The organism is Streptomyces sp. NPDC002926 (genome assembly GCF_053591755.1).
The window spans coordinates 1-57,671 of record NZ_JBSFUK010000012.1 but is presented as its reverse complement, the minus strand read 5'-3'; the positions used below and the strand labels follow the sequence as shown (position 1 = coordinate 57,671).

General features: G+C 71.3%; 46 protein-coding genes (1 of these 46 running past the window's edge). 24 read left to right on the top strand and 22 right to left on the bottom strand.

The features are described 5' to 3' along the window. Nucleotides 1–317, top strand: the end of a protein-coding gene (locus ACWDZ6_RS20120) for an acyl-CoA dehydrogenase family protein (protein ID WP_326648534.1). 856 nt of this gene lie to the left of the window's left edge; the window shows 317 of its 1,173 coding nt (coding positions 857–1,173); the start codon falls outside the window, past its left edge; the stop codon is at nucleotides 315–317. Nucleotides 318–824: 507 nt separating this feature from the next. Here ACWDZ6_RS20120 and ACWDZ6_RS20115 read toward each other — a convergent pair. Then, nucleotides 825–1,229 (bottom strand): hypothetical protein, encoded by a 405-nt coding sequence (locus ACWDZ6_RS20115; protein WP_351456079.1) that lies wholly within the window; start codon nucleotides 1,227–1,229, stop codon nucleotides 825–827. 203 nt (nucleotides 1,230–1,432) lie between these two features. Here ACWDZ6_RS20115 and ACWDZ6_RS20110 point away from each other — a divergent pair, with 203 nt between their 5' ends. The 4 genes from ACWDZ6_RS20110 to fxsA all read left to right on the top strand — a co-directional run bounded on the left by ACWDZ6_RS20110 (nucleotide 1,433) and on the right by fxsA (nucleotide 5,485). Next, nucleotides 1,433–1,873: an Lrp/AsnC family transcriptional regulator gene (locus ACWDZ6_RS20110; RefSeq protein ID WP_326648532.1), complete on the top strand. Its 441-nt coding sequence runs from the start codon at nucleotides 1,433–1,435 to the stop codon at nucleotides 1,871–1,873. 9 nt (nucleotides 1,874–1,882) lie between these two features. Beyond that, complete coding sequence (locus ACWDZ6_RS20105) at nucleotides 1,883–3,523, top strand: amidohydrolase (protein WP_451503939.1); 1,641 nt, start codon at nucleotides 1,883–1,885, stop codon at nucleotides 3,521–3,523. A 517-nt stretch (nucleotides 3,524–4,040) separates the two neighbouring features. Further along, the gene (locus ACWDZ6_RS20100) at nucleotides 4,041–4,808 is read left to right on the top strand and encodes a polyprenol monophosphomannose synthase (protein WP_366732555.1); all 768 of its coding nucleotides are present in this window, start codon (nucleotides 4,041–4,043) and stop codon (nucleotides 4,806–4,808) included. Nucleotides 4,809–4,900: 92 nt separating this feature from the next. Further along, nucleotides 4,901–5,485 (top strand): FxsA family membrane protein, encoded by a 585-nt coding sequence (fxsA, locus tag ACWDZ6_RS20095; RefSeq protein ID WP_451503938.1) that lies wholly within the window; start codon nucleotides 4,901–4,903, stop codon nucleotides 5,483–5,485. A gap of 251 nt (nucleotides 5,486–5,736) precedes the next feature. Here fxsA and ACWDZ6_RS20090 read toward each other — a convergent pair whose 3' ends face one another. The 4 genes from ACWDZ6_RS20090 to yczE form a co-directional block, all read right to left on the bottom strand. Beyond that, nucleotides 5,737–6,111: an RNA polymerase-binding protein RbpA gene (locus tag ACWDZ6_RS20090; protein WP_161311542.1), complete on the bottom strand. Its 375-nt coding sequence runs from the start codon at nucleotides 6,109–6,111 to the stop codon at nucleotides 5,737–5,739. Between the two features lie 255 nt (nucleotides 6,112–6,366). Beyond that, the gene (locus tag ACWDZ6_RS20085; RefSeq protein ID WP_451503937.1) at nucleotides 6,367–7,713 is read right to left on the bottom strand and encodes an MFS transporter; all 1,347 of its coding nucleotides are present in this window, start codon (nucleotides 7,711–7,713) and stop codon (nucleotides 6,367–6,369) included. A 43-nt stretch (nucleotides 7,714–7,756) separates the two neighbouring features. Then, nucleotides 7,757–8,521 (bottom strand): glycerophosphodiester phosphodiesterase, encoded by a 765-nt coding sequence (locus tag ACWDZ6_RS20080; protein WP_389182714.1) that lies wholly within the window; start codon nucleotides 8,519–8,521, stop codon nucleotides 7,757–7,759. Continuing rightward, nucleotides 8,518–9,168 (bottom strand): membrane protein YczE, encoded by a 651-nt coding sequence (gene yczE, locus ACWDZ6_RS20075; RefSeq protein WP_389183001.1) that lies wholly within the window; start codon nucleotides 9,166–9,168, stop codon nucleotides 8,518–8,520. Before yczE ends, ACWDZ6_RS20080 begins: the two co-directional genes overlap by 4 nt. A 98-nt stretch (nucleotides 9,169–9,266) precedes the next feature. Between yczE and ACWDZ6_RS20070 the strand changes: the two genes are divergently transcribed. Next, nucleotides 9,267–10,766 carry an SCO1417 family MocR-like transcription factor gene (locus tag ACWDZ6_RS20070; RefSeq protein WP_451503936.1) on the top strand — a complete coding sequence of 500 codons (1,500 nt, stop codon included), beginning with the start codon at nucleotides 9,267–9,269 and terminating at the stop codon, nucleotides 10,764–10,766. Between the two features lie 82 nt (nucleotides 10,767–10,848). Here ACWDZ6_RS20070 and ACWDZ6_RS20065 read toward each other — a convergent pair whose 3' ends face one another. Both ACWDZ6_RS20065 and ACWDZ6_RS20060 read right to left on the bottom strand, forming a co-directional pair. Then, nucleotides 10,849–12,399 carry an ATP-binding protein gene (locus tag ACWDZ6_RS20065; RefSeq protein ID WP_451503935.1) on the bottom strand — a complete coding sequence of 517 codons (1,551 nt, stop codon included), beginning with the start codon at nucleotides 12,397–12,399 and terminating at the stop codon, nucleotides 10,849–10,851. A gap of 61 nt (nucleotides 12,400–12,460) precedes the next feature. After that, complete coding sequence (locus tag ACWDZ6_RS20060; RefSeq protein ID WP_326648523.1) at nucleotides 12,461–12,655, bottom strand: hypothetical protein; 195 nt, start codon at nucleotides 12,653–12,655, stop codon at nucleotides 12,461–12,463. 296 nt (nucleotides 12,656–12,951) lie between these two features. Here ACWDZ6_RS20060 and ACWDZ6_RS20055 point away from each other — a divergent pair, with 296 nt between their 5' ends. The 6 genes from ACWDZ6_RS20055 (at nucleotide 12,952) to ACWDZ6_RS20030 (ending at nucleotide 22,562) form a co-directional block, all read left to right on the top strand. Further along, nucleotides 12,952–13,344: an ankyrin repeat domain-containing protein gene (locus ACWDZ6_RS20055; protein ID WP_451503934.1), complete on the top strand. Its 393-nt coding sequence runs from the start codon at nucleotides 12,952–12,954 to the stop codon at nucleotides 13,342–13,344. Between the two features lie 256 nt (nucleotides 13,345–13,600). Next, entirely contained in the window at nucleotides 13,601–15,019 is a 1,419-nt protein-coding gene (locus ACWDZ6_RS20050; protein ID WP_451503933.1) for a HEAT repeat domain-containing protein, read from the top strand. A gap of 109 nt (nucleotides 15,020–15,128) precedes the next feature. Beyond that, nucleotides 15,129–16,253, top strand: a complete 1,125-nt coding sequence (locus tag ACWDZ6_RS20045) for a glycosyltransferase family 4 protein (RefSeq protein ID WP_389182701.1) — start codon at nucleotides 15,129–15,131, stop codon at nucleotides 16,251–16,253. Further along, nucleotides 16,250–17,410, top strand: coding sequence for a glycosyltransferase (locus ACWDZ6_RS20040; RefSeq protein ID WP_451503932.1), 1,161 nt, complete (start codon nucleotides 16,250–16,252; stop codon nucleotides 17,408–17,410). The genes ACWDZ6_RS20045 and ACWDZ6_RS20040 overlap by 4 nt, the downstream gene beginning before the upstream one ends. Nucleotides 17,411–18,042: 632 nt before the next feature. Beyond that, a complete protein-coding gene (locus tag ACWDZ6_RS20035) occupies nucleotides 18,043–18,909 on the top strand; it encodes an SGNH/GDSL hydrolase family protein (RefSeq protein ID WP_451503982.1) in 867 nt (288 codons plus the stop codon). Continuing rightward, nucleotides 18,906–22,562 (top strand): hydantoinase B/oxoprolinase family protein, encoded by a 3,657-nt coding sequence (locus ACWDZ6_RS20030; RefSeq protein ID WP_451503931.1) that lies wholly within the window; start codon nucleotides 18,906–18,908, stop codon nucleotides 22,560–22,562. Before ACWDZ6_RS20035 ends, ACWDZ6_RS20030 begins: the two co-directional genes overlap by 4 nt. Here ACWDZ6_RS20030 and ACWDZ6_RS20025 read toward each other — a convergent pair whose 3' ends face one another. The 4 genes from ACWDZ6_RS20025 to ACWDZ6_RS20010 form a co-directional block, all read right to left on the bottom strand. Next, the gene (locus ACWDZ6_RS20025; protein WP_451503930.1) at nucleotides 22,563–23,429 is read right to left on the bottom strand and encodes a 5-oxoprolinase subunit C family protein; all 867 of its coding nucleotides are present in this window, start codon (nucleotides 23,427–23,429) and stop codon (nucleotides 22,563–22,565) included. It lies immediately after the preceding gene. Beyond that, nucleotides 23,426–24,055 (bottom strand): 5-oxoprolinase subunit PxpB, encoded by a 630-nt coding sequence (gene pxpB, locus ACWDZ6_RS20020; RefSeq protein WP_451503929.1) that lies wholly within the window; start codon nucleotides 24,053–24,055, stop codon nucleotides 23,426–23,428. The genes ACWDZ6_RS20025 and pxpB overlap by 4 nt, the downstream gene beginning before the upstream one ends. Further along, entirely contained in the window at nucleotides 24,052–24,816 is a 765-nt protein-coding gene (locus ACWDZ6_RS20015; RefSeq protein ID WP_451503928.1) for a LamB/YcsF family protein, read from the bottom strand. The genes pxpB and ACWDZ6_RS20015 overlap by 4 nt, the downstream gene beginning before the upstream one ends. 124 nt (nucleotides 24,817–24,940) lie before the next feature. Beyond that, nucleotides 24,941–26,218: an MFS transporter gene (locus tag ACWDZ6_RS20010; protein WP_451503927.1), complete on the bottom strand. Its 1,278-nt coding sequence runs from the start codon at nucleotides 26,216–26,218 to the stop codon at nucleotides 24,941–24,943. 160 nt (nucleotides 26,219–26,378) lie between these two features. Between ACWDZ6_RS20010 and ACWDZ6_RS20005 the strand changes: the two genes are divergently transcribed. The 4 genes from ACWDZ6_RS20005 to ACWDZ6_RS19990 all read left to right on the top strand — a co-directional run bounded on the left by ACWDZ6_RS20005 (nucleotide 26,379) and on the right by ACWDZ6_RS19990 (nucleotide 35,096). Further along, a complete protein-coding gene (locus tag ACWDZ6_RS20005) occupies nucleotides 26,379–27,095 on the top strand; it encodes a GntR family transcriptional regulator (RefSeq protein ID WP_451503926.1) in 717 nt (238 codons plus the stop codon). A 61-nt stretch (nucleotides 27,096–27,156) separates the two neighbouring features. Beyond that, on the top strand, nucleotides 27,157–28,683 hold the full coding sequence (locus ACWDZ6_RS20000; RefSeq protein WP_451503925.1) for a hypothetical protein: 1,527 nt from the start codon (nucleotides 27,157–27,159) through the stop codon (nucleotides 28,681–28,683). 172 nt (nucleotides 28,684–28,855) lie between these two features. Beyond that, nucleotides 28,856–29,755, top strand: a complete 900-nt coding sequence (locus ACWDZ6_RS19995) for a hypothetical protein (RefSeq protein ID WP_451503924.1) — start codon at nucleotides 28,856–28,858, stop codon at nucleotides 29,753–29,755. Nucleotides 29,756–29,789: 34 nt separating this feature from the next. Next, the gene (locus tag ACWDZ6_RS19990) at nucleotides 29,790–35,096 is read left to right on the top strand and encodes a hypothetical protein (protein WP_451503923.1); all 5,307 of its coding nucleotides are present in this window, start codon (nucleotides 29,790–29,792) and stop codon (nucleotides 35,094–35,096) included. 64 nt (nucleotides 35,097–35,160) lie between these two features. Here ACWDZ6_RS19990 and ACWDZ6_RS19985 read toward each other — a convergent pair whose 3' ends face one another. Next, the gene (locus ACWDZ6_RS19985; protein ID WP_389182673.1) at nucleotides 35,161–35,601 is read right to left on the bottom strand and encodes a hypothetical protein; all 441 of its coding nucleotides are present in this window, start codon (nucleotides 35,599–35,601) and stop codon (nucleotides 35,161–35,163) included. Nucleotides 35,602–36,019: 418 nt separating this feature from the next. On the opposite strand from ACWDZ6_RS19985, the gene ACWDZ6_RS19980 reads away from it, so the two are divergent. Genes ACWDZ6_RS19980 through ACWDZ6_RS19965 form a run of 4 tightly spaced genes read left to right on the top strand, consistent with a single transcriptional unit; the run spans nucleotide 36,020 to nucleotide 40,261 of the window. Next, the gene (locus ACWDZ6_RS19980; protein ID WP_451503922.1) at nucleotides 36,020–38,800 is read left to right on the top strand and encodes a sensor histidine kinase; all 2,781 of its coding nucleotides are present in this window, start codon (nucleotides 36,020–36,022) and stop codon (nucleotides 38,798–38,800) included. Further along, on the top strand, nucleotides 38,797–39,261 hold the full coding sequence (locus ACWDZ6_RS19975) for a roadblock/LC7 domain-containing protein (protein ID WP_451503921.1): 465 nt from the start codon (nucleotides 38,797–38,799) through the stop codon (nucleotides 39,259–39,261). Before ACWDZ6_RS19980 ends, ACWDZ6_RS19975 begins: the two co-directional genes overlap by 4 nt. Nucleotides 39,262–39,270: 9 nt before the next feature. Continuing rightward, nucleotides 39,271–39,675 carry a DUF742 domain-containing protein gene (locus ACWDZ6_RS19970; RefSeq protein ID WP_326648506.1) on the top strand — a complete coding sequence of 135 codons (405 nt, stop codon included), beginning with the start codon at nucleotides 39,271–39,273 and terminating at the stop codon, nucleotides 39,673–39,675. Beyond that, nucleotides 39,656–40,261 (top strand): GTP-binding protein, encoded by a 606-nt coding sequence (locus tag ACWDZ6_RS19965; RefSeq protein WP_326648505.1) that lies wholly within the window; start codon nucleotides 39,656–39,658, stop codon nucleotides 40,259–40,261. The genes ACWDZ6_RS19970 and ACWDZ6_RS19965 overlap by 20 nt, the downstream gene beginning before the upstream one ends. Nucleotides 40,262–40,485: 224 nt before the next feature. On the opposite strand, the gene glpK is transcribed toward ACWDZ6_RS19965, so the two are convergent. From glpK to ACWDZ6_RS19935, 6 genes are all read right to left on the bottom strand, one after another. After that, nucleotides 40,486–42,000 carry a glycerol kinase GlpK gene (gene glpK, locus ACWDZ6_RS19960; protein ID WP_451503920.1) on the bottom strand — a complete coding sequence of 505 codons (1,515 nt, stop codon included), beginning with the start codon at nucleotides 41,998–42,000 and terminating at the stop codon, nucleotides 40,486–40,488. A 30-nt stretch (nucleotides 42,001–42,030) separates the two neighbouring features. Next, nucleotides 42,031–42,792: an MIP/aquaporin family protein gene (locus ACWDZ6_RS19955; protein ID WP_366734335.1), complete on the bottom strand. Its 762-nt coding sequence runs from the start codon at nucleotides 42,790–42,792 to the stop codon at nucleotides 42,031–42,033. 303 nt (nucleotides 42,793–43,095) lie between these two features. Continuing rightward, nucleotides 43,096–44,286: a lipid-transfer protein gene (locus ACWDZ6_RS19950; RefSeq protein ID WP_451503919.1), complete on the bottom strand. Its 1,191-nt coding sequence runs from the start codon at nucleotides 44,284–44,286 to the stop codon at nucleotides 43,096–43,098. Then, complete coding sequence (locus ACWDZ6_RS19945; protein WP_326655101.1) at nucleotides 44,283–44,714, bottom strand: Zn-ribbon domain-containing OB-fold protein; 432 nt, start codon at nucleotides 44,712–44,714, stop codon at nucleotides 44,283–44,285. The genes ACWDZ6_RS19950 and ACWDZ6_RS19945 overlap by 4 nt, the downstream gene beginning before the upstream one ends. Nucleotides 44,715–44,780: 66 nt before the next feature. Continuing rightward, complete coding sequence (locus ACWDZ6_RS19940; protein WP_366734332.1) at nucleotides 44,781–45,128, bottom strand: DUF962 domain-containing protein; 348 nt, start codon at nucleotides 45,126–45,128, stop codon at nucleotides 44,781–44,783. A 156-nt stretch (nucleotides 45,129–45,284) separates the two neighbouring features. Continuing rightward, nucleotides 45,285–46,094: a M15 family metallopeptidase gene (locus ACWDZ6_RS19935; RefSeq protein ID WP_451503918.1), complete on the bottom strand. Its 810-nt coding sequence runs from the start codon at nucleotides 46,092–46,094 to the stop codon at nucleotides 45,285–45,287. A gap of 60 nt (nucleotides 46,095–46,154) precedes the next feature. Here ACWDZ6_RS19935 and ACWDZ6_RS19930 point away from each other — a divergent pair, with 60 nt between their 5' ends. Further along, nucleotides 46,155–46,658, top strand: a complete 504-nt coding sequence (locus ACWDZ6_RS19930) for an NUDIX domain-containing protein (protein WP_451503917.1) — start codon at nucleotides 46,155–46,157, stop codon at nucleotides 46,656–46,658. A 22-nt stretch (nucleotides 46,659–46,680) separates the two neighbouring features. Here ACWDZ6_RS19930 and ACWDZ6_RS19925 read toward each other — a convergent pair whose 3' ends face one another. Next, nucleotides 46,681–49,041 carry a glycoside hydrolase family 31 protein gene (locus tag ACWDZ6_RS19925; protein ID WP_451503916.1) on the bottom strand — a complete coding sequence of 787 codons (2,361 nt, stop codon included), beginning with the start codon at nucleotides 49,039–49,041 and terminating at the stop codon, nucleotides 46,681–46,683. A gap of 217 nt (nucleotides 49,042–49,258) precedes the next feature. Between ACWDZ6_RS19925 and ACWDZ6_RS19920 the strand changes: the two genes are divergently transcribed. Next, on the top strand, nucleotides 49,259–51,235 hold the full coding sequence (locus tag ACWDZ6_RS19920; protein ID WP_451503915.1) for an acetoacetate--CoA ligase: 1,977 nt from the start codon (nucleotides 49,259–49,261) through the stop codon (nucleotides 51,233–51,235). A gap of 114 nt (nucleotides 51,236–51,349) precedes the next feature. On the opposite strand, the gene ACWDZ6_RS19915 is transcribed toward ACWDZ6_RS19920, so the two are convergent. Then, complete coding sequence (locus tag ACWDZ6_RS19915) at nucleotides 51,350–52,669, bottom strand: aminotransferase class I/II-fold pyridoxal phosphate-dependent enzyme (RefSeq protein WP_451503914.1); 1,320 nt, start codon at nucleotides 52,667–52,669, stop codon at nucleotides 51,350–51,352. Between the two features lie 48 nt (nucleotides 52,670–52,717). On the opposite strand from ACWDZ6_RS19915, the gene ACWDZ6_RS19910 reads away from it, so the two are divergent. Together ACWDZ6_RS19910 and ACWDZ6_RS19905 are read left to right on the top strand one after the other, a co-directional pair. Further along, nucleotides 52,718–53,992 (top strand): MFS transporter, encoded by a 1,275-nt coding sequence (locus tag ACWDZ6_RS19910; protein ID WP_451503913.1) that lies wholly within the window; start codon nucleotides 52,718–52,720, stop codon nucleotides 53,990–53,992. 22 nt (nucleotides 53,993–54,014) lie between these two features. Then, the gene (locus ACWDZ6_RS19905) at nucleotides 54,015–54,956 is read left to right on the top strand and encodes a hypothetical protein (protein ID WP_451503912.1); all 942 of its coding nucleotides are present in this window, start codon (nucleotides 54,015–54,017) and stop codon (nucleotides 54,954–54,956) included. A gap of 67 nt (nucleotides 54,957–55,023) precedes the next feature. Here the strand turns inward: ACWDZ6_RS19905 and ptsP are convergent, their stop codons facing one another. Both ptsP and ACWDZ6_RS19895 read right to left on the bottom strand, forming a co-directional pair. Beyond that, complete coding sequence (gene ptsP, locus ACWDZ6_RS19900; RefSeq protein ID WP_451503911.1) at nucleotides 55,024–56,694, bottom strand: phosphoenolpyruvate--protein phosphotransferase; 1,671 nt, start codon at nucleotides 56,692–56,694, stop codon at nucleotides 55,024–55,026. A gap of 78 nt (nucleotides 56,695–56,772) precedes the next feature. After that, on the bottom strand, nucleotides 56,773–57,222 hold the full coding sequence (locus ACWDZ6_RS19895) for a PTS sugar transporter subunit IIA (RefSeq protein WP_451503910.1): 450 nt from the start codon (nucleotides 57,220–57,222) through the stop codon (nucleotides 56,773–56,775). Nucleotides 57,223–57,671 lie beyond the last annotated feature (449 nt).

Genomic DNA, 57,671 nt, shown 5'->3' with positions numbered 1-57,671 from the left:
AGGGGCTGCGCTTCATGCTCGCCGACATGGCGACCCGGATCGAGGCGGGCCGTGCGCTCTATCTCGCCGCCGCGCGGCTGCGCGACGCGGGACGGCCCTTCTCCCGGCAGGCCGCCATGGCCAAGCTGTTCTGCACGGACGCGGCGATGAGCGTCACCACCGACGCCGTCCAGGTGCTCGGCGGCTACGGCTACACGCTGGACTTCCCGGTCGAGCGCTATATGCGTGAGGCCAAGGTGCTACAGATCGTCGAGGGCACCAACCAGATCCAGCGCATGGTCATCGCCCGTCACTTGGCCGGACCCGAAACGCGCTGATCCTGTGACGTGCTGAACCGGCCGTCCCACACCGGCGGCGCCGCGAGCCTGCTCCACTCCGGGTCGCGGCGCCCCGGCAGGGTCTGGCCCTTGCTCGCCCACGTGCGGAGCAGCTCGCGGTAGATGGGCGGATCAGCCGGATGCGGAACCGATTCTTCTGGAGCGGGTGTCGCAAGGCGGCGCCCGCCGCTACTGGTCGTGGCGTACTGCAGGGTCATGACTGGGCAACGCCGTGTGTCCCGGCCGGGTTACCGCCTCGGTGAATCGAGCGCGAGTTCGCGCCCTACCCGCCGCGGCCCGCGGCAATCGAGTACGGCGCCGGGGCTCCGGCCTCCCCGCAAGCCCCTGACGTGCGGTCAGCCTCCTGCCGTCCAGGAGGCCGACCGCACGTCAGGTCCGCTTCGGCGACGTGCGGGTGCCCGAAGATTCGGCCCGGTCCTGCACCACGCCGGCCTTGCCGCCATGGTGCAGGGAAGCTACTGGTGGCCTGCCCGGTCCTCGGACCGCTCAGGCCGCACGCCGCAGGTGCGGCACCTTGACCGGCCGCGAGCCCGCGCCGCCGACGTGCGAGAAGGGCTGGGTCCGCCAGTCGAGCCCCTGGGGGAGCGTCAGCAGCAGCGCAGTGTCCTGCTCCTGGACTTCCAGCGTCTCGTCCGCGGGACGCCCCTCGGCGGCCGTACGCCCCGTACCGGCGCACACGGTCAGCCCGAAGGGGTTCCACGGGGTGGGGCAGAGTGCATGCTCCGGCAGGACGTCCTCGTCCGCCAGCAGCGCGATCGGCTGCACGCAGTCCGGGCAGATCACCCGGTACATCTCGAAGGTGTCGTACGCGTCGAGCTCATCGATCTCAGCCGGATCGGCCGAATCAACAGGCTCCGGTTCGGTACGTCCGCTGTTCTTCAGGTTCTGCATGGAGATTCCCCCCTCGGGTGGGCCGACCAGGCACTTGCGGCCTCGACCACAGCAAGCAATTCCCCACGCGCATGCCAGGTAACCACGTGGTCACGACGGACCGGCCGGCAAACCTGTGGCATTGGTCACATGCCCGCCGCAGGTGCCTCTCCGGGCTGCCGCCGACTGTGCCGGAAGCGACCTGGGGCAATAGGTTGATCCGCATGGAGGAGCTGGATCGTCAGATCGTGGAATTGCTCGTCGCGGACGGGCGGATGAGTTACACCGACCTGGGCAAGGCCACTGGCCTGTCCACATCGGCGGTGCATCAGCGCGTCCGCCGCCTCGAGCAGCGCGGCGTCATCCGCGGTTACGCCGCCGTGGTCGACCCCGAGGCGGTCGGGCTGCCGATCACCGCCTTCATCTCGGTCAAGCCCTTCGATCCCAGTGCCCCCGACGACATCGCGGAACGTCTCGCCGACGTGCCTGAGATCGAGGCCTGCCACAGCGTCGCGGGCGAGGAGAACTACATCCTCAAGGTCCGCGTCGCCACCCCGCTCGAGCTGGAGCACCTGCTGACCCGCATCCGCTCGCTGTCCGGCGTCTCCACTCGTACGACCGTCGTCCTCTCCACCCCGTACGAGGCACGCCCGCCGCGTATCTAGGCTGTTCCCATGACCGACAGCACCTCCCCCCAGGCCGAACACCGCACCGTGCTGCTGCGCGGTGGAGAAGTCCACAGCCCCGCCGACCCCTTCGCCACCGCGATGGTCGTCGAACGAGGACATATCGCCTGGGTGGGCTCGGAAGGCGCCGCCGACGCCTTCGCCGCCGGTGTCGACGACGTGGTCGACCTCGAAGGGGCCCTGGTCACTCCGGCGTTCACCGACGCACACGTCCACACCACGGCGACCGGCCTCGCCCTCACCGGCCTCGATCTGTCCGGCGCCCGCACCCTGGTCGAGGCGCTCGGTCTCGTACGGGAGCACAGCGCCGCACACGCCGCCGACAAGGTCCTCCTCGGCCACGGCTGGGACGCCACACGCTGGCCCGAGCAGCGTCCGCCGTCCCGCGACGAACTCGACCGGGCAGCCGGCGGCCGGCCTCTCTATCTGCCCCGGATCGACGTCCACTCGGCCGTGGTCACCACCGCCCTGCTCGACCTCGTCCCGGGCGTCACCGACCTCGCCGGATACCACCCGGACGCGCCGCTGACCGCCGCCGCCCACCACGCCGTACGCGCGGCCGCCCATGCCGCCATCACGCCCGCGCAGCGCGCCGCCGCGCAGCGCGCCGCACTGGCCGGGGCCGCCTCGCTCGGCATCGGCACCGTCCATGAATGCGCCGGCCCCGACATCAGCGACGAGGACGACTTCACCTCCCTGCTGGAACTGGCCGGAGCGGAGCCGGGCCCGCGCGTTGTCGGCTACTGGGCCGAACAGGTCGCGAACGCAAAGGACGCACAGCGCATCCGCGAACTCGGCGCCGTCGGAGCGGCCGGTGACCTGTTCGTCGACGGCTCCCTCGGCTCGCACACCGCCCACCTGCACGCCCCGTACGCCGACGCCCCGCACACCGGCGCCGCCCACCTCGACTCCGCGGCCGTCGCCGCCCATGTCGCCGCCTGCACCGAAGCCGGGCTCCAGGCCGGCTTCCACGCCATCGGTGACGCGGCCCTCACCGCTGTCACCGAAGGCATCAGGGCCGCCGTCGACACGCTGGGCCTCGCCCGCGTACGCGCAGCCCGCCACCGCGTCGAACACGCCGAGATGCTCACGCCCGAAACCATCGCCGCCTTCGCCGAATTCGGCCTCACCGCCTCCGTCCAGCCCGCCTTCGACGCGGCCTGGGGCGGCTCGGAGGGCATGTACGCCCAGCGCCTCGGCGCCGAGCGGGCCCGCACCCTCAACCCGTATGCCGCACTGCTGCGCGCCGGAGTGCCCCTCGCCTTCGGCTCCGACAGCCCCGTGACCCCGCTCGACCCCTGGGGCACCCTCCGGGCCGCCGCCTTCCACCGCACACCCGAACACCGGATCTCGGCCCGCGCCGCCTTCACCGCGCACACCCGCGGCGGCTGGCGGGCCATCGGACGCGACGACGCCGGCGTGCTGGTCCCCGGCGCGCCCGCCGACTACGCCGTCTGGCGCACCGAGGAACTCGTGGTCCAGGCCCCCGACGACCGCGTCGCCCGCTGGTCAACCGACCCGCGCTCCGGCACCCCTGGCCTGCCTGATCTCACCCCCGGCGCCGAACTGCCGCGCTGCCTGCGGACGGTGGTCTTCGGACAAACTGTCTATGAGAGGCCGAACGAGTGACGTGAGGACATTTCGTACCGCCGATCGATGCCCGACGCGCTCCGTCGCGACCTGCGCATCTTCCGCGCTGACCTGGTGATTTGGGCAAAGATCGCAGATCAGGCGACTGTTGACAGTGAGCGCCCACCGGCCGGTAGGTTCGGCCGAGTCCACCACGGGACGTCCGACCGGCAGACCTTCACGCAGTCGTCGAACGCCGCTGGGTCATGGGGTGGTGCGTCGCACCGGCGCACTGTCACTGGGAGCCAGGTTCAGCGCCCGCGCCTCGGGGGCGAGGGAAGGTCTCGGCCGGCCGGCAGGTGTGACCCGGGTGGGGCCCGGCGTTCAGTAGACAACGGCTCTCGGTAGACCCGCAGCCAGCGGGTCCCAGGTCGGCCCGAAGGACGCCGGGCCCCGATCCGCAGCCTCTCGTCCCGCTTCTGTGCCGAAGACACGGCACCCCAGGTCCGTGCCGCCGCAGCCGCCCGATGAGCGCTCGCTATGGTGGGGCTCTGCGTACGGACTTTAAGGGGCAGCAGTGAACGACGGCGGTCAGCGGCGGTACGGCCCGCTCGGCAGAGCCTTGGTGATCATCCCGACCTACAACGAGGCCGAGAACATCAAGCCGATCGTCGCCCGGGTGCGCGCTGCCGTGCCCGAGGCGGACATTCTCGTCGCCGACGACAACAGCCCCGACGGCACCGGCAAATTCGCCGATGAACTCGCGGCCCAGGACGACAAGGTGCAGGTACTGCACCGTAAGGGCAAGGAAGGCCTCGGCGCCGCCTACCTCGCGGGCTTCGCCTGGGGTATCGAGCACGGCTACGGCGTACTCGTCGAAATGGACGCCGACGGCTCCCATCAGCCCGAGGAACTGCCCCGGCTGCTCACCGCCCTCAAGGGCGCCGACCTGGTCCTCGGCTCGCGCTGGGTCCCCGGCGGCCGCGTGGTGAACTGGCCGAAGCACCGTCAGTTCATCTCGCGCGGCGGCAGCACCTACTCCCGGCTACTCCTCGGACTGCCGCTCCGTGACATCACGGGTGGCTTCCGGGCCTTCCGCAAGGAGACCCTCGAAGGTCTCGGACTCGCGGACGTCGCCTCGCAGGGCTACTGCTTCCAGGTCGATCTGGCCCGCCGGGCCGTCGCAGCCGGTTACCACGTCGTCGAAGTCCCGATCACTTTCGTGGAGCGTGAGATCGGTGACTCGAAGATGAGCCGCGACATCCTTGTCGAGGCGTTGTGGCGGGTCACGGCCTGGGGCGTCGGTGACCGAGCGAAGCGTCTCCTCGGCCGCAAGTCTTCCTGAAGCGCCTCCCGGTGTTGCGCCCTCGCGCCGGACGGATCCTTCCTGATCACCCCCTTACGCCGCTCCGGCGGGCGCCCAGGCACACTGGGAGCATGACGACCGGCACACCCACTCCGACGGCCCGTAGGCGCTCGAGCGCCCGCAACCTCGTCCCGCTCGGCATGGCCGTCTGGCTGGTGCTCGAGATCTGGCTGCTGACCCTTGTGGCCGGAGCGGCCGGCGGGCTCACCGTTCTCGCCCTGCTCGTCGCCGGCGGCATCGGTGGCGCCGTCGTCATCAAGCGAGCCGGCCGCCGGGCCTTCCGCAATCTGACCGAGACCCTCCAGCAGGCACAGGCCGGCAAGAGCCCGGCGTCGGGGACCAGCACCGGCAGTACCGGCAACGGCTTCCTGATGCTCGGTGGCCTGCTCCTCATGCTGCCGGGACTGATCTCCGACGTGGCGGGCCTCCTGCTTCTGCTGCCGGCCGTCCGCTCGGCGCTCGGGCGGCACACGGAGCGTTCTCTGGAGCGCCGTATGCGCGCTGCCGCGCCCGGCAGTCTGGGCGACGCCTTCCAGCAGGCCCGCATCCACCGCCCGGACGGCAAAGTCGTCCAGGGCGAGGTCATCCGACAGGACGCCACGCAGCCGCCGCGGGGCTACGAGGACGACGGCCAGAGGCCCCCGCTGACCCCCTGACCTGTGGCCGTCCTTCCTCCGGGAACGCACGCGAGTTGTCCGGGAAGGCACGCGACCCTTCGACCCGCGAGCCTTCGGGAGAGCACGCCGGCTTTCGGCCCGCGAGCCTTCGACAGAGCGCGACGGCTTCCGAGAGGGCACGCGAGCGCATCCGGGACACAGCAGAGCCGCGGGCCGTGTCACACACTCGTGTGACACGGCCCGCGGCTCTTGATCTTGCGTTGTGCTGGTAGTGCGGTGTTGTTACGGGGTCAGGCGGACTTCCGGCTGTCCCGCGGATGCACAGCGATGTTCATGGCGCCGGAGCGCAGGACCGCCAGCCTCTCGGCCAGCACTTCCTCCAACTCCTCGCGGGTGCGCCGCTCCATGAGCATGTCCCAGTGCGTTCGCGCCGGCTTGCCCTTCTTCTCCTCGGGGCCGTCGCCGTCCACCAGGAGTGCCTGGGCGCCACACGCCTTGCACTCCCACTCCGGCGGAATGTCCGCCTCTACGGAGAACGGCATCTCAAATCGATGGCCGTTCTCGCATGCGTACTCCACCGCCTGGCGCGGGGCCAGATCGATGCCGCGGTCCGTCTCGTAGCTGGTCACCACGAGTCGCGTACCGCGGAGAGCTCGCTCACTCATGAATCGTGCCTCCCGGGCTTGTCGCCCACAGGACAGGTGTCGCTGTCGTCGTCATCCGGTCAACGTCCGGTCGGCGGTAAAGATTCCCGTTCCGGGTCATGCGTCGCCCGTCGTGCCGCCCCTTGTTGTACCCACCAGTGCCCGTTTTGTCACATCTGACAGAAAGTGTCACCCAGTGATTTCACTTCTTCAGCACGCAGTAACGGTCCGGCCGGCAGGCCAAAGGCGTACACTACCGGCCTTTCACTTCAACGTCTAAATCCGTTCCGGCACGGGGTTGCCCGCGGCGGCCACAGCACGCCGCACCGGCACCCGCGCCAGCAGGACGAATCCCAGCGCGAAGAAGATCACCAACGAGATGATCGCTTCCCGATAACTGCCGGTCAGCTGGTATGCCAGCCCGAATACCAGCGGCCCCAGCCAGCTCAGCCCGCGGTCGCTCATCTCGTAGGCCGAGAAATACTCGGCCTCCTTGCCGCGCGGCACCAGATGTGAGAACAACGACCGCGACAGCGCCTGGCTACCGCCCAGAACCAGCCCGATCGCCCCTGCGAGACCGAAGAACCAGACGGGCGCCCCGGCCGGCAGGAAGTACCCCGCCGCCAGAATCAGCGTCCAGACGGCCAGGGAAGCCAGAATCGTCCGCTTGGCCCCATGCGTTCTGGCCAGTCGGCCCATGCCCAGCGCGCCCACCACCGCGAGCACCTGCACCAGCAGCACTGCCGTGATCAACGTCGTCTGATCAAGACCCAGCTCCTCGGAACCGTAGATCGAAGCCTGCGAGATGACCGTCTGGACCCCGTCGTTGTAGATCAGATAGGCCAGCAGGAACGACAGCGTCAGCGGATGCCGGCGCATGTCCCGCAACGTGGCCGTCAACTGCCGCCACCCCGAACCCACGGCGCCCGCACCGCTCGGCGCCACCCGCCGGTCCCGCAGCCGCCGCAACGGCACCAGCGTGAAGGCACCCCACCACAGTCCCGCCGAGGCCAGACAGATCCGCACCGCCGCGGACTCCGAAAGTCCGAGCGTCTCGTGACCCGAGTACACGAGGAGGTTCAGCACCAGTACCAGAGCGCCTGACGTATAGCCGAACGCCCAGCCGCGCGACGACACCGCATCGCGCTCGTCCGGCTCCGCGATCTGCGGCAGGTACGCGTTGTACAGCACCATCGAGACCGACAGCGACGCATTCGCGACGATCAGCAGAAAAGCGCCCAGCAGATACCGGTCGCCCTCCAGGAAGAACATCCCCGTCGTCGCGGTCGCACCCACATACGCCGCCACCGCCAGCAGCGGTTTCTTGCGGCCGGTACGGTCTGCCGCCGCACCCGCAAGCGGCATCAGCAGCACCGCCACCACCACCGACGCGGACACCGCGTACGCGAAAACGGAACCCGCCCGCACCGGCACACCCAGCGGATGCACAAAACCTTCGGCATCCGCCGCGGCTTTCGCCACCGAGGTCAGATACGGCCCCAGGAAGACCGTCAGCACACTCGTCGAATAGACCGAGCACGCGAAGTCATAGAAATACCAGCCGCGTTGCTCGCGTCTGCGCTCACTCGCCCCGGTCGTCCGGTCCGCGGTGTCGGTTGTCACCCCGCGCCCCCTCGCTCGTCCCGTTGTGCAGACGCGCGGGGTTTCAGACCCAGGCTCCCCGGTCGGTCAGTACCGTGCGCAACGTCTCCAGATGATCGGTCATGATGCCATCCACGCCGAGGTCCAGGAGCGCTGCCATCCGATCCGCCTCATTCACCGTCCAGACATGCACCTGCAGCCCGCGATCGTGCGCCGCCCGCACGAAACGCCGGTCCACCACCCGGATACCGCCCTGGGACTCCGGGACCTGAGCGCACACCGCCCCCGCCCGCAGTGCCGCCGGAATTCCGTACGACCGCAGCCGCAGGGCCATCACACCCCGCACCCCGTACGACGTAGCCAGCCGCGGACCCGCAAGACGCATCGCCCTGGCCACCCGGCCCTCCGAGAAGGAACCGACACACACCCGGTCCCAGGCATCCGCCCTGCGGATCAGATCCACCAGCGGAACCAGCGCCGGCTCCGCCTTGATGTCCACATTCCAGCGCGCCCGAGGAAACTCCTCCAGCAGCTCCTCGAACAGCGCCAAGGGCTCCCGGCCCGCCACCCGCGCCTGCCGCACCTCGCTCCACGGCAGCGCCGCTATCCGGCCGCGCGCGTCAGTCACCCGGTCCAGCGTCGCGTCGTGAAAGGCGACCAGCCGCCCGTCCGCTGTGGTGTGCACATCGGTCTCGAAATAGCGGTAACCGACCTCCGCGGCCCGCCGGAAAGCGGCCGCGGTGTTCTCTATCCCGTCGGCAGCCCCGCCGCGGTGGGCGAAGGCGAGTATCGAGGGATGGTCCAGGTAAGGGTGGTGTACGCGAGTCACTGCCGCAGTATCGCCTGCTTCGGTGTCCCGCCGGCGACCACCGTGCTGCCACCGTCCCGCTCCGAGATGGCGAAGACGCGCAGGAACAGCTGCGCCAGCGGCCCGATGGCCAACGCGTAGGCGAGCGTGCCGACGCCCACCGAGCCGCCCAGCACAAAGCCGGTCGCGACCACAGCCACCTCGATCGCCGTGCGGACCAGCCGGACCGAGCGGCCCGTAAGACGGTGCAGCCCGGTCATCAGACCGTCCCGCGGCCCCGGTCCGAACCGCGCCGAGAGGTACAGGCCCGTTGCCACGCCATTGAGCAGGATGCCTGCGGCCATCACCGGAATCTGCGCTCCGAGCCCCTGGACATCCGGCACCAGCGCCAGCGTGCCGTCCATCGCGATCCCGATCACCAGCACATTCGAAACCGTGCCCAGACCCGGCCGCTGCCTCATCGGAATCCAGAGCAGCAGAACGGCCGCGCCGACGATGATCGACACGACACCGATCGTCAGCCCCGTGCGCTCGGCCAGGCCCTGATGCAGCACACCCCAGGGTTCGAGCCCCAGCCCGCCGCGCACGAGGAGCGCCGAACTCACCCCGTACAGAGCCAGACCGACGTACAGATAAAGCAGCCTGCGGGTGAGATGCGCGGCCACGATTGCGCCCCCCTCTGGTGGTTGTGGACTGACGCATGACACTCTGTGGCTACGGAACAGACGGCAACCATGGCCAATTCGAGGAAGGTGGACTGACTTCCATGACGCAGTGGACCTCAGCGGTAGGCGTGGCTCAGCTCGCCAGGCAGCTCACCTCCCAGCAATCCCGCCCGGCCGGACCAGGGACCCGCAAACCCCCCGCCTACCGCGCTCTCGCCGACGGCATCCGGCTCCTCGTACTCGAAGGCCGTGTGCCCGTCGCCGCCCGGCTCCCCGCCGAACGCGAACTCGCCCTCGCCCTCTCCGTCAGCCGCACCACCGTCGCGGCGGCCTACGAAGCGCTGCGGGCAGAAGGCTTCCTCGAGTCCCGCAGGGGAGCGGGCAGCTGGACCGCGGTACCCGCCGGGAACCCCCTGCCCGCCCGCGGACTGGAACCCCTGCCGCCGGAGTCGCTCGGCTCGATGATCGACCTCGGCTGCGCCGCCCTGCCCGCGCCCGAGCCGTGGCTCACCCGAGCCGTCCAGGGTGCGCTCGAAGAACTGCCTCCGTACGCGCACACCCACGGCGACTACCCGGCCGGCCTGCCCGCCCTGCGTCAGATGCTCGCCGAGCGTTACACCCGCCGCGGCATCCCCACCATGCCCGAGCAGATCATGGTCACCACCGGCGCGATGGGCGCCATCGACGCCATCTGCCACCTCTTCGCGGGGCGCGGCGAACGTATCGCCGTCGAGTCCCCCTCCTACGCCAACATCCTCCAGCTGATGCGCGAGGCCGGGGCCCGCCTTGTGCCGGTGGCCATGGCCGAGGGGCTGACCGGGTGGGATCTGCCCCGGTGGCGGCACGTGCTGCGCGACGCCGCGCCCAGGCTCGCCTACGTCGTCGCCGACTTCCACAACCCCACCGGCGCGCTTGCCGACGAGGACCAGCGGCGCCGCCTCGTGGATGCCGCACGTTCGGCCGGCACCGTCCTCGTCGTCGACGAGACCATGTCCGAGCTGCACCTGGACGACGGCATCGACATGCCACGGCCCGTCTGCGCCTTCGACCCCGCGGGCAGCACGGTCCTCACCGTCGGCTCGGCCAGCAAGGCCTTCTGGGCCGGCATGCGCATCGGTTGGGTGCGCGCGGCCCCCGATGTGATCCGCTCCCTGGTCTCGGCCCGCGCCTACGCGGACCTGGGCACTCCGGTGCTGGAACAGCTCGCGGTCAACTGGCTGATGCAGACCGGGGGCTGGGAGGAGGCCGTGGCCATCCGGCGCACCCAGGCACGCGAGAACCGCGACGCGCTGGTCAAGGCGGTCCGCCATGAGCTGCCGGACTGGGAGTTCGATGTACCGAGCGGCGGGCTGACGCTCTGGGTCCGCACCGGAGGGCTGTCAGGATCCCGGCTCGCCGAGGTCGGCGAGCGCGTGGGGGTGCGGGTGCCTTCCGGGCCGCGGTTCGGGGTCGACGGGGCCTTCGAGGGCTACGTACGGCTGCCGTTCACGGTCGGCGGGCCGGTCGCGGAGGAGGCCGCGGCGCGGCTGGCGGCGGCCGCGCGACTCGTCGAGACGGGCGCGAGCACCGGCACGGAGGCGCCGAGGACATTCGTTGCCTGACAGAATCCGCGATCTGTCAGCTGCCGGCTGTCATTTCCGGTGGTCGTCGGCACGCGATCTGTCATCCTCCGGTCGATGAACGTCAGCTCTCGGCCGGTACGGGAGCCGGGGCCGCCGCCTCGACCCGCTCCAGTCTCTCCGGCAGCAGCTCCAGCACGGCCTGCCGGTGTGCCTCGGTCGTCGTTTCGTCGTACGGGTCCGGGGTCGCCGGCACCTGCAGTCTGAGCACCGACCCCGTACCGAGCCGTGCGTAGCCCCGGCCCGGCGGCACTTCGGCCGTCGGCGTGGTGTGCGGCTCCACGCCGAGCACGGACTCCACCTGCTCGAACGTGGCAGGACCCAGCACCACGCGGGCACGCGTATGCGTCCGTACGGCCTCGGTGAGCGCGTCCAGGCTGTCGAACTGCTCGGCCACGACAACCGTCACCTGGACCGCCCGGCCGTGACGCAGCGGTACCTGCAGCAGTTGCTGCGGATCGGTGCGCCCGTCGGCCGCCGCCAGATGACCGAAGATGCTCGGCCGGTCCATCAGGATCCACAAGGGCCGCTTGGTGTCCTCGGGTGCCACGTGCCCGGCCTGCCGGGCCCGGTTGGCGGCGATCAGCCGGCGCTCGGTCTCGTGCGCCGCCCACTCCAGCGTCGCCAGCGCCCCGGCCAGCCCGCACTCCTGAGCCAGCACCCCTGCCCGTCCCGTCAGACAGGCGTACTCACCGGTGCCGCTGCCCTCGATGATCAGCACGTCCCCGTGCTGCAGTGCCTGGAGAGCGATCGAGCGCAGCAGGGTCGTGGTGCCGCTGCCGGGCTCGCCCACGACCAGCAGATGCGGCTCCTTCGAACGCGGACCGGTACGCCAGACGACCCCTGGCGCGTCCCTGCTCTCCTCGCCTTCCGTCACCGGCACGGTGCGCTGCACGGCGCCGGCGTCGGTGAAGCCCAGCACGGTCTCGCCGGGGACGGTGACGAAACGCTGGGCGGCGATGGAGGTGGGCAGCGCGGGGAGCACGCTCATCACGAGCTGGTTGCCCTCCTCGTCCCAGCTGAAGAGATACTCGCGGCCGCGACCGGACTTGGCGTGCAGCAGCTGCTCGATCCGGGTCCGGGACTCGGGCTCGCCGTCGGTGAAGTACCCGGGGTACTTCACCCGCAGCCGGGTGAGGCGTCCGTTGCTGTCGAATTCGTAGTCGCTGAAGGCCTTGCTCCACTCACCGCCGTGGGCGAAGAGCGGAGCCGGGTCCTCGGCGACGGAGAAGTACGGCACGAGTGCCTCGTAGATCGCCTGGAGCCGACCGGTCTCCGCCTCGTCGGGGCCGGTCCTCACCGGCGTACGCACCCGGCCCTTCCAGGCGGCGGCGGCCATCACCGAGATCAGGGCGACCAGTGGCCCGTACGGGATGAGCGCGACCACCAGGACGCAGGCCGCGACCAGGAACAGCGTGGGACCACGCCGGTCCTTGGGGGTGGCGGCCCACCTCTGCCGGGTCGTGATGACCAGCTGCCGCAGACCACGGGTGACCGTGATCAGCGGATGGAGGACGTCCGTGGCGCTGTCGGCGGCCGTGCGCGCGATCTCGCGGCTCCGGGCGAGCTGTGCGCTGCCGCTGCTGAGAATGCGGGGGAGTGGTCGCCGGGCCACATCGGTCTCCTGAAGGTTCTGATGGTGCTGATGGAGCTGGAGGTGCTGTGGGGCGCGGGCGTCAGAATCTGATCCCGCCCAGGAGGCTGGCGAGGCTCGCTGTGCCTGCCTTGACGCTGGGCGCGATGGCGGTGCCCGCCATGAAGAAGCCGAAGAGCGCGCACGTGAATCCGTGGGACGCCTTGAGCCCGTCCTTCCTGACGAACAGGAAGACGACGACTCCGAGCAACACGACGCCTGAGCATGAAAGGATCATGAGAGTTCTCCTGGTCGGGGGACAGTCACCATGAGTCCTTCCATGCTCACAGGAAGTACTCATGTGACAAAAGGTGCAAATGGGTGAAATGCTCGGTATTTCACTGCACTGGAGGACGCCGGAGAACCGTCCGGGGGGCACACTGCTCGGTTGCGCGGCACAGTGCCTCGCATGCGGTGATCCCTGCCTCGGGCGGGCCGCGTCGTATCGCCGCGCGGGCAGTAGCCTGTCGATTCACTCGTACGGGCGCTTCTGCCGTGCGCCCCAGGTCAACGCAGTGGAAGGCGGTCTCTCCGATGAGCGAAGCCCCGGATCCCGAGGTGATCGAGCTCGCGACCAAGGTCTTCGATCTGGCGCGGCAGGGAGAGGCCGAGGCGCTCGCCGCCTACATCGACGCCGGAGTCCCGGCGAACCTCACCAACGACCGCGGTGACACCCTCGTCATGCTGGCCGCGTATCACGGGCACGCCGCCGCCGTGGAGGCGCTCATCGCCCGTGGCGCGGAGCCGGACCGGGCCAACGACCGGGGCCAGACGCCGCTCGCCGGAGCCGTCTTCAAGGGCGAGGACGCCGTCATCCGCGCGTTGCTGGCCGGCGGAGCAGATCCGGAGGCAGGTACTCCATCCGCGATGGATACCGCGCGGATGTTTGGGAAGACGGAGCTCTTGGAGCTGTTCGGCGGCCATTGAGCGGCCGCCGGGACTCCGCCGGGACTCAGTGGAGAGGGACGCCGTAAATGTGGTCGCGGTGGCGAAATGGGTGGGTCATCATGACGTCGGGCCCTACCCCGGACTTCATCCGGGAATTCCCCTGGGGCCACAGACGAGAGGCAGACGAAGATGGTCTACACCAAGCGGAAGACGACGGGCGTTCCTGCATGTTGCTGCGCGGCCTAGGCATCCCCACCCCCCGGTTGCGTCGACAGCTTGATGTGAGGCTTTCCCCATGTTCGATCCAGTCATAGCGCCCAGCGGTACGCTGCTCGGCCTGCTGCAGAGAGGCCGCGGTGACGGCACCCTGCACGCGCTCGCCGCGCCGCGCGCCGAAGCGCTCGCGGCCCTCAACCACTGCGTACTGAACGATCCCCGCCACGACTGGCAGGTCGAGAACCGCTCGCTGTACTACGCACGCCTCTACCTCGATCTCCACGGCAGTCTCGAGGAGATCGAGCGGCACCTCTGGGACATCGACGACCACCTCGACACCGACGAGGCCAGGACCGGCCTCGCGCTCGCGGTGCTCGGGCACCTCGCCTCGTACGGCAGGGGCGACGCCCTCTCACTGCTGCGCAGGTACGCAGCGAGCGGAGCCAACTGGGCCTGGGCCCTCGATGAGCTCGCCCTGCGTGACAACGACTCGGGTCTGCGGGCGCTGGCCACGTCGGTGCTCGCTCGTTTCCCGGCCACTGCGGAGGGTGACGCCGAACTGGCCGTCGCCGTACGGGACGCCTTCGAACCGCGGCCGTGGCGGTTGTGGGAGGAGGACCCGCAGGACGCCGTCGGCGCCCGTGTGCGGGCAGCGCGGGAGGCAGGCTCCTTCGACCGCTGGCAGCGTCAGATGCGCCCCACCGGGCCCCGGCCCGGATGGAGCGTCCAGGCCGTCTTCGACTGGGCCGAGCAGGGCCTGGAGCGCGGCAGCGCTCTCCATGTGCCCGCCGCCCGCTGTCTGTCCGCCGTCGCCGGACCCGACGACCGGCCGCTCATCGTCGAAGCCGCACGTCAGGGAGCTGACGGGGCGCGCTGCGCCGCCCTGCACTATCTCGCCGAATCACGGGACCCCGTCGTACTCGACCTGATCGAGGCCGCGGCGCTCAGTGGCTCTCGTGAGGTTGCCGACGCCGCTGTCTCCGCGTTCGAGCGGATGTGCGGCGACGAGGCCGTCGACCGGGCGCGCGGCTGGGTGCACCGGCCCGACGCGCTCGGGGCGTCGGCGGCGGGTGTGCTCGCCTGCCGGGGCGGCGCCGACGACGCCAAGCTGGTGCTGGGCGCCCTGCGCGAGACGGTACGGGCCGACGGTCCCGACGCACCGTCGCTGTGGACACTCGTCGACGGCGCGGGACGGCTCGGCATCGGCTGCGCCGCGCCCGTACTGCGCCATGTGTACCGGGAGACCGCTTCGTCTCAGCTGCGCGGTCGCGCGGCCCGCGCGCTCGCCGCCACCGACGCCTCGTTCCCGACCGGATTCGCCGTCGAATGCCTGTGGGACTGCGAGGAGACCACGAGGGAAGTCGCCGCGCTGCACGCCGAGACCGGCGATGTGCGGGTCGAGGAACGCTTGCGCAGGCTCGCCGCGGACCCGGCCGAGGAGGCCGAGGTACAGACCGCGGTACGGAGCAGAATCGGCCCGGATATGCCCGCCGTGTAACCGTCTGCCCCGGGATGACAGGGCCCCAGTCACAAACGCTCATGGGACGTTTCACGGGCGGAAAGATCCACGTTGGCCGCTCCACCCCGAGCACGACGACAACTCGGGTATGCGTGTCGTCATCGTCACCGAATCCTTCCCGCCCGACGTCAATGGTGTGGCGCACTGCGCCCTGCAGACCGCCCGGCATCTCGCCGCACGCGGTCATGACCCGCTCGTCATAGCCCCGGCCGTCGCCGGGGCCGACAGCTCCGAATGGAGCGCGCCCTGCCCCGTGGTGCGCGTCCCCTCCCTGCCGCTGCCCGGATACCCGCAGGTGCGGGTGGCTCTGCCGAGCCGCCGGGTGGCGGCGGCGATCGCCGCCCACCGGGCGGATCTCGTCCACCTCGCCAGCCCCTTCGTGCTCGGCGTGCGCGGCATGGCGGCCGCGGCGCGGCTCGGCCTGCCGGCCGTCGCCGTCTACCAGACCGATCTGGCGGGCTATGCCCGTACCTATGTCGGTGCGGGAGAGGGCGCCGCCTGGCGGCGCATCCGCGCCGTACACAGTGCCGCCGACCGCACGCTCGCGCCCTCCACCGCCGCCCTCCGCGATCTGGAGGGACACGGCGTCGAGCGGGTCCGGCTGTGGCCGCGCGGCGTCGACGCCGCGCGGTTCCGGCCGCAGCTGCGGGACGAGGAGCTACGGCGCAGCCTCGCCCCCGACGGAGAACTGATCGTCGGCTATGTCGGCCGGCTCGCTCCCGAGAAGCATGTCGAGCTCCTCGCCGGTGTCTGCGGTATGCCAGGTGTACGGGTCGTGGTCGTCGGCGACGGGCCCAGCGAGCCATCCCTGCGCGGCGCGCTGCCCGGAGCGGTCTTCCTCGGCCGCAGGACCGGCGACGAACTCGCCCGGATCTTCGCCTCGCTCGACGTCTTCGCGCACACCGGTCCTTACGAGACCTTCTGCCAGACCGTGCAGGAGGCCATGGCGAGCGGGATACCGGTTGTCGCACCCGCCGCGGGCGGACCGCTCGATCTGGTCGACCACGGGCGTACCGGGCTGCTGGTGGAACCTCTGGATGCGGACGCGGTACGGGCCGCGGTCACGACTCTGGCGGCCGACCCGGAGCTGCGTGACGCCTACGGCCACGCGGGACGGGCCGCCGTCGAGGGCAGGACCTGGTCCGTCATCGGAGACCTGCTGCTCGACCACTACGCCGAGGTGCTGGGCGCGCGTACGGCGGTGGCGGCGTGAGCGCGCTGCGAATCGTACGGCTGGCGAATTTCGTCACCCCGTCCTCCGGTGGCCTGCGCACCGCGCTCGGCGAGCTCGGCAAGGGCTATCTCGCGGCGGGGCACGAGCCTGTGCTGATCGTTCCCGGAGATCTGGAGAGCGATCGGCTCACCCCGCAGGGCCGGGTGATCACCCTGCCGGGACCGGAGCTTCCCGGCACCGGCGGCTACCGGGTGCTGGCCGGCCGGCGGCGGCTGCGGCAGGTCCTGGAGACCATTGCGCCCGACCGGCTCGAGGTCTCCGACCGCACGACCCTGCGGTGGACGGGGGAGTGGGCGCGGCGCAACCGCGTCCCCTCCGTGATGGTCTCGCACGAGACGGCCGACGGGGTGCTGAGGACCTGGGGGCTGTCGGAGGGAGCCGCCGGGCGCACCGCGGACCGGCTCAACCGCCGCACCGCATGGGCGTATTCGCGCATCGTGTGCACGACGGAGTGGGCGGAGCGGGAATTCGTCCGCATCGGGGCGCGCAACGTGGTGCGCGCGCCGCTCGGCGTGGACCTGCTGCGCTGCAGGCCGACCCGGCGCAGCACGGTCCTGCGCGCGAAGTACGCCGCCGGGGCCGAGGTGCTTCTGCTGCTCTGCTCCCGGTTGTCGGTGGAGAAGCGCCCGGGAATGGCCCTGGACGCGCTGACCGAGCTGCGGAAGCGGGGCGTACGGGCCGCGCTGGTGGTCGCGGGCGACGGTCCGCTGCGGACCGCGCTCGAGCGCCGGGCCCGTGCGGAGGGGCTGCCGGCGGTCTTCCTCGGCTATGTCGGCGACCGCGAATCGGTGTCCGACCTGCAGGCCGCGGCGGACCTCTGCCTGGCGCCGGGGCCCGCGGAGACGTTCGGCCTGTCGGCGCTGGAAGCGCTGGCCTGCGGCACCCCGGTGGTCGCGAGCGCGTCGTCGGCGTTGCCGGAGGTCATCGGGGACGCGGGAGCGGCTGCCAAGGACACTCCGGCAGCCTTCGCGGACGCCGTACAGGGACTGCTGACCCGCACGGAAGCCGACCGCCGCGCGGCGGCCAGGGCGCGGGCCGAACTCTTCGACTGGCAACGGTCGGTGTCGGCGTTCCTGTCGGCGCACGACGCCCCGCCGGTACGCGAGCGGGCACGTGGAGAGGGCGTGGCGGCATGACGGCCGGCCCGAGCACCGCGGTCGTGGACGAGCCGGGCCCGCAGCACACCGACGCGGACGCGGGGGACACCCCGGGGTGCGCGGGTGCGCGTCCGGCGGAGTCCCGGGGGCGGACGGGGGTGGGCGGCGACGCCGTGCCGCGCCGGCTTGCGGAGCTCTCCGGCCCTGCCGCTGCGGCTGGGCGCAGTGAGGCCGAGCGGGCAACCGAAGCCGGGACGCGGGGGACCGGGGTCGTGGCCGCCGGTGCTCGGCGCGAGGCTGCGGCGGGCACGGATGCCGGGGCCGGTCGCCACGGTGACGGCCGGGTTCCGGATGCCTCGGGGGGCGCGGGTGCGCGCCCGGCCGGGGCCGAGGGGTGTACGGCGGATGCCGCCGCTGTCGCTCCGTGCGGGGTCATGGGGCTCCGGGAACCGGGCTGCGGATCCGGACAACGCGCTCCCGAGGACCCCGCGGGTCTCACCGCCCTGGCTCCGGACGCGTCGGGGCTCGATGCCGCCGGTACGGCCACTTCGGGTCTCACCGCCCTGGCTCCGGACGCGTCGGGGCTCGATGCCGCCGGTCCGGCCACTTCGGGTTTCACCGCCGTGGCTGCGGGCGTATCCGGGCTCGATGCCGCCGGTACGGACGCCTCCGTGCCCGCGCACGCCCCGCGCTTCGTCGCGCTCGGGGACTCGCTCACCGAAGGCGTCGGCGATCGCGTCGGCGACAGCTGGCGGGGGTGGGCCGCTCTGCTCGCGGAGGGGCTCTCCGCCGCCGGCGCGCCCGACCACTTCCGCAACCTCGCCGTCAGCGGTGCCCTCACCCAGGACGTCGCCGAGCTCCAGACGCCCGAGGCGCTCGCGTACGAACCCGACATCGCCTCCGTCGTCGTCGGGGTCAACGACACCCTGCGCTGCACCTTCGACATCGAGGACCTCACCCTGCGGCTCGACGAGGTCTGCGCGGCGCTCTCGGCGCGCGGCACCGTGCTGCTCACCGCCTGTCTGCCCGACCCCGGCACCATGCTCGGGCTGCCGGTGCCGCTCGCGCGCCCGCTCGCCAGACGGCAGCGGGCGGTCAACGCCGTCGTCCACGCCCTGTCGAACCGTTACGGCGCCGTACATCTGCATGCCGCCGACGGCCCCTGGGTCGCCGACCGGTCCATGTGGAGCGCGGACCGGCTGCATCCGGGCGAGCGCGGGCACCGCATGATCGCGGCCCGCTTCCATGAACTGCTGGCCGCACGCGGGCTCGCGCACGGCGCCGCGCCCGCAAGCGAACCAGATCAGCCCTCGCCGACCCGCTCCGCGTCGCTCCTGTGGCTCGCCACGGCCGGTACCGGATGGGTGGCGCGCCGGTGCACCGATCTGCTGCCGCAGCTGCTGCGGATGGCCGGGGCGGAGGTGCGGCACTGGGCGCGCGGCACCAGCGCCCGCCTGGACCACAGCGCCGAGCATGCGCTCTCCTCAGCGCTCGCTGCCGTGTCGCTGGACGTTCCCCTTGCCAGAATGGGGGAATGAGCGGGCCCTGGGAGTTCTGGATCGACCGTGGCGGCACCTTCACCGACATCGTGGGCCGACGCCCCGACGGACGGCTTGTGACCCGCAAACTGCTCTCCCACAACCCGGAGCGGTACCGGGACGCGGCTGTCGCCGGGATCCGGCTGCTCCTCGGCGTCGGCCCGGACGAGCCCGTCCCGGCCGACCGGGTCGCCTGCGTGAAGATGGGCACGACCGTAGCCACCAACGCCCTGCTCGAGCGCCGCGGCGAGCCGACCGTCCTCGTCATCACCGAGGGATTCCGGGACGCGCTGCGCATCGCCTACCAGAACCGGCCCCGGCTCTTCGAGCGCCGGATCCTGCTCCCGGAGGCGGTGTACGAGCGCGTCATCGAGGTCCCCGAACGCGTCGACGCGCACGGCGAGATCGTCCGGCCGCTCGAAATGGCCACCGTCACCGAGCAGTTGAAGGCAGCCCGGAGTGAAGGCTTCCACAGCGCGGCCGTGGTGCTGATGCACGGCTACCGCCACCCCGGCCACGAAACCCGCATCGCCGAGGAGGCCCGTACGCTCGGCTTCACCCAGGTCAGCTGCTCCCACGAGGTCAGCCCGCTGATCAAGCTGGTGCCGCGCGGTGACACGACCGTCGTGGACGCCTACCTCTCGCCGATCCTGCGGCGCTACGTCGATGAGGTCGCCGGCGAACTCGAGGGCATCCGCCTGATGTTCATGCAGTCCAACGGCGGACTGCGCGAGGCCGCGCACTTCCGCGGCAAGGATGCCGTACTGTCCGGCCCGGCGGGCGGCGTGGTCGGAATGGCCCGTACCGCCGAACAGGCCGGATTCGGGCGGGTCATCGGCTTCGACATGGGCGGCACCTCCACCGATGTGTCGCACTACGCGGGCGAGTTCGAGCGCGAGCTCGGCACCCAGGTCGCGGGCGTGCGCATGCGCGCGCCCATGATGAACATCCACACCGTCGCGGCGGGCGGCGGCTCCGTTCTCCACTTCGACGGCCGCCGCTACCGCGTGGGCCCGGACTCCGCGGGTGCCGTGCCGGGTCCCGCCTGCTATCGCCGCGGCGGCCCGCTGACTGTCACCGACGCCAATGTGATGCTCGGCCGCATCCAGCCCGGTCACTTCCCCGCGGTCTTCGGCCCCGGCGGCGACCAGCCGCTGGATGCCGATACGGTGCGCGAACGCTTCGCTGAACTCGCCGACGAGGTACGCAGGGCGAGCGGCAAGGACCGCACTCCGGAGGAGGTCGCGGCCGGCTTTTTGGAGATCGCCGTCCTCAATATGGCGAACGCGGTCAAGAAGATCTCCGTACAGCGCGGACACGACATCACCCGCTATGCCCTCACCTCCTTCGGGGGAGCGGGCGGGCAACACGCCTGCGCCGTCGCCGACGCGCTCGGTGTCGACACGGTGATCGTGCCGCCGCTTGCCGGGGTGCTCTCCGCATACGGCATCGGGCTCGCCGACGCGACCGCCATGCGTGAGCAGTCCGTCGAGGCGGAGCTGGACGAGGCGGCCCTCGGGCGCGTACGCACCCTCTGCCGCGATCTCGCCGCACGCACCCGCGCCGAGCTGCGTGCCGATGCCGTCCCGGATGCCGCGATCACGACGCACGCGCGCGTGCTGCTCCGTTACGCCGGAACGGACGCCGGCCTGTCCGTGCCGCTGGACACCGTGGCAGGGATGACCGAGGCCTTCGAGACGACCCACCGAGCCCGCTACGCGTTCACCATGGACAAACCGCTCGTCGTGGAGGCGGTCTCCGTGGAGGCGGTGGGAACGGCGGGAGAGCACGGCGAGCACGTCGCCGAAGGGACCACAGGCGAAGGGACCACAGCTGAAGGGACCACAGCTGAAGGAACCGCGGGCGAAGGGACCGCGGGCGGGGGGAATTTCGCACCGCGCGCCACGGTGCGGATGTTCGTGAACGGCGCGCGGCGCGACACCCCCCTCTGCCGGCGCGGAGACCTGCGGCCCGGTGACGCCGTCGAAGGTCCCGCGATCATCGCCGAGGCCGACGCCACCACCGTCGTCGACCCCGGCTGGCGGGCGGCAGCGGGCGACGGCGGGCACCTGCTGCTGACGCGGGTACGGCCCCGCCCCGGCAGAGTCGCCGTCGGCACCGATGTCGACCCGGTTCTTCTGGAGGTCTTCAACAATCTCTTCATGGCGATCGCCGAGCAGATGGGCGTACGCCTGGAGAACACGGCACACTCCGTCAACATCAAGGAGCGGCTCGACTTCTCCTGCGCCCTCTTCGACGCGGATGGCAACCTGATCGCGAACGCGCCGCACATCCCCGTCCACCTCGGCTCCATGGGCGAGTCCATCAAGGAGGTGCTGCGCCGGAACGAGGGCGCGCTGCGGCCGGGCGATGTGTACGCGATCAACGACCCGTACCACGGCGGCACCCACCTGCCCGATGTGACGGTCGTGACGCCGGTGTTCGAAGGGGAGGAGCTGCGGTTCCTCGTCGCCTCGCGCGGCCATCACGCCGAGATCGGCGGCATCACGCCCGGTTCCATGCCCGCCTTCAGCCGCACCGTGGAGGAGGAGGGCGTGCTCTTCGACAACTGGCTGCTCGTACGGGACGGACGGCTGCGCGAGGCCGAGACGCGGGAACTGCTGACCACCGCCCGGTACCCCTCCCGCGCGCCCGACACCAACCTCGCCGACCTGCGCGCCCAGATCGCCGCCAACGAGAAGGGCATCGCCGAACTGCGCCGTATGGCCGACCAGTTCGGGATCGAGGTCGTCCAGGCCTATATGCAGCATGTGCGGGACAACGCGGAGGAGTCGGTACGCCGGATCGTCGCGGGTCTGGCCGACGGCGAGTACCGCTACGAGACGGACGGCGGGGCCGTCATCCAGGTGTCCCTGCGCGTGGACCGGCAGCGGCGCAGCGCGGTGATCGACTTCACCGGCACCTCTCCGCAGCAGCCCGGGAACTTCAACGCACCCAAGTCGGTGGTGATGGCGGCGGTGCTGTATGTGTTCCGGACGCTGGTCGCCGACGACATCCCGCTCAACAGCGGCTGTCTCGAGCCGCTCGATGTACGGGTGCCGGCAGGGTCGATGCTCGCGCCGGCGCACCCCGCCGCAACCGTCGCAGGCAATGTGGAGACCTCGCAGGCCGTCACCGGCGCGCTGTACGCCGCGCTCGGTGTGCAGGCGGAGGGCTCCGGCACGATGAACAACCTGACCTTCGGCAACGACCGTGTGCAGTACTACGAGACGGTCGCCAGTGGCTCCGGCGCGGGCGACGGCTTCGACGGGGCCGACGCCGTACAGACCCATATGACCAACTCCCGCCTCACCGATCCCGAAGTGCTGGAGTGGCGTTATCCGGTGCGCGTGGACGCCTTTGCCGTGCGGGAAGGCAGCGGCGGCCGCGGCCGCTGGAGCGGGGGCTGCGGAGTCGTCCGCAGAATCCGTTTCCTCGAGCCGATGACGGTGGCGCTGCTCACCGGGCACCGGCGCATCCCTCCGTACGGCATGGCGGGCGGTGAGGCGGGCATGCTCGGCAGCAACCTCGTGGAGCGGGCGGACGGGTCGGTGACGCGACTGCGCGGAGTCGACTCGGTGGACGTCGGTCCCGGGGACGTCCTGGTCATGAACACTCCTGGCGGCGGGGGCTACGGCACCGCCGGGGTGTAGTCATCGGATCACGACGAACCGGACAGGTGTGCCGGGTGCGGCCTGGGCCGCCGCCGGGAGATCCCGCGCGTCGACGACCGCCACGACCGGATAGCCGCCGGTGGTGGGATGGTCGGCGAGAAAGACGACCGGGCGGCCGTCCGGCGGCACCTGCACGGCCCCCAGCACCATGCCCTCGCTGGGGAGTTCGCCGGTCACGGCCCGCTCCAGTGCGGGTCCCTCGGTGCGCAGCCCGATGCGGTTGCTCGCCGACGACACGCGGTACGCGGCCCGGGCCAGCGTGCGCATGGCCGCGTCCGTGAACCAGCCGGCGCGCGGCCCGAGCCGCACCCGCAGCACCAGCTCGGCCGGTGGCGCGGGCCACGGGATGCCGCCGTCGACCCGTGCCGGCGGCCAGCCCGGCCGGCCGAGTGGCAGTACGGCGCCGTCCGCGAGCGGTGCGGGACCGAGCCCGGAGAGCAGATCGGTGGAGCGGCTGCCGAGCACCGGATCGACCGCGATCCCGCCGGCGAAGGCCAGATAGGCGCGTACGCCGCGCAGCGCGGGGCCGGCCTCCAGCACCGAGTCGGCGGCGACTCGCACCGGCGCGCCCCATGCCGCCGGCCGCCCGTCGACCGTGACCTGGCAGTGCGCGCCGCCGACGGCCACGGTCACCGCGCAACGCGGGCGTACCGCACACCCGTTGAGCGTGGTCTCCAGGACCGCGGCACTCTCCGCATTGCCCACCAGCCGGTTGACGAGGCGGCCGGACCGGGGGTCGAGCACCCCGGAGCGCGGCACCCCGAGATGGGCGTGCCCGGGCCGCCCCAGGTCCTGCACGGTGGTCAGCGCCCCGGCCCGTACGACCGCGAAGGCCCTGTCGGTCATCGGCGGATCCCGGCGAGCCGAGGCACGAACCGCACCCGCGTCCCCGGCGAGAGCAGCGCGGCGGGCTCCCGCGCCGGGTCCCACAGCACCGTGTCCGTCGTCCCGATCAGCTGCCAGCCGCCGGGCGACGAGCGGGGGTACACGCCGGTGAACGGGCCGGCCAGCGCGACTGCCCCGGCCGGTACGGAGGTGCGCGGGGTGGCTCTGCGCGGCACCGCGTACGGCTGCGGAAGCCCGGTCAGATAGCCGAAGCCGGGCGCGAACCCGCAGAAGGCGACCCGGAATTCCGCCGCCGAGTGGATGTCCGCGACATCCTCCTCCGCCACCTGCCACAGTGCCGCGACATCCGCCAGATCGGGCCCGTCGTAGCGGACGGGAACCTCGATCGCGTCCTGCACGCGCCCCTGGAGCGCCGGAACCTCCCATTCCGCGAGCTCCTGCGCGAAGCGGCCCGGCTCGTCGAGCCCGTCGAGGAGCACGGTCCGGGCGGCGGGCACGATCTCCAGGATCGCCGGGAGGGTGCCGGCGGCGCGGCGGCGCAGCAGTTCGGCGTGGAGCGCCCCGGCCTCGTCCCCGTCCTTCAACTCGATGAGGAGCGCCCGGTCGCCGACCGGCAGGGCCCTCATACGAAGGCCTCCACACGGACGCCCACGGTCTCCAGCTGCCGCCGCACCCGGCGGGCGAGAGTGACGGCTCCCTCGGTGTCGCCGTGCAGACAGAGCGAGCGGGCGCGTACCGCGACCGACCGTCCGCAGCGCGAGGTGACCACGCCGAACCTGGCCATGCTGACGGACCGTTCGACGACCTCGGCCGGATCGCTGAGGACCGCTCCGTCCTGTCCGCGCGGCACCAGCGTGCCCTCCGCGGTGTACGCGCGGTCGGCGAACGCCTCGGAGACGGCGGGCAGTCCGGCCTTCTCCGCCATGGTGTGCAGTTTCGAGCCGGGCAGTCCGAGCAGTGGCAGCCGCTCGCCGGACAGCAGTACGCCTTCGACGACGGCTGCCGCCTGCTCCTCGTCGTACACGACCCGGTTGTAGAGAGCGCCGTGCGGTTTGACGTACGAGACGCGGGACCCGGCCGCCTTGGCGAAGATCTCCAACGCCCCTATCTGGTACGCGATCTCGGCGGCCAGCTCGTCCGGCGGGACGTCCATGGAGCGCCGCCCGAAACCGGCCAGATCGCGGTAGGAGACCTGGGCGCCGATCCTCACCGAGCGATCGGCCGCGAGGTCGCAGACGCGCCGCATGGTGGCCGCGTCCCCGGCGTGGAAGCCGCAGGCGACATTGGCGCTGGTGACGACGGACAGCAGCTGCTCGTCGTCGGTCAGCCGCCAGCGGCCGAAGCCCTCGCCGAGGTCGGCGTTGAGATCGATCGACGCCCAGGTCATGTACTCCTCATTCCTGCTCGTCAGGCCACGCGGTACTGCTCGTCGGGGGCATCCGTGGAAGGGAACTGCTCGCGGAACCCGACCGGGCTCCGTGCGCGCCCGTGGACGCGCTCCGGGGTGCGGATCACACCAGCTCCTTCCCGCGGGTCTCGGGCAGGCCGAACAGAGCCACCACCGCCAGGCCGTAACCGAAGGCGCCCAGGACGAGCGCTCCGCCCACTCCCCAGCTGTCGGACAGGAAGCCGACCAGCGTGGGCAGGAACGCGCCCACGGCACGGCCGCTGTTGTAGGTGAATCCCTGGCCGGTGCCCCGTACGGCCGTCGGATACAGCTCGCTGAGGAACGAACCGAAGCCGCTGAAGATCGCCGACATGCAGAATCCGAGCGGGAAGCCGAGGACCAGCAGCAGACCGTTCGCCCCGGCCGGGATGTTCGTGTAGGCGAGGATCCCGATGGCGGACAGCACGGCGAAGAGCGTGATGTTCTTCTTCCGGCCGATCCGGTCGGTGAGATAACCGCCGGTGAGATAGCCGATGAAGGACCCGGAGATCAGGAAGGTCAGATAGCCGCCGGTGCCGACGACGGTGAGCCCGCGCTCGGTCTTGAGATACGTGGGCACCCAGGTGGCGAGCGTGTAGTAGCCGCCCTGGACGCCCGTGGAGAGCAGCGTCGCGAAGAACGTCGTACGCAGCAGATCCTTCTTGAAGATGGTGGAGAAGGTCCCGCGCCCGGTGCCGGCATGACGTCGCTCGGCCGCCACGGGCGCGTCGCTGACATTCCGCCGTACGTAGATGACCAGCAGGGCGGGCAGGGCGCCCGTCCAGAACATCACGCGCCAGGCGGTGTCCGCGTCGAGGAACTGGAAGACCAGGGTGTAGACGATGACGGCGAGCGCCCAGCCGGCCGCCCACGCGCTCTGGACGGCGCCGAGCGTGCGGCCGCGGTGCTTGGCGGAGGCGTACTCGGCGACCAGGATCGCGCCGACCGCCCACTCGCCGCCGAAGCCGAGGCCCTGCAGAGCCCGGAAGACCAGCAGCGTCTCGTAGTTGGGGGCGAAGCCGCACAGGACGGTGAACACCGCATAGGTGATCACCGTGATCATCAGGGCTTTCACCCGGCCTATGCGGTCGGCGAGGATGCCGGCGAGCGCGCCGCCCACCGCGGAGACGACCAGGGTGACGGTGGTGAGAAGTCCGGTCTGTCCGTTGTCGAGACCGAAGTAGGCGGAGATCGCCACCATGCTCAGCGGCAGTGTGAAGTAGTCGTAGGAATCGAGGGAGTAACCGCCGAACGCGCCACCGAAGGCGCGGCGGCCGCGCGGCCCGAGCGCCCGCAGCCAGGCGAAGGCGCCGGTGTCCTCGGGGAGTTCGCCCTGCTTCGGCTGGGTCTGGGTCGTACTCATCTGCACCTCGCAGAGGGGGAGGAGGGTGCTGTCGAGACTGTGCGGTGACGCCAAGATAGGGATTGTTGAACGATCCGACAAGAGTTTCGTAGGGTCGTTCTTGCTTCTACGATGGAGCTCGCGCGTCGGTCGGAGCGGCCGGCGAGGGAGAGAGGGCGCTGTGGGGACGACGGAGTCCGGGATCGGCGGACTGGCGGACGACCGCCCGCTGTTGGGCCGTACCAGCACGGCGGAGCGGGTCGCGGACATCCTGCGCACCCGCATCGCGGAGGGCTACTTCCCGCCGGGAGAACGCCTGTCCGAGGACAGCATCGGCAAGGCGCTCGGCGTCTCGCGCAACACGCTTCGCGAAGCGTTCCGGCTGCTCACCCATGAGCGGCTGCTCGAGCACCAGCTCAACCGCGGGGTGTTCGTCCGGATGCTCGCCGTCCAGGACGTCGTGGACATCTACCGCACCCGGCAGCTCGTCGAGTGCGCTGTCGTGCACGGGCTCGGTGAGCCGCCGTACCAACTGGAGACGCTCGAAACGGCGGTCGCGGGCGGCGAGCGGTCGGAGCGCGCGCACGACTGGAAAGGCGTTGCCACGGCCAATATCCACTTCCACCGCGAACTCGTCGCGCTGGCCGGCAGTGCCCGCACCGACGAACTGATGCGCAGCGTGCTGGCCGAGCTGAGGCTCGCGTTCCATGTGGTGGACAACCCGCGGCGGCTGCACCAGCCCTACCTCGTACGCAACCGGGCCATCCTCGAAGCGCTGCGGGCCGGCGACCGGTCCGGCGCCGAGCGGCTGCTCACCGACTACCTCGACGACTCGCGCACGCAAATGGTGGAGACGTACGCGCATCTGGTCGACGGGCAGGACGAGGACGGAGCGTAGCCGGACGGTCGCTTCTGCGCCGTTTCGACCGTTGTCAGTGCGAGGACCTAATCTGTGCAGCGTGACTTCGCCTGCCTCGACGGACTTCGTTCCGCCCCAGCTCAGCGCGGGGCCGAGGCCCGCACAGGGCCCGGCCGCCGACGAAGGGCTCGCGCGGCGGCTGCGCGCGCTCGCGTGCACAGCGCCGCTGCACGACCTCGACGTACGCAAGGCCAATCTCGCGGGCGAGTACTCCGTCTACGCGATGGCGGAGGTCGCCCTCGCGGCCATCGACCTCGTCACACTGAACATGGACTTCGACACCGGCGCCGACCATGACCAGATAGTGGCCAGGCTGCTGCCGCGCGTCGCGGCCCAGGCCCCGCGGCGCCCGTTCGCCGAGCACGAGCGGGTCGCCCGCTGGGTGCTGGAGAACCTGATCAACGTCGGCAGCGTGGACCGCGGATTCCGCGCGGTGTACGGCACCTTCGGACCCGACGGCGTCTACACCCGCCGGGACTACGACTTCAAACTCATCGAGGAAGTCCCGGGATACGGCGGCAGCGTCTATCTCCGTACGACCGACGAAGCGGTCAACGTCCTGGTCGGCGCGCTCGACACGGACGTCACCAGCGCCCAGATCGCGGCCGAGGTGAAGCTGGAGGTCCTGATCAGCCGCGGCAGGCTCGCTGACGCGCAGCTCGCCGCCGAGCAGGCCAGATACCGCACCGTGCAGTACGCCGAGACGCTGCGCAGGACGCTGGAAGCGACACGGCGCAACGTGCGGGCCGTCGACTGGCTGAACGCCGTCCCGGACATGATCGCCGAGGCGCTCGACCATGTCGCCGACCGCTACCGCCATGAGAACGCGATCCTCACCAATATCCGCAAGGCACGCGACGAGGCCGAGGATCCGGAGCACAAGCGGCGAGCCGCCGAGCTGGTCGACATAGTCAAGGACTGCATCCGGCGCCACACCCAGCTGCAGTCCCGGCTGCTGGAGGCCGGCCCGCTGTTCCGTGCCGAGCAGGACCGCCAGGCCTTCGCCCGGCCCACCGCGCGCTCCGGACTCGATGTGTACGGGCAGCTCGTCGCCCCGCTGCTGCCGCTTCCCCTGGCCTCGGCCATCCGCGTCACGGACGCCTTCTTCGCGCGCGGCACCGGACTGCGCACACCGTCGTCCGTACGAGTCGGCGATCTGGTCGACATGCTGCTGACGCCGCCCGTCGAGCGTGAGCATCTCGGCGCGGAGATGCCCGAGCCCGATCTGATCGCCACCCCGGACGACAGCCGGTTCAGCGACGAGCAGCTCGCGAGCGCGATGGAGCTGCTCGACCTGGAGCACGACGCACCGCGCCGGCTCTCCGGCCTGCTCGCCGAGGCCCGCCGCCGCGACCCCGAACTGCCGTATCTGGTCGCGCTGCTGGCCGTGCACGCGGCGAGCCCGCCGGTCGGCACCGCCTACCGGCAGGGCGAGGAGCGCCTGCTGTTCGCCGTCGACGACGGCACCGAGCTGGACGACCCGGAGTTCGGCGGCGCCGACCTGATCGTGGGCATGGCACTGCTGGACGCGGCGGGCATGGCCGCCGACCGCACGGAGGCGGCGTGAGCAGCGGCCCGCGCGGCTCCGTCGAAACTCCGGCCTCGCCGGCGCCTGAGGCGCGGGGTCCGGGGGAGAGCCCCGGTCCGGGAAGGGGCGGGGCGGGGAAGAGCCCCGCCGCAGGCGCCCCGTCCCCACCCACACCCCGTCCGCTCGGCCCAGACCTTCCGCAGGAGCACCCGTGACCGACCACCACGCCGAACAGCACGCGTGGCGTGAGGCGGACGTCCACGAGGCGTCGGGCCCGGCCACCGGCGCCGCTGTCACGCCCGCCGACGCCGCCGACGCCGCGCGGCTCGTCTCCTTCGGACTCCAGCCCAAGCTGCTGCCCGCACGCGACGCCGAATACGCCGAACTGCTGCGCCGCTACCGCGAAGAGGCCGCGTTCGCCCGGCTCGCCGACGCCGTTGCCACCGGCCTCGGCCTCGTCGTCCTCGAAGTCTCACCGCGCGCCGGTATGGCCGTGGCCGCCGGTGAGGACTCGGTCTTCGCCGTCCGCATGGGCGACTACGCCCGGCGCGCGTCCGCCGACTCCGCCGACCGCTTCCTGCACGGACTGGCACATCTCGCCGTCGCCGCCATGGCGTTCCCGCGCCCCGAGGACCTCGCCGACGACAGCTACATCGGCCGGATCACCGTCAACGGCATCGACGCCTTCGTCCGCCAGGCCTGCCGCCGCCTCGAGGAACGCGCCGAGGAGCAGGGCGAGAACACCGACCCCGCCACCGAGGCCCCCGGCCTGGAAGCGGCCTGGCGGATCTACGCACGGCGCAGCGCCACCGGCGCCACCAAGGACGCGCGCCGCCTCGCCGGATCCACCACCGGCATCGTCGGCAAGGCCGTCGCCTTCCTCACCGACTCGGGCTTCCTGCAGCGCACCGGTGACGACGCCGGAGGCGCGTACCGCACCACCGCCCGCTACCAGCTGCAAGTGCGCGATATGGCCGGCAGCGCGGCCATGGCCGAACTGCTCGAGCTCGGCGTCGTACCCGTCAGCGACGGCACCGCCACACTTGTGCCGCCGCCCGACGCGGACGACCTGGAGCTGGCCGCCGACGCCGGCCTGCCCTTCCACGCCTGATCCCGCCACCTGCCGAAGACGAGAGTCCGCCGCCATGTACGAGCTGTCCCGGGTACGCCTCTACTCCATCGGGCCCGCCGGTGCGCGCTATGCCGACACCGTGCTGGACCTGCGCGGAGTCGGCGAACCCGTGCCGCACCCCGCCCCCACCCAGGCGGAGTTCTTCGAGGAGGAGCCGGTCGGGCCGCCGCGGCGCCCCGCCCCCGCGGGCGTGCTCTTCCTGGAGAACGGCGGCGGCAAGTCCGTGCTGCTGAAGCTGATCTTCTCGGTGATGCTGCCCGGCCACCGCAACACCCTTGGCGGCGCCAGTTCCGGCGTACTGCGCAAGTTCCTGCTCGCCGACGACTGCGGGCATGTGGCCCTGGAGTGGCAGCACACGCTCACCGGCGAGCTGGTGGTGGTCGGCAAGGTCAGCGAGTGGCGGGGCCGCCAGGTCTCGGGCGACCCGCGGAAATTCGCGGAAGCCTGGTACTCCTTCCGGCCGGGCCCCGGCCTCAGCCTCGACTCGCTCCCGGTCGCCGAGTCCACCGCCGTCCGCCCGCCCGTCGAGGGCGTGTCGCGGGCGCATGGCCGCCGACGCACCATGAAGGGCTTCCGGGACGCCATCACCGAGGCCGGCAAGGTGTATCCGCACCTCGATGTGTACTGGGAGGAGATCCACGACCGCTGGAACGAGCACCTCGGCGAGGTCGGCCTCGATCCCGAACTGTTCCGCTACCAGCGGGAGATGAACGCCGACGAGGGCGAGGCGGCCGGACTCTTCGCGGTCAAGAAGGACTCCGACTTCACCGACCTGCTGCTGCGCGCCGTCACCGACACCCGCGATACGGATGGCCTCGCCGACCTCGTCAGCAGCTTCGGCAACAAGCTCGGCCGCCGCGCCGAGCTCACCGCCGAACGCGACTTCACCGCGGGATCGGCGGATCTGCTCGGCCGGATCGTGGAGGCGGCCGGGACACGCGCCAGGACCCGCGAGGTCCACGCGGGCGCCGAACGCCGCACCCGTACGCTCGCGCGTCGGCTGTCCGCGCGCGCCGCGGAGGAGCGCGGGCGCACCGCGGACCTCGCCCAGCGGGTCACCTCCGCCGCCCACACGGTCACCGAGGCCGAGCAGGCCCGCAGCCGCAGCTCTCTCATCGCCGCGGAACTCGCCTACCGGCACGCCTCGCTGGCGCTGACCGTCGCGGAGAAGGGTGCCGCGGCACAGCGCCGCGAGCTGACCGAAGCGCGCACGCTGCACTCTGCCTGGCAGGCCGCCGAGGCCGTACTGCGCCACCGGGCCGCCGGCGACCGCTCCGTGCGCGTCGCCGCGGCGATCCGTGAGGCCGAGCGCGACGCGGCCCCGGCGCTCGCCGCCCGCGCCACGGCCGCCGCCGATCTCGTCCGCGCGCTGCACTCCGCGGCCGAGGGCGGTGAACGGGTGGCCAACGAGGAGGAGGAGCGTTCCGCGGCGCTCCAGGAGACGGGCGAGGCCGCGCACCGCGCAGCCACGGTCGCCGCCACCGAGGCACAGCGCGCCCGCAGCGAGATCGGTCACCTGCGCCAGCGGCTCAGCGAGGTGGAGCAGGAGACGGCCGAGGCGGTACGGGCCGGCTGGCTCGACGACACCGCACCCGACGCCGACCCGGCGCGAGCGGCGCTCGCGGCGAGCGACGCGGAGAAGACGGCGGTCGCGGCCTGGGACGCGGCCCGTGAGGCCGCGCGCGCCACGGCGGACCGGGCGAAGGAGGCCGCAGCGGCTGAGGCGCGCGCGGACTTGGCCGCGGCCCGTGCGGCTGACGCGGCGCTGGCCGCGGAGAACGCGTACGGGGCGGAGCGCCGCGCGGCGGACTCGATCGCCGAGGACGAACGGCTGGCGGAGCTGCTCAGCCTGCCGCCGTCGGCTCCCGCGACGGTGCCCTCCCCGAGACGAGGCCCGGGCACGGCGGGCTCGGGCGACCTTCCTGCCGGGAGCCTGCCTGAGGCCGCGGACGGCGACGGGCGACCCGCTACCGGGCAGGGGGAGACGGCGGCCTCCCGGGGGGCGGCGCACGCGGTCGACGGACTGCGAGCCGAGCCCGCAGGACAGGGACCGTCGGTCCCTGCGCCGGGCGGTGGCATTGCCGGTACCGACGGCGAGTCGTCCGCCGACGGGTCGGGAGGCCCGGCCCACTCCCGGGCCGGAGCTGCTGCGGGCCACGGCCCCACGGCGGCCGATGACGCCGACGGCGTTGCCGGTCCGGACCGGCGGCCCACCTCCTCCGAGGCGCCCGGTGGCGTGGGCGGCCACGGGCACGCGGGTGCCGGTGCCGGTGCCGGGCAAGCGGCCACCCACGGCGCGGACCACGGGCACCCGAGCCCCCGTCCGGCTCACGGGTCCGCCGACGCGCGAGGCGAAGGGCCTGAGGCTCCCGCGCTCGCCGGGCACGAAGGCTCGGATCACCTTTCCGCCGCGCGCGTTGCCGCGGCTCATGCCACCCGCACCGTTGTCACCGCGCCCCTCCGTGCCGACGAAGGCCCCCTCACCGCAGACGAGCTGGACCGGTTCGCCGACGAGCTGCGCGAGCTCCTCGACCGGTCCGTCGCCTCCGCCGAGCGGAATCTCTTCGATCTGCGTACCGCCGCGGCCGACGACGCCCGCATCCTCGGCGCGCTCGGCGACGGGGGACTGCTGCCCCCGGGACCCGACGTCCTCGCCACCGTCGAGTACCTCGGTGAGCACGGCATCCCCGCCCTCCCCGGCTGGCGATACCTCGCGCAGGCCGTCGACCCGGCCGACCATGCCGCCGTGCTGGCCGCCCGGCCCGAGCTGGTCGACGGTGTGGTGATCACCGACCCGGCGTCGCACTCCCGCGCGCGTGAAGTCCTGGCCGGTGCGGCGCTGTTGCCCCGCTCCGCCGTGGCCGTCGGCACCGCCGCCGCGCTCCTGGCGCCCGTGCCGAGCCCCGGCCCCGGCGCCGACGACAGCGGGGATGTGTTCCTCGTACCGCCGAACCCCGCCATGCACGACGAGCACGCCGCCGACGAGGAGCGACAGGCGCTGCGGGCCCGGGCCACCGCCCGGGACGAGGAGATCCGCGCGCTGGCGGCCCGGCTCGCCGGAGACCGGGCGATCGCCGCCCGCCTCGGCTCGTGGCGCGACGACTGCCCCGCCGGCATGCTCGCCGAGCTCGCACGGGGCGCGCAGACGGCCCGCGAAGCCGCCGAGGAGGCGCAGGCGACGCTCAGCGAGGCCCGTGCGGTGCGCGCGGAGGCGGACGAGGCCGCGGCGGACGCGGCCCGTGTCCGGGACGAGCGCCAGGACGCGGCCCAGCGCGCCCGCCGAGCCGCCGACGCGCTCGCGGGACTCGCCTTCCGGCTCCGGGAGCGGGCCGGCTGGCAGGTGAAACTGCGTGAACTTGCCGACGAAGCCGCCGAGTCCGAGGCTCAGGCCGCGGTCTGCCTGGAGCGGGCGAAGGCCGCCGACGAGGACCGCCGTGCTGCTCAGCGCGCCGGTGACGACGCCCGCCGTACCGCTCGCGCGCTGCGCGCCGAGCGGGCCGAGATCGCCGGCGCCCCCGAGATCCTCCCCGACGTGGATCCTGACGCGCCGCGCGCCGCGCTGCCCGCCCTGCGCGAGGCCTACCGCGCCGCCTCCCAGCTGTACGAGAAAGTGGGCGTCGGCGCCGATCTCCGCGCCGAGCAGGCGCGTGCCGAGAGCGACAAGAGCGCGGCCCTCGCCCAGCTGGACCGGCTCTCCAACAAGGTCCGCACCCGCGCCGCGCAGCTCCTTGAGGGCACGGACGGTGCCGACGGGCCGTCCCGCCAGGCAGCCGCCGCCCGCGCCGAGTCGCTCGTCCAGATGCTGGAGTCGCGCGCCTCGGAAGCCAGTGAGAAGCTCGGCCGGCTGCGTGGCGAGTCCGAGCGGCTGGCCCCGGCGGACGGCGACGCACACACCGACCTCCCCGAGGACCTGGTTCCCGCCGACGCCGAGCAGGCTCAGGCCCGGCTGCGTACCGCTTCGGCCGAACTGGCCTCCCGTACCGACGCGTTGGAGACGGCCCGCGTCGCTCACGCCGACCTGCTCCAGGCGCACCGGACCGCCGAGGACGCGGCGGGCGGCTTCGACGAGACAGCCGCGCTCCTGCGTGACCTGCTGCGGGACCACAGCCAGGACGAGGAGACGGAACAGGCCCCGGATCCCTACCCGGGCAGCCTGGAGGAGGCGCGGCACTCCGCCGCCGAGGCCAGGCGTTCACTGCGCGGGTGCGCCACCGACCTTTCGGCCGCCGAGGCAGCGGTACGGGAGGCGAGCGACATCCTTGTACGGCACGCCAACTCCACCCGGTACGAGCAGGTGCGCACCCCCGCACGCCAGCAGATCCGGGAACTGCCCGCCGCATCCCTGCCCGAGCACGCGGCGAAGTGGGCGGAGGCCTTCGCGCCCCGGCTGCGGGTACTGACCGACGAGCTCGAGCAGTTGGAGCGCAACCGCGACACCATCGTCGACCGGCTGCGCGGTCTGGTGGAGTCCGCGCTGACGACGCTGCGTTCGGCGCAGCGGCTCTCGCGCCTTCCCGAGGGACTGGGTGAGTGGTCCGGGCAGGAGTTCCTGCGGATCCGCTTCGAGGAGCCGGACCAGACGACGCTCGCCGAGCGGCTCGGCGAAGTGATCGACGAGGCGACCCGCGCCGCCGTGAAGAAGAACTCCACCGCGGCCTACGGAGAAGGCCGCAGGGACGGAATGTCCTTGCTGCTGCGTGGAGTTCAGGCAGCGCTCCAGCCGAAGGGCGTCGCCGTGGAGATCCTCAAGCCCGACGCCGTGCTGCGCGCCGAGCGAGTCCCGGTGGGGCAGATGGGAGATGTCTTCTCCGGCGGCCAGCTGCTCACCGCGGCCATCGCCCTGTACTGCACGATGGCCGCCCTGCGCAGCAACGACCGCGGCAGGGACAAGCACCGGCACGCCGGCACCCTCTTCCTCGACAACCCGATCGGCCGGGCCAACGCGACGTATCTGCTGGAGCTCCAGCGCGCCGTCTCCGATGCCCTGGGCGTCCAGCTGCTCTATACGACCGGGCTCTTCGACACCACGGCCCTCGCCGAATTCCCGCTGGTCATCCGGCTGCGCAATGACGCCGATCTGCGCGCCGGCCTGAAGTACATCAGCGTGGAGGAGCATCTGCGGCCCGGACTGCCGCAGCAGGACCCGTCAGGTGAGTCGGTGCACGGCGAGATCACCGCGACCCGGATGTTCAAGCGGACGCCCCTCCCGGCGGAGCCCGCCACGGACACGGCCGCCACGAACACGGCCGCCAAGGACCGGCAGGCCACAGATGTGGCCGTCACGGACCGGCCCGCCCTGGACCCGGAGGACGCCGTCTAGCGCCACCGACTCCGCCGGCCAGGCCGCCCGCCACCGCCGCACATCACCGATGAGGCGCGGCCGCTCAGGCTCGCGAGAGCCTGCCCGAGCCGCTTCGCCGTATCCGCTCGGCCTGGCGGGCGTCCGCCCTGGCCGTCCGGCGCGCCGTGCGGCGCTCACGTCGCAGCTGCCGCGCCGTGCTGCTCGGTATGGACACCACACCATTGCGCTGGTTCCACACCTGGCGGGTCACCCAGACGTCCAGCACCGCCCACGTCGCCACCACCGTGCTGCCCACGCTGCTGAGCACCATCGGGAAGGCCAGCCAGGATCCGGTGAGCGTGCAGAGGAAGGCGACCATCCCCTGAATCATCGTCAGTGAAGCGATGATCACCGCGCGGACCGCTGCCGTACGGACCGGATCGGCCATGCGTCTGCTGACCGCCGGCTCCTCCACCCAGAGCTGCCGTGGGACATCCGCATAACTCGTCGCCCGCACCACGCCGCGACGCTCGTCCCTGTCCATGGACCCTGTCACTCCCACCTCTGTCCGACTTCAGGGGTGGGTGCCCGGATTCCGCTGCTCTACTCCCGCTGCCGAATCGAAAGGCGGAGCGAAGCCGAACCGAATGCGATGTGCGCGGCGCCTGCGGATCTCCGAGTCCCCGTACTGATTGACGATTGAGCAGGGCGGATGATTCCCGCAGAGCGAAGAATTCCAGCCATCTGTGACGGTCCGAAAGATGACGTGCCGCCAGGCGAGGTCCGCCGTCGCCGGAATGCCATCTCCCCGAATACCAGGACAACCCATGATCAACGCGTCTGTCGTCGGCCGAAAAACATCCGGACGCGCCTTCGAGTTGTCAGTGTGACAGTAGTAGGCTCACGCCGTTTGTTGACGGAACACCACCCGCAATCGTGCGGGGGTTGATCAGGGGGAGGCCATGCGCTTTCGCGGGAAGTCCATCCGCCGGAAGATCGTGGCGTTGCTGCTGGTGCCGCTTGTCTCCCTCACCGCGCTCTGGGGCTTCGCCACCGTACTGACCGGTCGGGAGGCTGGTCAGCTCCTGGATGTCACTGCCGTGGTGGAGGAGGTCGGTCATCCGGTCGCGGACACCGTCGTCGTCATCCAGAAGGAACGCCGTCAGACTCTCATCTACCTTGCGGACCGCAGAGCTTCCGACGCTCTGCCCTCTCTGCGCGATCGGCGCGCGGCCACCGACCGGGCCGTCGCCAAGATCAAAACGAATCTGAAGAAGTCCGGAATCCGCGACGACATGCGGCCCGACACTTCGCAGAAGCTCAGCTCCCTCCTCGACGAACTCGACGGCCTGGGCGCTCTGCGCCGCTCCGTGGAGGCGGGCACGGTCTCCCGCAGCCAGGCCCTGGAGTTCTACAACCGGCTCGTCGACCCCTGTTACAGCTTCCTGCTGACGCTCCATGCACTCAGCGACGTCGAAATGGAGCGCCAGGGCCGCGCGCTCGTCGGCCTCGTCCGCGCCGCCGAAATGCTCTCCCGCGAGGACGCGTTGATCGCCTCCTCGCTCACCACCCGCAAGATCACCGCCGATGAGATCCGTTCGCTCTCCGACTTTGTGGCCAAGCGCGAGCTGTACTACGAGACCAGCCTCGAAGTTCTGCCCGCCAAGGAACGCGAGATCTACGAGCAGTACTGGAGCAGCCCCGAGACCGCGCCGCTGCGGGACGCCGAGGAACGCCTCATCCAGGCCGGCCCGGTCAGCGACGCGGGCGCGTCCGAAGCCGGGCGCTGGCAGTCCGCGGCCGCACCAGTCCTCGACGACCTCGCCCGAGAGGCCGAGGAAGCGGGCGTCCGCTACCAGCACCGGGTCGAGCCCTCGGCGTACAACGTCTTCGTCAAGGCGGGTATCGCGGGCGTACTCGGCTTCCTCGCCCTCCTCGTCTCGGTGATCGTCTCCGTACGCATCGGCCGTGACCTTGTCCGCGACCTCTCCCGGCTGCGCAAGGAGGCCCACGAGGTCTCCGGTGTCCGTCTCCCCAGCGTGATGCGCCGTCTCGCCGCCGGCGAGCACGTCGACGTCGAGACCGAGGCCCCGCGTCTGGACTACGACAAGGACGAGATAGGCCAGGCGGGCCAGGCGCTCAACACCCTTCAGCGGGCTGCCGTCGAGGCCGCTGTCCGCCAGGCCGACATGCGCCGCGGAGTCTCCGAGGTCTTCGTCAACCTCGCCCGCCGCAACCAGGTCCTCCTGCACCGCCAGCTCACGCTCCTCGACACCATGGAGCGGCGCACCGAGGACACCGAGGAACTCGCGGACCTGTTCCGCCTCGACCACCTCACCACCCGTATGCGCCGGCACGCCGAGGGCCTGGTGATCCTGTCCGGCGCCGCCCCGTCCCGCCAGTGGCGCAAGCCGATCCAGCTGATGGACGTCGTACGGGCCGCGGTCGCCGAGGTCGAGGACTACGAGCGCATCGAGGTGCGGCGGCTGCCGCGTATCGGGGTCGGCGGTCCGGCGGTCGCGGACCTCACTCATCTCATCGCCGAACTCCTTGAGAACGCGACGGTGTTCTCGCCCCCGCACACCGCCGTCCAGGTGCACGGCGAGCGGGTCGCCAACGGCTTCACCCTCGAAATCCACGACCGCGGCCTGGGCATGGCCCCGGAAGGGCTGCTGGACGCCAATCTGCGGCTCGCCGAGACCCCCGAGTTCGAGCTCTCCGACACCGACCGGCTCGGCCTCTTCGTCGTCAGCCGGCTCGCCCAGCGCCAGAACGTCCGGGTCTCGCTGCAGCCCTCCCCGTACGGAGGGACCACCGCGGTCGTCTTCATTCCCGCGGCCCTGCTGACCGAGGCTCCGGAAACCCAGGGCACCGGCTTCCGCCTCGACCGCAAGAGCGAGAGTGCGGCCGGACGCCGCGGCAGCGACGGCAGGCACCCGGCGCTCGCCAAGGTACCCACCGGTCTGAGCGGCTCCACCCTGCTGGACGGCCCCGTCGAACTGGAGGCGCCTGTTGGCGCCTTGGGCTTTGACGACCGGCCGGTCCTCGGCGGAGGCGGCTCGCTCGCCGACATCGAGGACACGGAGAGCGAACGCGGCGGAATCTTCCGCGCCCGCGGCCGGGACCGCCGTCGCGAAACCCCGGACGAGCAGCACCAGCAGGCGCGGGACCAGTCGCCGGGCCCGATCGGCGGCCCGGTGCCACTGCCGCGCCGCAAGCCCCCGACGCTGGTCACCGACAACGGCCGCAGGGTGGACGAGCGGGGTCGTACCCACCCCGCCCCGGCCCCGGGACCCGCGCGCGCGGCGGAGCCTCCGCCCGCGCCGGTCCCCGGTCCACGCCCCGCTGCCTGGCCGGGACCCACGCCGGTACCCTCACCCTCACCCGTACCCAATCCGGAACCGACATCCGTACCTACTCCGGGACGCCCACCAGCCCCCGCCCCGCGACCCGCCGCAGGACCGGCCCCGGCCACGCCCGACGGCCTGCCCCGTCGGGTCCGCCAGGCCAGCCTCGCCCCTCAGCTCCGGGAGACGTCCGGCGCTGCCGGGCAGCCGCCCGCACCGGCAACCGAGCAGGACATCGAGCGGGACGCGGAAGAAGTGCGCAACCGCATGGCTTCAATGCAGCGCGGCTGGCAGCGCGGCCGCCTGCAGAACGCCGAAGAGGCCGAGGCCACCGACCAGGCCGCCGGCCCCGGCGAGACCGCACCAGGAACCACATCTGAGGGGGACGGTCGATGACCGCACCGCACGCCGCATCCAACGCCCACCCGACCGCCAACGGCGGCTATCCGACCACCAACGGCTCCGGCGAACTCAACTGGCTGCTTGACGAGCTGGTCGACCGCGTCGCCAGCATCCGCAAGGCACTTGTGCTCTCCAGCGACGGACTGGCCACCGGCACGTCCCGGGATCTCACCCGTGAGGACAGTGAGCATCTCGCCGCTGTGGCCTCGGGATTCCACAGCCTGGCCAAGGGCGTCGGCCGCCACTTCGAGGCAGGCAGGGTCCGGCAGACCGTCGTGGAGCTGGACGAGGCCTTCCTGTTCGTCACGGCGGCGGGCGACGGCAGCTGTCTCGCCGTGCTCGCCGACGCCGACTCCGACGTCGGCCAGGTCGCGTACGAGATGACCCTCATGGTCAAGCGCGTCGGCGTCCACCTCACCACCGCGCCACGGACCGGTCTGCGCACCGGAGGGTGAGTGGATGGCATGAGTGAGTCAGCTCAGTACGCTCAGCAGCCCCACCACTTCTTCGATGCCGAAGCCGGCCCCGTGGTCCGTCCGTACGCGATGACACGCGGACGGACGAGCAGCGCGACCCGGCACCGCCTCGACCTGATCGCTCTGGTCGTCCCGGAGCTCGCGGCCGACGACCCCGGCAACGACCAGTCGCTCTCGCCGGAGCATGTCGAGATAGTCGAGCGCTGTGGCGACACCCCTCAGTCGATAGCCGAACTCGCGGCTACCCTGGACCTTCCCGTCGGAGTCGTCCGGGTCCTCGTCGGCGACCTCGTCGAGGACGCGCTGGTGCATGTAACCCGTCCCGTTCCGCCGGCCGAACTGCCGGACGTGAGCATTCTCCGCGAGGTGATCAATGGTCTTCGGGCGCTCTAGCCGCCGAAAGCCACCTGTCGAACCGGTGACGTTGAAGATCCTGGTGGCGGGCGGATTCGGCGTGGGCAAGACGACCTTGGTGGGTGCGGTCAGCGAGATCAGACCGCTGCGTACCGAGGAGACGCTGAGTGAGGCGGGCCGCCCCGTCGACGACACCGAAGGCGTCGAGAACAAGACGACCACCACGGTCGCCATGGACTTCGGGCGCATCACGCTCCGCGAGGACCTGGTGCTGTATCTCTTCGGCACACCGGGGCAGGACCGTTTCTGGTTCCTGTGGGACGAGCTCGCGCAGGGCGCGCTGGGCGCGGTCGTCCTCGCCGACACCCGCCGCCTGGAGGACTCCTTCGCGGCGATCGACTACTTCGAACGCCGTGGCATCCCCTTCACCGTGGCCGTCAACTGCTTCGAAGGGGCGGGCCGTTTCCCCGGCGAGAGCGTGCGTGCCGCGCTGGATCTCGACTCCGAGGTGCCGCTGCTGATGACCGACGCGCGCGAACGCGAGTCGGTCAAGGAGGTGCTGGTGGCGGTGGTGGAGCACGCCCTGACGCGCGCCGACCGCCGGCGCGAGCACGCCACCACCTGAGAACGCCACCACCTCATCCGGCGATCCCGGCAGAGGCGGACCCCGCAGCGACACGGCCCGTACCCCCACCGACTGGGGTACGGGCCGTGAGCTCTTCGCGGCCGGCTCACGAACACCGGCCGGGAGCACCGGCTCCTCAGCGCGCCGGCCTGGGAGCACCCGCCTCGTCAGCGAGCCCCCTCAGGAGCGCCTGCTCAGGAGCGAGGGCCCAAGAGGCGCGTCGCTCAGGACTGGCCGCCGGCCTCCTCCCAGCCGAAGCTCCGCTCCACCGCCTTGCGCCAATTGTGGTACTCGCGCTCGCGGGTCTGCGCCTCCATCCGCGGCGACCACTCGACATCGCGCTTCCAGTGCGCCTTGAGCTCATCGAGGCCGGACCAGACACCGGTCGCCAGCCCCGCCGCGTACGCGGCCCCGAGGCAGGTGGTCTCCGAGACCTTCGGCCGGATCACCGGTACGCCCAGCACATCCGCCTGATGCTGCATCAGCAGGTTGTTGGAGGTCATGCCGCCGTCCACCTTGAGCGTGGTGATCTGCACCCCGGAGTCCTGGTACATCGCGTCCACGACCTCACGCGTCTGCCAGCTGGTCGCCTCCAGCACCGCCCGCGCCAGATGGGCCTTGGTGACATACCTGGTCAGGCCGGTGATCACGCCGCGTGCGTCGGAGCGCCAGTACGGGGCGAAGAGCCCGGAGAACGCCGGGACGATGTACGCGCCGCCGTTGTCGTCCACACTGGCGGCCAGCGTCTCGATCTCGTCCGCGCTGCGGATGATGCCGAGCTGGTCCCGGAACCACTGCACCAGGGCGCCTGTGATGGCGATCGACCCCTCCAGGCAGTACACCGGCGCCTCGTCGCCGATCTTGTAGCCCAGGGTGGTGATCAGCCCGCTCTTCGAGGGCACGGGCCGGTTACCGGTATTGAGCAGCAGGAAGCTGCCGGTGCCGTAGGTGTTCTTGGCCGTGCCGGTGTCGTAGCAGGCCTGCCCGAAGATCGCGGCCTGCTGGTCGCCGAGCGCGGATGCCACCGGCACGCCGGAGAGCTGGCCGACAGCCGTTCCGTACACCTCCGCCGAGGACCTGATCTCGGGAAGGATCGCCTGCGGCACGTTCATCGCCGACAGGATCTCCGGATCCCACTCGAGGCTCTGCAGGTTCATCAGCATGGTGCGGGAAGCGTTGGTCACATCGGTGACGTGGACGCCCCCGTCCGTACCGCCCGTGAGGTTCCAGATCAGCCAGGAGTCGATGGTGCCGAAGGCGATCTCACCGCGTTCGGCCCGGCTGCGCAGTCCGGGCACATTGTCCAGCAGCCAGGCCGCTTTGGGCCCCGAGAAGTAGCTGGCCAGCGGTAGTCCGGTCGTGTCACGGAAACGGTCCTGCCCGTCCGTGCCGCCCAGTTCATGGCAGAGCGCGGCGGTACGGGTGTCCTGCCAGACGATCGCGTTGTGCACCGGCTTACCGGTCGCCCGGTCCCACAGGACCGTCGTCTCCCGCTGGTTGGTGATACCGAGCGCACTGAGCTGGTCGGTGCGCAGCCCGGCCTTGGCGATGGCTCCCGCCACCACGGCCTGGACCTTGGACCAGATTTCGGTGGCGTCGTGCTCCACCCAGCCGGGCTTGGGGAAGATCTGACGGTGCTCGCGTTGGTCGACGGCGACGATCGCGCCGTCCTGGTCGAAGATGATGCAGCGGCTGGATGTGGTGCCCTGGTCGATTGCGGCGACGAATTTTTCCGTCATGACGTCCCCTTGTCGAAGCGGCCTGAAGGCCTAGAAGGCAGCGTTGAAAATGAGGCCGGCCAGCAGCCCGCCGATCACGGGTCCGGCCACCGGCACCCAGGCGTAACCCCAGTCGGATGTTCCCTTGTTGGGGATCGGCAGCAGTGCGTGTGTGATGCGCGGCCCCAGGTCGCGAGCCGGGTTGATGGCGTAGCCGGTCGGCCCGCCGAGTGAGAGTCCGATACCGACGACCAGCAGCGACACCAGCAGGATGGAGATGCCGGAGCCATAGATCCCGGCGTTCTGCCCGGGGATCTGGCCGATACCGATGCCGTCGTTCTTGCCGAAGGCCAGTATCGGGAGCACCAGACCGATCGTCGCGATGATCTCGGTGATCAGGTTGGCGGCCGGACTGCGGATCTCCGGGCTGGTCGAGAAGATCCCGAGCGTGGGCTGTGCGTTCGTCTCCTCCGCGTTGGCCCGGAACTGAGCGAAGTAGACGAGATAGGCGAGTACGGCGCCGAGGGTCGCGCCGACCATCTGCCCGAGGATGTACAGCGGAACCTTGTCCCACTCCCCGGTGTCCACGGCGACTCCCAGCGTCACGGCCGGATTGAGATGACCACCCGACAGCGGAGCGGCGGTGTACGCGCCGGCCAGCACACCGAAACCCCAGCCGAAGGCGATGACGACCCAGCCCGCGGCCTTCGCCTTGGAGTGGTGAAGCGTGACGGCGGCGCAGACGCCCGCGCCGAAGAGGATGAGTATCGCGGTGCCGATGACCTCACCGACGAAAATGTCTCCATTGCTCATGGCAACTCCTAGGCCCTCGCCCGGGGCCCTGCCACGGTCCTCCGTGCAGGGTGCGTGCTCCATGGCATTCGTGCTCCATGGCGTTCCATGGCTACGGATCACAAGGCAGGGGGAGTCCCGTACCCGCCGGTGTCCGTGACGAGCGTGGTGAGCGTGCACAAGTGCGGCGATGCCGACGATGAGGCAGTGTTCACCGGCCGTGATGGGTCGTCAAGGTCGTTGACAGCAAGTGCAGTTCACGACCGGTGCGTTGACACGCTAGCGGGGAACGTAAGGCAGCGGGAGTACGCCTGGCAGGTCTGTTCAGCGAACGGCGACGACCGCCGAACCATGGCCGAAAAGCCCCTGGTTCGCGGTGATCCCGGCACGGGCTCCCGGTACCTGGCGCTCTCCGGCCGCACCCCGGAGCTGCCAGGTCAGCTCGCAGACCTGTGCGATGGCCTGGGCCGGCACGGCTTCACCGAAGGACGCCAGCCCGCCGCTTACGTTCACCGGGACGCGCCCGCCGAGAGCCGTGGCACCTTCGCGTACGAGCTTGGCTCCTTCACCCGCGCCGCACAGACCGATGTCCTCGTACCACTCCAGCTCCAGGGCTGTGGAGAGGTCGTACACCTCGGCGAGCGAGAGGTCGTCGGGTCCGATGCCCGCCTCCTCGTACGCGGCCAGTGCGATCGACGCGCGAAAGGAGCGCGGAGAGGGCCCCATCGCGGCCGCCGAGTCGGTCGCGATGTCCGGAAGGTCGAGTACGGCCTTCGGATAGGTCGGCGTGACGGTGGAGACCGCGCGGATCCGGACCGGATCGGCGGCCCCGTGCCGACGCGCGAAGTCCATGCTGCACAGCACCAGCGCGGCGGCGCCGTCGGAAGTCGCGCAGATGTCGAGCAGCCGCAGCGGATCGGCGACCACCGGGGAGGCGGCGACGTCCTCGGCCGAAACGGTCCTGCGGTAGCGGGCGTTGGGGTTGAGCGCGCCCGCCGCCGCGTTCTTGACCTTGACCAGCGCGAAGTCTTCCGGAGTGTCCCCGTACAGAGCCATACGGCGGCGTGCGTAGAGCCCGAAGTACGCCGGGTTGGTCGCGCCCAGCACCCGGAAGCGCAGCCAGTCGGGGTCGTCCGGCCGATCGCCTCCGGCCGGTGCGAAGAAACCCTTCGGCGCCGAGTCCGCGCCCACCACCAGCACCACATCGGCCATCCCGGCCAGGATCTGGGAACGTGCGGTGTTGATCGCCTGCGCACCCGAGGCGCACGCCGCGTAGACGCTGGTGACGCGTGCCCCCTGCCAGCCCAGCGCCTGTGCGAACGTCGCCCCCGCCACATACCCGGGATAGCCGCAGCGCACCGTGTCCGCGCCGACCACCGACCGCACCTGCTGCCAGTCGATCCCGGCGTCGGCCAGTGCCGCCCTGGCCGCTGTCGTGCCGTACTCGACGAAACTGCGCCCCCATTTGCCCCAGGGATGCATTCCGGCCCCGAGGACCGCCACATCGCCGGTCATGACGCAGTCTCCACGGGCCGCCAGTGCCAGGTCGTCCAGACGGTCCCCGCGTCCTCGTTGAGCACACCGGGTACGACCTCGACCTCCATGCCGACCGCCAGTTCCGCGACGGTCACACCCGGCACGGCCTGACCGAGGACGACCATCCGCTCAGCCTCGAGCTCGACGGCGAGAAGCGCGTACGGCTTCCACTCCGCGGCCGGGTCGGACACGTACGGAGCGGGCGGACGGTAGCGCCCGTCCGTGTACGACCACACCCGTCCCCGCTTGGAGAGCTGCACCTCCGCCAACTCGCCGCCCGCGCAGGCGGGGTTGCGGCAGTACGAGTCCTCACGCGGGAAGAACACCGAGGAGCAGGCCGTACAGCGGGTGCCCAGTAGTCGGAAGTCCTCCTCACCGCTGTCCTGTGTGAACCATCCGGCCACCACGGGCGTGCGCTTCAAGGTTCCTCCCCGGCACCGCAATCTGACGGAACGTCAGAAGTGTGCCACGGGTCAGCGGTTCCCGGCGAGCCACTTGTCGGCGATCTCGGCCAGTTCACCGTCCCGGCCCGCCAGCATCATCCGGATCATCTGCACGTCGCCCCGCAGTGACCAGGCGGGATGCCCGAAGGTGGCGGGGTTGTTCTTCTCGATGAAGAAATGCGCCGGCCAGGCGGTCCCGTAACCGATCAGCGGCAGAGCGGCCGCATATCGCTTCCGCCCACGCGCCAGTCCGTACACGCTCACCGCGAGGCCCGTCAGCGTGCCGGTCAGATGGACCCAGCGGGTCGCGGACCTCGAATGCATCGCGACGTAGTAGGGCCAGAACTCCTCGTACGAATCAAATGTCTGCTGCGCCATACCGGCACCGTATTCCCTCGGCGGAGAACCGGATACGGCCCGCGTGCGTCCGACAGCAGAGAACGGCCGGCCGGAGTCTACGGGGGTGGTCCCGGCCGGCCGCTCCGCGGCTGTCCTCCTCAGTCGGCTCCCGCCGGCCGGCTCCCGCCGTCCCGCTCAGTGCCCGGCGACCGAACGCCACGCCACGGGGAAGTCGAAGAAGGTGTCCGGGAAGGGCTCCGGCTTGTAGGTGAAGTGCCACCACTCCTCGGGAAGGTTCACAAAGCCGACCGCGCCCAGGGTGCTCTTCAGCAGTTGCCGGTTGGCGCGCTGCCTGCCCTGAATCCTGGGGTCATCGGTGTGCGACAGCGTGTCGAAGCAGTCGAATCCGGTCCCCATGTCGACGGAATTGTCCGGGAAGCGCTCGGACTTGGGCGCATAGCACGGGACGAGACGCTCGCCCGGGACGTACGGCCTGGTCGGCAGGGCCGGCAGCTTCACGATGGTGAGATCGACCGTGCTGCCCCGGCTGTGCCCGGACTTCTCCGCTATGTAACCGTCCTCGAACAGTCGCGACTTGTCGACTTGAGGATAGAACTCCTTTTTCATCGCCTCGTCCTCGAGGTCCTTCGCCCACCGCACGAAGTGGTCAACGGCCCGCTGGGGCCGGTAGCAGTCGTACACCTTCAGTGAGTAGCCCTGCCGCAGCAGCTTCGACTGCGCCCGGTGCAGCGCCTGCGCGGTGGGCCGGGTGACGATGCAGAGCGGCCGGCGGTAGCCGTCCACCGGCTCGCCCACGAAGTTGTGCACGGTCCTGTAACGCATCTCCTGGATGATCGTCGGGTCAACGGTACGCAGCGCCACGAACTCCTTCGGTGCCTTCGGTTCGGAATGGGCCTGCGCCAAAGGGGTGGTGGCCGCGGTGATGGCGAGGAGCGCGGCGGCCGTCGCCCCGAGGGCGCGGAACGCGGAAGCAAGTCCAGTCATGCGCCCACCGTTTACCAGTTCCCGGCCCGGCGGGAAAGGGTGATCGGGTACAGTCCGCGCGTGCCCAAGGACTCCCACTGCGGCAACTGCGGAGCGCCGTACGGCCCGGTCGCCGGCTGGCCCCGTACCTGCCCGGCCTGCGGCGAGACCGCTTACCGCAATCCGCTGCCCGTCGCCGTCGCGCTGCTTCCGGCCCGTGACGCCGACGGCACCGGACTCGTCGTCATCACCCGCACCATCGAACCACAGCGCGGCGGCATCGCGCTGCCCGGCGGCTTCATCGACCACGGCGAGGACTGGCAGCAGGCGGTAGTGCGGGAGCTGCGGGAGGAGACCGGGATCGAGGCGGCGCGCGCGGAGGTCCGGCTCGCCGACGCGCTGAGCTCGCCGGACGGCCATCTGCTCCTCTTCGGCCTGCTGCCGGAACGCACTGCCGCGGACCTCCCGGACCCGGCGCCCACGGACGAGACGGCCGGCTGGCATCTGCTGCGCGGCCCCGCCGAGCTGGCGTTCCCGCTGCACACCGTCGCCGCACGGAACTGGTTCGCCGGCCGGTACGGCTGACCGGGCCGCGAGCCGCATATCCCTACGGCCGACCACCCAGCCCGCGCACCCTCACCCGCCACCGCGGCGGAGCGGTCCCGTCCCCCTTGATCTGCTCCACCACGACCCGCCCGTCCACCAGCCGGGTCGTGTACCGCTCAAGCTCCGCCTGCTCCCAGCCGTCACCCAGGTCCGGGACCACCAGGCCGCCGCCCTTGCGGCCCTCGACCGGTGCCCACACCTCCAGCTCCATGCCGCCGTCCGCGCCCCGCACCGGGATCACCGCGCCGCCCCGGGCCAGTACTGGGATACGTGACAGAGGCGCGTCCACCAGGACCTGCCCCGGCCCGTCGTACGCCCGCCCCGTGGACGTGTCGTACCACCGGCCGCGCGGCAGCCGCACCGCCCGCCTGTCCGTCCCGCGCTCCAGCACCGGCGCGACGAGCAGCGCGTCACCGAGCAGAAAGGCGTCCTCACAGTCGCGCAGCACCCGGTCCTCCGGAGAGGCCCACCACAACGGCCGCGCGTACGGTGCCCCGGTCCGCCTCGCCAGGTGCGCCAGCGTGACGAAGTACGGGCGCAGCCGCTCCCGTTCGGCGAGGGCCGCCTTCGCGTACGCGAGAACCTGCGGGCCGAACTCCCACGGCTCCCTGCGCCCCGCGTCGATCGCCGCATGCGTACGGAACAACGGCAGCTGTGCCCCCAGCTGGAACCAGCGCAGATACAGCTCCGGTGACGGACTGCCGTCGAAGCCGCCCACATCCGGACCGGAGTACGGGACGCCGCACAGCCCGAGCCCCAGCACCAGGGAGAGCGAGGCGCGCAGCCCGGGCCAGCCGGTGGAGACATCTCCCGACCAGGTGCCTCCGTACCGCTGCATACCCGCCCAGCCGGAGCGCGAGAAGAGGAACGGCCGCTCATCCGGCCGCAGCTGCCGCAGCCCCTCGTACCCGGCGCGTGCCATCGCGAGGCCGTACACATTGTGGGCCTCCCGGTGGTCGCCTCCTCGCCCCTCCAGTACGTGCCTGGCGGAGCGCGGCAGCGTCATGTCGCCGAACGGCATGAAGGACACCGGTTCGTTCATGTCGTGCCACACCCCGGAGAACCCCTGCGCCAGCCGCTCCTCGTAAAGCCCGCCCCACCACCGGCGGACCGCCGGATCGGTGAAGTCCGGATAGACACAGTCACCGGGCCAGACGACGCCGCGCACCTCCGCGCCCCGCGCGTCCCGTACGAACGCCCCCGCCGACTTCCCGCTGTCGTACACCGCGTTCCCGGGTTCCGCCTTCACCGCCGGATCGACGATGGAGACCAGCCGGACCCCGTCCTCGCGCAGATCCCTGGCCATCGCCGGCAGATCGGGAAATCGTTCCCGGTCGACGGTGAAGACCTGATGCGCGTCGTAGTGGTCGATGTCCAGATGAACCGCGGACAGCGGCAGGTCCCGCGCCCGGTAGCCGGCCGCGATCCGGCGCACCTCCCGCTCGCTGCCGAATCCCCACCGGGCGTGCTGTGGGCCCAGCGCCCAGGACGGCGGCAGCGCGGGGGCGCCCGTCAGCTGGGTCCAGCCGGTCAGTACACGTGCGGGCGTGCCCACCACCACCCAGCAGCGCAGCGGCCCGCCGTCCATCCGCACCTCACTCGTGCCCGGCCGGTCGTGCCCGGAGCCCGCGCCCTCCTCGCCCTCCCGCAGCGTGACCCGGCCCTCCCAGGAGTTGTCGTGGAAGGCGAGATGGGTGCCGGCGTCGGCGACCACCAGCTGCACCGGCATGGTGATGTACAGCGGGTCGTCGTCGGGACCGAAGCTGCCCCTGGGGTCGGTGTTCCACAGGCGGTATGTGCCGTCGCGCAGCCGCGGTCCGCCGGCCCGGCCGCCGAGCCCGAAGAAACGCGCGTCCGCAGGCACTTCGGTCCGCTGCACCCACCGGGCCGGACCGCCCTGCACCGGCTCCCACCAGCGCGGCGGCAGATCCCGGCGCAGTACGACACCACCGGGCGTCCGGATCTCGACGGCGCCGTGCCGGGAGACCTCGACCGTCACCCGCTCCGACACCACGCGCCAGCCGCCGTCCTTGTCGGGTTCCAGCGCGGCTCGGGGATCCGGCTCGGGAGGCGCGCCGTCCAGCGCGTACGACGGCTCGGGCTCCGCGCCGTCCCAGCCCCAGAAGACCGCCCCGCCGGCCGCGACCCGGATGCGCAGCTCCGAACGGGCGAACCGTATGACCCCGCCGCCGGGCAGCGACTCGGCGCCGCTCACCGGTCCCGGCACCCTGGCCCGCTCCGCTCCCCGGCTGGGCAGCCCCCGGGCGTCGGTCCGCCGTTGCCGCCATGCCGAGCGTGCCGCGCGCAGCCCCTGCACCGTTCCGAAGATCTTCACCGAGCGCACCAGCCCACGACCGTCCATGCAGCTCACCCTGTCATCCGCCGGAGCGTGGGTGGGGTTTGTTCAACTCCCGTTCACCCGTGGTCAGAGCACATATACCCTCGTCCGGCCATGGGTGGTGGGCCCTGGTGCGAAAGACGATCACATGGCATCGTCCGTGTCAGCCGTGTCACGCGCACACCCCGCTCGTGCGCGTGACACACGCAGACACCGCGTAGAGCCACCCGGGAGCCGCACCATGACCTCAGCAGAGAACCCTGCCCCTCTCTGGCAGCCGGACCCGGACCGCATCGCAGCCGCCCGGATCACCCGATTCCAGGCCTGGGCCGCCGAGCGCCACGGGGCCCCGGCCGAGGGTGGCTACGCGGCGTTGCACCGATGGTCCGTCGACGAGCTCGAGACCTTCTGGCGGGCGGTCGCCGACTGGTTCGACGTGCGGTTCTCCACTCCGTACGAGCGTGTCCTCGCCGATCCCGCGATGCCCGGCGCCCAGTGGTTCCCCGGAGCCACCCTCAACTACGCGGAGCATGCGCTGCTCACCGCCGAGGATCCGGCCCGCGCCCAGGACGCGGCGCTGTTGCATGTGGACGAAACGCACGAGCCGACGCCGATCAGCTGGTCGGAGCTGCGCCGCCAGGTCGGAGCGCTCGCCGCCGAACTGCGTGCCCTCGGCGTACGCCCCGGAGACCGCGTCGGCGCCTACCTCCCGAACATCCCGCAGGCGGTCACCGCCCTGCTCGCCACCGCGGCCGTCGGCGCGGTCTGGACCTCCTGCGCGCCCGACTTCGGCGCCCGCAGCGTCCTCGACCGCTTCCAGCAGGTCGAGCCCGTCGTCCTGTTCACCGTCGACGGTTACCGCTACGGCGGCAAGGAACACGACCGCACCGAGGCCGTCGCGGAGCTCCGCCGTGAACTCCCCACTCTGCGCGCCGTGATCCACATCCCGCTGCTCGGCACCGAAGCCCCCGACGGCGCGCTGGACTGGTCCGCGGTCACCTCCGGCGACACGGAACCCGTCTTCGAACAGGTCCCCTTCGACCACCCGCTCTGGGTGCTGTATTCCTCCGGGACGACGGGCCTGCCGAAGGCCATCGTCCAGTCGCAGGGCGGCATCCTGCTGGAGCACTTCAAGCAGCTCGGCCTGCACTGTGACCTCGGCCCCGAGGACCGCTTCTTCTGGTACAGCTCCACCGGCTGGATGATGTGGAACTTCCTCGTCTCCGGCCTGCTCACCGGCACCACGGTGGTCCTGTACGACGGCAGCCCCGGTTATCCCGACACCGGCGCCCAGTGGCGCATCGCCGAGCGCACCCGGGCCACCCTCTTCGGCACTTCCGCCGCGTACGTGATGGCCTGCCGCAAGGCGGACGTCCACCCCGCGCGCGACCACGACCTCTCCCGCATCAAGTGCGTCGCCACCACCGGCTCCCCGCTCCCGCCCGACGGCTTCCGCTGGCTGCACGACGAGGTGGCCGATGACCTGTGGATCGCCTCGGTCAGCGGCGGCACGGACGTGTGCAGCTGCTTCGCCGGCGCGGTGCCCACGCTGCCCGTGCACATCGGCGAACTCCAGGCCGCCTGCCTCGGCACCGACCTCCAGTCCTGGGACCCTCAGGGCAAGCCGCTCATCGGCGAGGTCGGGGAACTGGTCGTCACCAATCCCATGCCGTCCATGCCGATCCGGTTCTGGAACGATCCCGACGGCAGCCGCTACCGCGAGAGCTACTTCGAGATGTTCCCCGGCGCCTGGCGGCACGGCGACTGGATCACCATCACCGACCGGGGCTCCGTCGTCATCCACGGCCGCTCGGACTCGACGCTGAACCGCCAGGGTGTCCGGATGGGCTCGGCCGACATCTACGAAGCCGTCGAACGCCTTCCGGAGATCCGCGAGTCGCTGGTCATCGGCCTGGAGGAACCGGACGGCGGCTACTGGATGCCGCTCTTCGTCCACCTCGCCGAAGGTGCCGTCCTCGACGACGGCCTGCGGGCGCGCATCAAGCAGACGATCCGCGAACAGCTCTCCCCGCGCCATGTCCCGGACGACATCATCGAGGTCCCCGGCGTTCCGCACACCCTCACCGGCAAGCGCATCGAGGTACCGGTGAAGCGACTCCTGCAGGGCACGGCACTGGCGAAGGCGGTCAACCCCGGCTCGGTCGACAACCTCGAACTGCTGCGTTTCTACGAAGACATCGCGCGCGAACGCGGCTAGCAAGGAGCTCGAAACCAAGCCCGTACGGCTTCCGAGGCGAGGGGGCCGGAAATCAAGCCCGTCCGCCGATTGAGGACAGAACGGCAGCCGGACGGCCCCGGCCGAAGAACCGCACTACCCCCCGTACGTGGCCTCGGACTCACCCAGCACCGCCGCGAAGTCCGAGGCCAGCCCTCCCGCCTCCACCGGCTCCAGCTCCGCCGTCGTGATCCGTACGCCGGGCCCCGACGCGATCCGGAACCGCGCCCCTGCCGCGACCCACCAGCCCCTGGACCGCAGCCCGTTGACGACGGCCGACTCGTCCCGCACCGGCACCCACACATTCATCCCGCTCACACCATGTGCGTCGAGACCATGTGAGGCCAGCGCGGCCACCAGGGCGGCTCGCCGGTCCCCGTACGCGGTCCGCGCGCGCCCCACCTGTGCCGTCGTGTTCCGATCGGTCATCAGCCCGAGCACGGTCCGCTGCAGCAGATGACTGATCCAGCCGGATGTCAGCAGCAGCCGACCGTCGTGCCGGGCCAGCGTCGTCGGATCGCAGGCGGCCGCGGCCCACCGCAGATCAGTTCCCAGATACTTGGTGACGGTCCGGACATGCGCCCAGCGCGCCAGACCGCCCGCGGCGAGCGAGTGCAGCGGGGCGCCCGAGATGTCCGAGGCATGGTCGTTCTCGATCACCAGCACTTCGGGCGAGTCCCGCAGTACGTCCACGAGTGCGTCGCGCCGCCCGGCCGAGAAGCGTCCGCCGTACGGATTCTGCGCCCGCGGACTTGCCACGACGGCCCGTGCCCCCGCCCGCAGCGCCGCGCTCAGCGCCTCCGGCCGCATGCCCTCGTCGTCCACCGCCACCGCCACGGATCGCAGACCCAACGCCTGTACGAGATCGAGCAGATGGTGGTAGCCCGGATCCTCCATGGCCACCGTGTCGCCCGGCCGCAGCTCGGTGGAGAGCAGCCGCGCCACACAGTCGAGTGCCCCGTGCGCGAAGGTGACGTGCTCGACCGGCACCCCTTCGGCGCCGATCCATGTCCGGGCCGCGTGCTCCAGCTCCGGCAGCCTGGGGGCCGACCGGTGCGAACGGGCCCCGGGGGAGAGCCGCGCGGGCGGCACCAAGTCCGGGAGGAAGGCCGGATCGGGGTGGCCGCCTGCCAGATCCCGCAGCCCCTCGGGCACCTTCGGCGGCCGCCGGGACGCGACGGCCGGCGCCGCGGCGATCACGGTCCCGCCCCGTCCACGCGTCACCACGACACCGCGTCGGCGCAGCTCCTTGTACGCCGTCGCGACCGTCCCGGCGCTCACCCCGAGATCGTCGGCGAGCCGCCGGACGGGAGGCAGGGCGTCCCCGGGCTCCAAACCCCCGTCCGCCACGGCCCGTTCGACGGACGCGGCGATTCCCTTGGCGGTCCTACCCTCGATCGAATATTGTGCTGCCACGTAGTTAACTATGTACCAATACATAACTCACGTCAAGGGGGGAAACCGGTGAGCCTGCTCCACCGCCGGGCCGCACTGAAAGACCGCATCCCAGGAGGCCGCGACGGCCGTCGCATGCTCGGAATCACCTTGGTCGACAAGGTGGGAAACGGTCTCTGGACCGCCACGCAGGCGCTCTACTTCACCTACGTCACGGGTCTGTCCCTCACCGAGGTGGGCTTTCTCATCGCGGTGTCCGCCGGTATCGGCATCGCGGGCGCACCGATCGCAGGACGTGTCGCCGACCGGCTGCCCATCACCCGCGTCCTCATCGCCGCCCAGCTGCTGCGCGCCACCGCGGGCCTGGCCCTGCTCACCACCGACCACTTCGCGCTGCTGCTGGCCATCGCGGCCCTCGGCAGCCTCGGCGACCGCGGGGCCAATGTCCTCACCAAGCTCTACGCCGCCCGCATCGCCGGGTCCGCGCGCGTCCGCTACCAAGCGGTGAACCGCACCGTCGGCAACACCGGCTTCGCCATCGGCGGCCTCGCCGCCGCAGCCGCGCTCGGCGTCGGCACCACAACCGCGTACCAGTCACTCCTGATCGGCAACGCCCTCACCTCGGTGTGCGCCGCCCTCCTCACCCTGCGCTGCGGCGAGCCCCCCGCCCCGTCGCGCGTCGTCAACGGATCCGCGCGCAAGACCGTCGCCGCAAGGCCCGCCAACCCCTGGCGCGACCGTACGTATCTCCTCTACGTGGCCAGTGAAGCGGTGCTCTTCCTCGACGATGCCGTCTTCATGGTCGGGCTGCCGCTCTGGATCGTGCACGCCACCGAGGCCCCGCACGGCCTGGCACCGCTTCTGCTCGTCCTGAACAACGTGATGGTGGTGGCCCTCCAGATCCCCCTCGCCCGATTCGGCGCCACCACGCGGGCCGCCCGGCGTCTGCTCGGACCGCTCGCGGCCGCCTTCGCCGCCGGCACCCTCGCCCTGAGTGTGTCCGCGGCGGACAACCGGTGGCTCGCGACCACCGCACTCGTCCTCGCCGCCGTCGCACTCACGCTGGCGGAGATCCTCCACGCCACCATCTCCTGGGAACTCTCCGTCGCTCTCGCCCCCGACGAGGCACAGGGCGCATACCTCGGAGTGCACGGCGTGGCCGCATCGGCCCAGCGCAGCGCCGGGCCGCTGATCGTCACCGGGGCCATCGCGGCAGGCCCCGCGGGCTGGGCACTGCTGGGTGCCGGACTTGTGGCCACCTGCTTCGCGCAGAGCCGTCTTGTACGGAGCAAGCTGCCCGACCCCGCGTTGTCAGTGCCGCCAGTTACGGTGAGTCACCAGTAGTCAACAGCGCTCAGGGGGAGACATGGCGTACACGAGGCAGTCCAGGCGGCCCAAGCGGTCGACGCGGTCCACGCGTCAGCGGGCCAGGAACAACGCAGCCATGCGGCGCACCCTGCGCCGCGAGGTCCCCAGCACCGTAGGCCTGCTGGCCGACGAGCAGGACTTCACCGCGATGCGCCGCTACCGCACCTTCACCTTCGACGACCACGCGAGTTATCTCCGACAGATCGACGACCTGCTGCGAACCCTCGCCGCCCGGCAACTGCACACCACCGTCGCCCTCTTCGACCCCGAGGACTTCACGGAGTACTGCGCGGAAGCCGGCCTCGACCCCGACGCGGCCATGAGCCGCTCCCGCTACACCGCGGAAATCGCCGGCCGCGGCGCCACCGTCCCGTACACCGGCCAGGCCCTCGACAGCCTGCTGCCCCAGCTCATCAACAAGGCAGTCCGCAAAGCCACCTGGGAGTACAGCACGATGCTCCTCGCCGACCTCGGAGAGTGCGCCGACTGCGGTCAGGACATCGGCCGGGCCGCCTTCGACCGGGCCTCCCGCATCCTGATGCGACTGCTCGAGGAGGCCGGACCCGGCACACACCACCTCGTCTGCAGCGTCCCCGCCCCGGACGAACAGCTCCTCGCCGTCCTGCACGCCGAAGGAGCCACCGCGGCCCCCGCCGAGCTGGACGCCTCCGAGGGCGCGGAGTTCGTCACCGTCCTCGCGGCAGGCATCGCCCTCGAGAGCCCTTGCGGAGTAGTGCTTCGTACGAGCGCTCCCGACACCCCGGACCACCTCCATGGCTGGCGACTCCACCAGGGCCGGCTCCTCCCGCTCACCGCCGGTGAGGTCTTCAGCGCCTACTGCACCGACGCCACCACCGGCGAACCGCTGTCCCCCGAGCCCGGCGTGGAGTACTGCGCGGGCTTCGACCTCACCACCGACGACCCGGGGAACCATCACTGAACGCCGAAGGGGCTTCCTGCCGTCCCCGGCAGGAAGCCCCTTCGGTATCCGCCTGCCGATCTACCGGCTACTCGCCGGAGAGCACCGCCCGGGCGGCCACCCGGGCCTCCTCGGCGGTGTCGGCGGCACGCGCCGCGGCGGCAGCCCGCTCGCACTGGGCGAGCGTGTACTTCGCCAGCGTCGCCCGCACGTACGGAATCGATGCCGCACCCATGGACAGCGAAGTCACACCGAGACCGGTGAGCACACAGGCGAGCAGTGGATCGGAGGCAGCCTCACCACACACACCACAGCTCTTGCCCTCGGCCTTCGCGGCCTCGGCCGACAGCGCCACCAGATCCAGCAGCGCCGGCTGCCACGGATCCTGCAGCCGCGACACCGCACCCACCTGACGGTCGGCGGCGAAGGTGTACTGCGCGAGGTCGTTGGTCCCCAGCGAGAGGAACTCGACCTCCTGCAGGATCGAACGCGCCCGCAGCGCTGCGGACGGAATCTCCACCATCGCACCGAACTTCGCCCGCAGTCCGGCCTCGCGGCACGCGTCCGCGAACGCCCTGGCGTCCGTACGGTCGGCCACCATCGGTGCCATCACCTCGAGGTACACCGGCAGACCCTCGGCGGCCTTGGCCAGCGCCGTCAGTTGCGTCCGCAGCACCTCGGGGTGGTCCAGCAGACTGCGCAGCCCGCGCACGCCCAACGCCGGGTTCGGCTCGTCGGCCGGAGTCAGGAAGTCGAGCGGCTTGTCCGCGCCGGCGTCCAGCACCCGCACGACCACCCGGCCCTCGGGGAACGCCTCGAGCACCTTGCGGTACGCCTCGACCTGCTTCTCCTCGGACGGCGCCTGCTTGCTGTCGTCCAGGAAGAGGAATTCCGTACGGAACAGCCCGACGCCCTCGGCACCGGCCTCCACCGCGGCGGGCACATCGGCGGGACCGCCGACATTGGCCAGCAGCGGCACCTTGTGGCCGTCCGACGTCGCACCCGGTCCGCTGGTCGCGGCAAGCGCCGCCTTCCGCTCCGCCGCGGACTGCTCCATCGCCGCGCGCTTCTCGTCGCTCGGCTCGACGAAGATCTCGCCCGTGCTGCCGTCGACCGCGATCAGCGTGCCCTCGGCCAGCTCACAGGCGCCCGGCAGCGCCACCACGGCGGGCACTCCGAGCGCCCGCGCCAGAATCGCGCTGTGACTGGTCGGACCGCCCTCTTCGGTGACGAACCCGAGGACCAGGGCGGGGTCGAGCAGCGCGGTGTCCGCCGGCGCGAGATCCCGCGCGATCAGTACATACGGCTCGTCGCTGTCCGGCACACCGGGCATCGGCACACCGAGCAGCCGAGCGACGATCCGGTTCCGTACGTCATCGAGGTCCGCGACCCGTCCGGCCAGGTACTCACCGGCACCCGCCAGCAGCGCGCGGTACGCGGCGAGCGCGTCGTACACCGCACGCTCAGCGGTACTGCCGACGGCGATGCGCCGATCCACGTCGGCCATGAGTTCCGGGTCCTGCGCCATCATGGCCTGCGCCTCGAGCACGGCCTGAGCCTCGCCACCTGCCAGATTGCCCCGAGCATTCAGGTCGGCGGCCACGGCTTCCACGGCCTTGCGCGCGCGCCCCTGCTCGCGCTCCGCATCCTCCGCCGGAATCTGCTTGGCAGGCGGTTCCAGGACCGCCGTGCCCATGTGCCGAACCTCGCCGATCGCCACACCGTGGCTCACGCCGACGCCTCGCAGCGTTGTCTGCATTTCACCCGTCTCCGATTGAGCGACGGCCGCTGCCGCCGCGATGGATGTCCAACTGACGCCGCCACCGCGGCGTCGGCGTTACTGCCAGGCGAAGAGGGAGTCGCCGGCCTTTACATCGCCGTCCTCGCGGACGTCGGAGAGGGAGTCGGCCGTGGCCTCGAGCGCCACGATCGGACAGATGGCGGACTTCCCGGCAGCCTCGACGGCCGACGGGTCCCAGCGCACCACGGACTGTCCGCGCTGCACAGTGTCGCCCTTGTTGACGAGCAGCTCGAAGCCCTGGCCGTTGAGCTGAACAGTGTCGATGCCGAGGTGCGTCAGCACTCCGTGACCCTGCTCGTCGACGACAACGAAGGCGTGCGGGTGCAGGGAGACAATGACGCCGTCAACGGGGGCGACGGCCTCCGACGGCTCACGCACGGGGTCGATGGCGGTACCGGGGCCGACCATCGCACCGGAGAACACCGGATCCGGCACCGCCGCGAGTCCGATGGCACGTCCAGCAAGAGGGGACGTCACTGTGGTCATGGAGCCTCCAAGGGCGGAGATTCGTACGGCGTCGTCGCGGGCTGTCCTGAACGACGCGCTGTTCAGAAGGGTAAGTCACAGGAAGTCCTAGTTCCGCATGAGAGCTGCTAGTTGGCGGACCTAGGTGCGCACCGGAAACGATTTGCCTCGCCTCCCGGCGGCCTGTACTGTCGAACCCCTGCCTGACCCCAACGCGACTTTGAGTCGGCGGTCGGCAGCACCTATCAAGCCGAGATTCTAACTGGTCTAAACCTCTGCATGTCTGCAGGGTGGTGGTCAGGAAGAGCGAAAGAGCCTGATAGAGTTTGGAAACACCGAAGGGAAGCGCCCGGAGGGCCCTTTGAAAAGGGTCTGAAGGAAGCGTCCGTTCCTTGAGAACTCAACAGCGTGCCAAAAGTCAACGCCAGATATGTTGATACCCCGGCCTGTTTCGGCAGGTTCGAGGTTCC

Bases quoted from the DNA above. Each gene is read 5' to 3' on its own strand.
- ACWDZ6_RS20055 (WP_451503934.1), top strand. From the start codon at position 12,952: ATGAGCGAAGCCCCGGATCCCGAGGTGATCGAGCTCGCGACCAAGGTC.
- ACWDZ6_RS19985 (WP_389182673.1), bottom strand. From the start codon at position 35,601: ATGGACAGGGACGAGCGTCGCGGCGTGGTGCGGGCGACGAGTTATGCG.
- ACWDZ6_RS20060 (WP_326648523.1), bottom strand. From the start codon at position 12,655: ATGATCCTTTCATGCTCAGGCGTCGTGTTGCTCGGAGTCGTCGTCTTC.
- ACWDZ6_RS20010 (WP_451503927.1), bottom strand. From the start codon at position 26,218: ATGAGTACGACCCAGACCCAGCCGAAGCAGGGCGAACTCCCCGAGGAC.
- ACWDZ6_RS19905 (WP_451503912.1), top strand. From the start codon at position 54,015: ATGGCGTACACGAGGCAGTCCAGGCGGCCCAAGCGGTCGACGCGGTCC.
- ACWDZ6_RS20115 (WP_351456079.1), bottom strand. From the start codon at position 1,229: ATGCAGAACCTGAAGAACAGCGGACGTACCGAACCGGAGCCTGTTGAT.
- ACWDZ6_RS19940 (WP_366734332.1), bottom strand. From the start codon at position 45,128: ATGGCGCAGCAGACATTTGATTCGTACGAGGAGTTCTGGCCCTACTAC.
- pxpB (WP_451503929.1), bottom strand. From the start codon at position 24,055: ATGAGGGCCCTGCCGGTCGGCGACCGGGCGCTCCTCATCGAGTTGAAG.
- ACWDZ6_RS19935 (WP_451503918.1), bottom strand. From the start codon at position 46,094: ATGACTGGACTTGCTTCCGCGTTCCGCGCCCTCGGGGCGACGGCCGCC.
- ACWDZ6_RS20110 (WP_326648532.1), top strand. From the start codon at position 1,433: ATGGAGGAGCTGGATCGTCAGATCGTGGAATTGCTCGTCGCGGACGGG.
- ACWDZ6_RS19975 (WP_451503921.1), top strand. From the start codon at position 38,797: ATGACCGCACCGCACGCCGCATCCAACGCCCACCCGACCGCCAACGGC.
- ACWDZ6_RS19970 (WP_326648506.1), top strand. From the start codon at position 39,271: ATGAGTGAGTCAGCTCAGTACGCTCAGCAGCCCCACCACTTCTTCGAT.
- ACWDZ6_RS19980 (WP_451503922.1), top strand. From the start codon at position 36,020: ATGCGCTTTCGCGGGAAGTCCATCCGCCGGAAGATCGTGGCGTTGCTG.
- ACWDZ6_RS19895 (WP_451503910.1), bottom strand. From the start codon at position 57,222: ATGACCACAGTGACGTCCCCTCTTGCTGGACGTGCCATCGGACTCGCG.
- ACWDZ6_RS19965 (WP_326648505.1), top strand. From the start codon at position 39,656: ATGGTCTTCGGGCGCTCTAGCCGCCGAAAGCCACCTGTCGAACCGGTG.
- ACWDZ6_RS20105 (WP_451503939.1), top strand. From the start codon at position 1,883: ATGACCGACAGCACCTCCCCCCAGGCCGAACACCGCACCGTGCTGCTG.
- ACWDZ6_RS20045 (WP_389182701.1), top strand. From the start codon at position 15,129: ATGCGTGTCGTCATCGTCACCGAATCCTTCCCGCCCGACGTCAATGGT.
- ACWDZ6_RS20015 (WP_451503928.1), bottom strand. From the start codon at position 24,816: ATGACCTGGGCGTCGATCGATCTCAACGCCGACCTCGGCGAGGGCTTC.
- fxsA (WP_451503938.1), top strand. From the start codon at position 4,901: ATGACGACCGGCACACCCACTCCGACGGCCCGTAGGCGCTCGAGCGCC.
- ACWDZ6_RS19920 (WP_451503915.1), top strand. From the start codon at position 49,259: ATGACCTCAGCAGAGAACCCTGCCCCTCTCTGGCAGCCGGACCCGGAC.
- ACWDZ6_RS19990 (WP_451503923.1), top strand. From the start codon at position 29,790: ATGTACGAGCTGTCCCGGGTACGCCTCTACTCCATCGGGCCCGCCGGT.
- ACWDZ6_RS19925 (WP_451503916.1), bottom strand. From the start codon at position 49,041: ATGGACGGTCGTGGGCTGGTGCGCTCGGTGAAGATCTTCGGAACGGTG.
- ACWDZ6_RS19955 (WP_366734335.1), bottom strand. From the start codon at position 42,792: ATGAGCAATGGAGACATTTTCGTCGGTGAGGTCATCGGCACCGCGATA.
- ACWDZ6_RS20090 (WP_161311542.1), bottom strand. From the start codon at position 6,111: ATGAGTGAGCGAGCTCTCCGCGGTACGCGACTCGTGGTGACCAGCTAC.
- ACWDZ6_RS20070 (WP_451503936.1), top strand. From the start codon at position 9,267: ATGACGCAGTGGACCTCAGCGGTAGGCGTGGCTCAGCTCGCCAGGCAG.
- ptsP (WP_451503911.1), bottom strand. From the start codon at position 56,694: ATGCAGACAACGCTGCGAGGCGTCGGCGTGAGCCACGGTGTGGCGATC.
- ACWDZ6_RS19950 (WP_451503919.1), bottom strand. From the start codon at position 44,286: ATGACCGGCGATGTGGCGGTCCTCGGGGCCGGAATGCATCCCTGGGGC.
- ACWDZ6_RS20025 (WP_451503930.1), bottom strand. From the start codon at position 23,429: ATGACCGACAGGGCCTTCGCGGTCGTACGGGCCGGGGCGCTGACCACC.
- glpK (WP_451503920.1), bottom strand. From the start codon at position 42,000: ATGACGGAAAAATTCGTCGCCGCAATCGACCAGGGCACCACATCCAGC.
- ACWDZ6_RS20030 (WP_451503931.1), top strand. From the start codon at position 18,906: ATGAGCGGGCCCTGGGAGTTCTGGATCGACCGTGGCGGCACCTTCACC.
- ACWDZ6_RS20050 (WP_451503933.1), top strand. From the start codon at position 13,601: ATGTTCGATCCAGTCATAGCGCCCAGCGGTACGCTGCTCGGCCTGCTG.